The sequence below is a fragment of the Streptomyces sp. NBC_00316 genome (assembly GCF_036158715.1).
Taxonomy (GTDB): Bacteria; Actinomycetota; Actinomycetes; order Streptomycetales; family Streptomycetaceae; genus Streptomyces.
In genome coordinates, this window is record NZ_CP108023.1 from 3,730,801 (window position 1) to 3,787,485 (window position 56,685).

At 71.6% G+C, this 56,685-nt stretch carries 53 protein-coding genes (2 of these 53 cut by a window edge); 13 read left to right on the forward strand and 40 right to left on the reverse strand.

What is annotated here, in order from left to right:
• Positions 1-1,002: the 3' portion of a C40 family peptidase gene (locus OG878_RS16460; protein WP_328887511.1), read on the forward strand. 51 nt of this gene lie to the left of the window's left edge; the window shows 1,002 of its 1,053 coding nt (coding positions 52-1,053); its start codon lies off the left edge, out of view; its stop codon occupies positions 1,000-1,002.
• A gap of 58 nt (positions 1,003-1,060) precedes the next feature.
• Positions 1,061-1,834, forward strand: a complete 774-nt coding sequence (locus tag OG878_RS16465) for a GNAT family N-acetyltransferase (protein ID WP_328887512.1) — start codon at positions 1,061-1,063, stop codon at positions 1,832-1,834.
• A 1-nt stretch (position 1,835) separates the two neighbouring features.
• Here the strand turns inward: OG878_RS16465 and OG878_RS16470 are convergent, their stop codons facing one another.
• Positions 1,836-2,531, reverse strand: a complete 696-nt coding sequence (locus OG878_RS16470; protein ID WP_328887513.1) for a response regulator transcription factor — start codon at positions 2,529-2,531, stop codon at positions 1,836-1,838.
• On the reverse strand, positions 2,515-3,813 hold the full coding sequence (locus OG878_RS16475; RefSeq protein ID WP_328887514.1) for a PspC domain-containing protein: 1,299 nt from the start codon (positions 3,811-3,813) through the stop codon (positions 2,515-2,517). The genes OG878_RS16470 and OG878_RS16475 overlap by 17 nt, the downstream gene beginning before the upstream one ends.
• A 194-nt stretch (positions 3,814-4,007) precedes the next feature.
• Between OG878_RS16475 and OG878_RS16480 the strand changes: the two genes are divergently transcribed.
• The gene (locus OG878_RS16480) at positions 4,008-5,327 is read left to right on the forward strand and encodes a PspC domain-containing protein (RefSeq protein ID WP_328887515.1); all 1,320 of its coding nucleotides are present in this window, start codon (positions 4,008-4,010) and stop codon (positions 5,325-5,327) included.
• 156 nt (positions 5,328-5,483) lie between these two features.
• On the opposite strand, the gene OG878_RS16485 is transcribed toward OG878_RS16480, so the two are convergent.
• The 5 genes from OG878_RS16485 to guaA all read right to left on the reverse strand — a co-directional run bounded on the left by OG878_RS16485 (position 5,484) and on the right by guaA (position 11,471).
• Complete coding sequence (locus OG878_RS16485) at positions 5,484-5,993, reverse strand: DoxX family protein (protein WP_328887516.1); 510 nt, start codon at positions 5,991-5,993, stop codon at positions 5,484-5,486.
• 733 nt (positions 5,994-6,726) lie between these two features.
• Positions 6,727-7,992, reverse strand: coding sequence for a hypothetical protein (locus tag OG878_RS16490; RefSeq protein ID WP_328887517.1), 1,266 nt, complete (start codon positions 7,990-7,992; stop codon positions 6,727-6,729).
• A gap of 113 nt (positions 7,993-8,105) precedes the next feature.
• On the reverse strand, positions 8,106-8,876 hold the full coding sequence (locus tag OG878_RS16495; RefSeq protein ID WP_328887518.1) for a class II aldolase/adducin family protein: 771 nt from the start codon (positions 8,874-8,876) through the stop codon (positions 8,106-8,108).
• Positions 8,877-8,993: 117 nt separating this feature from the next.
• On the reverse strand, positions 8,994-9,749 hold the full coding sequence (locus OG878_RS16500; RefSeq protein ID WP_328887519.1) for an SAM-dependent methyltransferase: 756 nt from the start codon (positions 9,747-9,749) through the stop codon (positions 8,994-8,996).
• A 126-nt stretch (positions 9,750-9,875) separates the two neighbouring features.
• Positions 9,876-11,471 carry a glutamine-hydrolyzing GMP synthase gene (guaA, locus tag OG878_RS16505; RefSeq protein WP_328887520.1) on the reverse strand — a complete coding sequence of 532 codons (1,596 nt, stop codon included), beginning with the start codon at positions 11,469-11,471 and terminating at the stop codon, positions 9,876-9,878.
• A gap of 358 nt (positions 11,472-11,829) precedes the next feature.
• On the opposite strand from guaA, the gene OG878_RS16510 reads away from it, so the two are divergent.
• On the forward strand, positions 11,830-12,144 hold the full coding sequence (locus OG878_RS16510; RefSeq protein WP_328887521.1) for a chorismate mutase: 315 nt from the start codon (positions 11,830-11,832) through the stop codon (positions 12,142-12,144).
• Between the two features lie 767 nt (positions 12,145-12,911).
• Here the strand turns inward: OG878_RS16510 and OG878_RS16515 are convergent.
• From OG878_RS16515 to OG878_RS16535, 5 genes are all read right to left on the reverse strand, one after another.
• The gene (locus tag OG878_RS16515) at positions 12,912-14,738 is read right to left on the reverse strand and encodes a GMC family oxidoreductase (RefSeq protein ID WP_328887522.1); all 1,827 of its coding nucleotides are present in this window, start codon (positions 14,736-14,738) and stop codon (positions 12,912-12,914) included.
• Between the two features lie 49 nt (positions 14,739-14,787).
• Positions 14,788-16,395: a succinic semialdehyde dehydrogenase gene (locus tag OG878_RS16520; protein ID WP_328887523.1), complete on the reverse strand. Its 1,608-nt coding sequence runs from the start codon at positions 16,393-16,395 to the stop codon at positions 14,788-14,790.
• Positions 16,396-16,541: 146 nt separating this feature from the next.
• Positions 16,542-18,200, reverse strand: coding sequence for a serine/threonine-protein kinase (locus tag OG878_RS16525; RefSeq protein ID WP_328887524.1), 1,659 nt, complete (start codon positions 18,198-18,200; stop codon positions 16,542-16,544).
• 150 nt (positions 18,201-18,350) lie between these two features.
• Positions 18,351-21,107: a protein kinase gene (locus tag OG878_RS16530; protein WP_328891264.1), complete on the reverse strand. Its 2,757-nt coding sequence runs from the start codon at positions 21,105-21,107 to the stop codon at positions 18,351-18,353.
• Between the two features lie 171 nt (positions 21,108-21,278).
• Positions 21,279-23,249 carry a serine/threonine-protein kinase gene (locus OG878_RS16535; protein WP_328887525.1) on the reverse strand — a complete coding sequence of 657 codons (1,971 nt, stop codon included), beginning with the start codon at positions 23,247-23,249 and terminating at the stop codon, positions 21,279-21,281.
• 119 nt (positions 23,250-23,368) lie between these two features.
• On the opposite strand from OG878_RS16535, the gene OG878_RS16540 reads away from it, so the two are divergent.
• The gene (locus tag OG878_RS16540) at positions 23,369-24,439 is read left to right on the forward strand and encodes a serine hydrolase domain-containing protein (protein ID WP_328887526.1); all 1,071 of its coding nucleotides are present in this window, start codon (positions 23,369-23,371) and stop codon (positions 24,437-24,439) included.
• A 16-nt stretch (positions 24,440-24,455) separates the two neighbouring features.
• On the opposite strand, the gene OG878_RS16545 is transcribed toward OG878_RS16540, so the two are convergent.
• Positions 24,456-26,162: a glycerol-3-phosphate dehydrogenase/oxidase gene (locus OG878_RS16545; RefSeq protein ID WP_328887527.1), complete on the reverse strand. Its 1,707-nt coding sequence runs from the start codon at positions 26,160-26,162 to the stop codon at positions 24,456-24,458.
• A gap of 248 nt (positions 26,163-26,410) precedes the next feature.
• Here OG878_RS16545 and OG878_RS16550 point away from each other — a divergent pair, with 248 nt between their 5' ends.
• Entirely contained in the window at positions 26,411-27,673 is a 1,263-nt protein-coding gene (locus tag OG878_RS16550; RefSeq protein ID WP_328887528.1) for a nucleotide sugar dehydrogenase, read from the forward strand.
• A 104-nt stretch (positions 27,674-27,777) separates the two neighbouring features.
• Positions 27,778-28,377 carry a hypothetical protein gene (locus OG878_RS16555; RefSeq protein WP_328887529.1) on the forward strand — a complete coding sequence of 200 codons (600 nt, stop codon included), beginning with the start codon at positions 27,778-27,780 and terminating at the stop codon, positions 28,375-28,377.
• A gap of 66 nt (positions 28,378-28,443) precedes the next feature.
• On the opposite strand, the gene OG878_RS16560 is transcribed toward OG878_RS16555, so the two are convergent.
• From OG878_RS16560 to OG878_RS16575, 4 genes are all read right to left on the reverse strand, one after another.
• A complete protein-coding gene (locus OG878_RS16560) occupies positions 28,444-29,568 on the reverse strand; it encodes a GuaB3 family IMP dehydrogenase-related protein (protein WP_072486665.1) in 1,125 nt (374 codons plus the stop codon).
• A 104-nt stretch (positions 29,569-29,672) separates the two neighbouring features.
• Positions 29,673-31,178 carry an IMP dehydrogenase gene (gene guaB / locus OG878_RS16565; RefSeq protein ID WP_328887530.1) on the reverse strand — a complete coding sequence of 502 codons (1,506 nt, stop codon included), beginning with the start codon at positions 31,176-31,178 and terminating at the stop codon, positions 29,673-29,675.
• A 140-nt stretch (positions 31,179-31,318) separates the two neighbouring features.
• Positions 31,319-31,894 (reverse strand): sigma-70 family RNA polymerase sigma factor, encoded by a 576-nt coding sequence (locus OG878_RS16570; protein WP_277327892.1) that lies wholly within the window; start codon positions 31,892-31,894, stop codon positions 31,319-31,321.
• Positions 31,895-32,188: 294 nt separating this feature from the next.
• On the reverse strand, positions 32,189-32,800 hold the full coding sequence (locus OG878_RS16575; RefSeq protein WP_003948568.1) for a response regulator transcription factor: 612 nt from the start codon (positions 32,798-32,800) through the stop codon (positions 32,189-32,191).
• A gap of 414 nt (positions 32,801-33,214) precedes the next feature.
• On the opposite strand from OG878_RS16575, the gene OG878_RS16580 reads away from it, so the two are divergent.
• Complete coding sequence (locus tag OG878_RS16580; protein ID WP_328887531.1) at positions 33,215-33,553, forward strand: WhiB family transcriptional regulator; 339 nt, start codon at positions 33,215-33,217, stop codon at positions 33,551-33,553.
• Positions 33,554-33,624: 71 nt separating this feature from the next.
• Here OG878_RS16580 and OG878_RS16585 read toward each other — a convergent pair whose 3' ends face one another.
• Positions 33,625-34,515, reverse strand: coding sequence for a LysR family transcriptional regulator (locus tag OG878_RS16585; RefSeq protein ID WP_328887532.1), 891 nt, complete (start codon positions 34,513-34,515; stop codon positions 33,625-33,627).
• A 95-nt stretch (positions 34,516-34,610) separates the two neighbouring features.
• Here OG878_RS16585 and OG878_RS16590 point away from each other — a divergent pair, with 95 nt between their 5' ends.
• The 3 genes from OG878_RS16590 to OG878_RS16600 all read left to right on the forward strand — a co-directional run bounded on the left by OG878_RS16590 (position 34,611) and on the right by OG878_RS16600 (position 37,135).
• Positions 34,611-35,285, forward strand: a complete 675-nt coding sequence (locus tag OG878_RS16590; protein ID WP_328891265.1) for an MOSC domain-containing protein — start codon at positions 34,611-34,613, stop codon at positions 35,283-35,285.
• A gap of 34 nt (positions 35,286-35,319) precedes the next feature.
• On the forward strand, positions 35,320-36,093 hold the full coding sequence (locus OG878_RS16595) for an SDR family NAD(P)-dependent oxidoreductase (RefSeq protein ID WP_327126398.1): 774 nt from the start codon (positions 35,320-35,322) through the stop codon (positions 36,091-36,093).
• Positions 36,094-36,439: 346 nt separating this feature from the next.
• Positions 36,440-37,135, forward strand: a complete 696-nt coding sequence (locus OG878_RS16600; protein WP_328887533.1) for an ester cyclase — start codon at positions 36,440-36,442, stop codon at positions 37,133-37,135.
• Between the two features lie 120 nt (positions 37,136-37,255).
• On the opposite strand, the gene groL is transcribed toward OG878_RS16600, so the two are convergent.
• The 4 genes from groL to OG878_RS16620 all read right to left on the reverse strand — a co-directional run bounded on the left by groL (position 37,256) and on the right by OG878_RS16620 (position 40,850).
• Positions 37,256-38,881: a chaperonin GroEL gene (gene groL / locus OG878_RS16605; protein ID WP_327244799.1), complete on the reverse strand. Its 1,626-nt coding sequence runs from the start codon at positions 38,879-38,881 to the stop codon at positions 37,256-37,258.
• 99 nt (positions 38,882-38,980) lie between these two features.
• Entirely contained in the window at positions 38,981-39,289 is a 309-nt protein-coding gene (groES, locus tag OG878_RS16610; protein ID WP_037688098.1) for a co-chaperone GroES, read from the reverse strand.
• 263 nt (positions 39,290-39,552) lie between these two features.
• Positions 39,553-39,894, reverse strand: a complete 342-nt coding sequence (locus OG878_RS42285) for a hypothetical protein (protein WP_443049123.1) — start codon at positions 39,892-39,894, stop codon at positions 39,553-39,555.
• Entirely contained in the window at positions 39,891-40,850 is a 960-nt protein-coding gene (locus OG878_RS16620) for a polysaccharide deacetylase family protein (protein WP_328887534.1), read from the reverse strand. The genes OG878_RS42285 and OG878_RS16620 overlap by 4 nt, the downstream gene beginning before the upstream one ends.
• Positions 40,851-41,011: 161 nt before the next feature.
• Between OG878_RS16620 and OG878_RS16625 the strand changes: the two genes are divergently transcribed.
• Positions 41,012-42,190 (forward strand): THUMP-like domain-containing protein, encoded by a 1,179-nt coding sequence (locus OG878_RS16625; protein ID WP_328891266.1) that lies wholly within the window; start codon positions 41,012-41,014, stop codon positions 42,188-42,190.
• 11 nt (positions 42,191-42,201) lie between these two features.
• Here the strand turns inward: OG878_RS16625 and OG878_RS16630 are convergent, their stop codons facing one another.
• The 10 genes from OG878_RS16630 to tsaB all read right to left on the reverse strand — a co-directional run bounded on the left by OG878_RS16630 (position 42,202) and on the right by tsaB (position 49,100).
• A complete protein-coding gene (locus OG878_RS16630) occupies positions 42,202-42,567 on the reverse strand; it encodes a hypothetical protein (RefSeq protein ID WP_328887535.1) in 366 nt (121 codons plus the stop codon).
• Between the two features lie 166 nt (positions 42,568-42,733).
• On the reverse strand, positions 42,734-42,856 hold the full coding sequence (locus tag OG878_RS16635; protein WP_328887536.1) for a hypothetical protein: 123 nt from the start codon (positions 42,854-42,856) through the stop codon (positions 42,734-42,736).
• A gap of 161 nt (positions 42,857-43,017) precedes the next feature.
• Positions 43,018-43,482 (reverse strand): VOC family protein, encoded by a 465-nt coding sequence (locus tag OG878_RS16640; protein ID WP_277327884.1) that lies wholly within the window; start codon positions 43,480-43,482, stop codon positions 43,018-43,020.
• Positions 43,483-43,552: 70 nt separating this feature from the next.
• Complete coding sequence (locus tag OG878_RS16645) at positions 43,553-44,848, reverse strand: RNA polymerase sigma factor (RefSeq protein ID WP_328887537.1); 1,296 nt, start codon at positions 44,846-44,848, stop codon at positions 43,553-43,555.
• Positions 44,849-44,915: 67 nt separating this feature from the next.
• Complete coding sequence (locus tag OG878_RS16650; RefSeq protein ID WP_328887538.1) at positions 44,916-45,272, reverse strand: YciI family protein; 357 nt, start codon at positions 45,270-45,272, stop codon at positions 44,916-44,918.
• A gap of 104 nt (positions 45,273-45,376) precedes the next feature.
• Entirely contained in the window at positions 45,377-46,378 is a 1,002-nt protein-coding gene (locus OG878_RS16655; RefSeq protein WP_328891267.1) for an LCP family protein, read from the reverse strand.
• Positions 46,379-46,496: 118 nt separating this feature from the next.
• Positions 46,497-46,793 (reverse strand): hypothetical protein, encoded by a 297-nt coding sequence (locus OG878_RS16660; RefSeq protein WP_328887539.1) that lies wholly within the window; start codon positions 46,791-46,793, stop codon positions 46,497-46,499.
• Positions 46,790-47,893, reverse strand: a complete 1,104-nt coding sequence (gene tsaD / locus OG878_RS16665; RefSeq protein ID WP_328887540.1) for a tRNA (adenosine(37)-N6)-threonylcarbamoyltransferase complex transferase subunit TsaD — start codon at positions 47,891-47,893, stop codon at positions 46,790-46,792. The genes OG878_RS16660 and tsaD overlap by 4 nt, the downstream gene beginning before the upstream one ends.
• Positions 47,893-48,456 carry a ribosomal protein S18-alanine N-acetyltransferase gene (rimI, locus tag OG878_RS16670; RefSeq protein ID WP_277327879.1) on the reverse strand — a complete coding sequence of 188 codons (564 nt, stop codon included), beginning with the start codon at positions 48,454-48,456 and terminating at the stop codon, positions 47,893-47,895. The genes tsaD and rimI overlap by 1 nt, the downstream gene beginning before the upstream one ends.
• A complete protein-coding gene (tsaB, locus tag OG878_RS16675) occupies positions 48,453-49,100 on the reverse strand; it encodes a tRNA (adenosine(37)-N6)-threonylcarbamoyltransferase complex dimerization subunit type 1 TsaB (protein WP_328891268.1) in 648 nt (215 codons plus the stop codon). Before tsaB ends, rimI begins: the two co-directional genes overlap by 4 nt.
• A gap of 215 nt (positions 49,101-49,315) precedes the next feature.
• Here tsaB and OG878_RS16680 point away from each other — a divergent pair, with 215 nt between their 5' ends.
• Positions 49,316-49,882, forward strand: coding sequence for a hypothetical protein (locus tag OG878_RS16680; RefSeq protein WP_328887541.1), 567 nt, complete (start codon positions 49,316-49,318; stop codon positions 49,880-49,882).
• A gap of 18 nt (positions 49,883-49,900) precedes the next feature.
• On the opposite strand, the gene OG878_RS16685 is transcribed toward OG878_RS16680, so the two are convergent.
• The 8 genes from OG878_RS16685 to glmS form a co-directional block, all read right to left on the reverse strand.
• The gene (locus OG878_RS16685; protein ID WP_328887542.1) at positions 49,901-50,089 is read right to left on the reverse strand and encodes a hypothetical protein; all 189 of its coding nucleotides are present in this window, start codon (positions 50,087-50,089) and stop codon (positions 49,901-49,903) included.
• A gap of 125 nt (positions 50,090-50,214) precedes the next feature.
• Positions 50,215-50,787 (reverse strand): tRNA (adenosine(37)-N6)-threonylcarbamoyltransferase complex ATPase subunit type 1 TsaE, encoded by a 573-nt coding sequence (gene tsaE / locus OG878_RS16690; RefSeq protein ID WP_277327877.1) that lies wholly within the window; start codon positions 50,785-50,787, stop codon positions 50,215-50,217.
• Entirely contained in the window at positions 50,756-52,021 is a 1,266-nt protein-coding gene (locus tag OG878_RS16695) for an alpha/beta fold hydrolase (protein WP_328887543.1), read from the reverse strand. Before OG878_RS16695 ends, tsaE begins: the two co-directional genes overlap by 32 nt.
• A gap of 78 nt (positions 52,022-52,099) precedes the next feature.
• Positions 52,100-53,257, reverse strand: a complete 1,158-nt coding sequence (gene alr, locus OG878_RS16700; protein WP_328887544.1) for an alanine racemase — start codon at positions 53,255-53,257, stop codon at positions 52,100-52,102.
• 91 nt (positions 53,258-53,348) lie between these two features.
• Complete coding sequence (locus tag OG878_RS16705; protein WP_328887545.1) at positions 53,349-53,729, reverse strand: DUF488 domain-containing protein; 381 nt, start codon at positions 53,727-53,729, stop codon at positions 53,349-53,351.
• Positions 53,730-53,800: 71 nt separating this feature from the next.
• Positions 53,801-55,261 carry an NAD(P)H-hydrate dehydratase gene (locus OG878_RS16710; RefSeq protein WP_328887546.1) on the reverse strand — a complete coding sequence of 487 codons (1,461 nt, stop codon included), beginning with the start codon at positions 55,259-55,261 and terminating at the stop codon, positions 53,801-53,803.
• A 4-nt stretch (positions 55,262-55,265) separates the two neighbouring features.
• Positions 55,266-55,634, reverse strand: coding sequence for a holo-ACP synthase (locus OG878_RS16715; protein WP_277329794.1), 369 nt, complete (start codon positions 55,632-55,634; stop codon positions 55,266-55,268).
• Between the two features lie 65 nt (positions 55,635-55,699).
• A protein-coding gene (glmS, locus tag OG878_RS16720) for a glutamine--fructose-6-phosphate transaminase (isomerizing) (protein ID WP_328887547.1) crosses the window boundary here: on the reverse strand, positions 55,700-56,685 show its 3' portion. It continues 862 nt past the right edge of the window; only the last 986 of its 1,848 coding nucleotides appear in the window; its start codon lies beyond the right edge, outside the window — the gene reads right to left on this strand; it ends in the stop codon at positions 55,700-55,702.

Below are 56,685 nucleotides of genomic sequence, written 5' to 3' on the forward strand. Positions count from 1 at the left end.
CGCACCGCAGCCACCCTCGCCCTTGCCGGGGCTGCAACCGCCGCCGCCCTCCCGGGCTCCGCACATGCCGAGCCACAGCTCACCCCCGCCCAGATCAAGGCCAAGGTGGACCGGCTGTACCACGACGCGGAGGTCGCCACCGAGCAGTACAACGGCGCGAAGGAGAAGGCGGCCACCGTCACCGAGTCGCTGGGCGCGCTGCGCGACGAGGCCGCCCGCAGGACCGAACGCCTCAACGCCTCCCGCAACGCACTCGGTTCGCTCGCCGCCGCGCAGTACCGCACCGGAGGCATCGACCCCGCCGTCCAGCTGGCGCTCTCCTCCGACCCCGACCAGTACCTGGAACGGGCCTCGTACGCGGACCGGGTTGCCGACCGGCAGGCCGGCGAGGTCTCCAGGGTGCGACGGCAGGTCACCGAGATCGCCCAGCTGCGTGCCGAGGCGAGCGAGGAGCTGGCGGCGCTGGGCGCCCGCCGGGCCGAACTGAAGAAGCACCGGGCGACCGTCAGGAGCAAGCTGGCCGACGCCCAGAAACTCCTGGACACGCTGTCGCCCGCGGAACGCGCCGCCTACGACCAGTTGGGCACCGCACACTCCGCCGATGCCCATGCCGATCGCAGCGCCCCGCGCGCCGGCACCCAGGCCGCCCCCAACGCCCGTGCCGCGGAGGCCATCACGTTCGCCTACGGAGCACTGGGCAAGCCGTACGTCTGGGGCGCGACCGGCCCGTCCTCGTACGACTGCTCAGGACTGACCCAGGCCGCCTGGCGCTCGGCCGGCGTCTCGCTCCCCCGCACCACGTACACCCAGATCAACGCCGGACAGCGCATCTCCCGCTCCGAACTCGCCCCCGGCGACCTGGTGTTCTTCTACTCCGGTGTCAGCCATGTCGGCCTGTACATCGGCAACGGCCAGATGATCCACGCACCGCGCCCCGGAGCACCGATCCGTATCGCGCCGATCGACCAAATGCCTTTCGCCGGAGCGACCCGGGTGGCATAGGCTCCGGCTCCGCGGTCCGGAATTCCACCGGACCGGGCCGGATCGAGGAGAACCGCACATGCCCATGGACGCCGACGTCCAGAGCCACATCCGTACGCTCGCCCTCCGCTCCCCCGACCATCTCCGGATCGGCCCGTTCACCATCCGCTACAACCCGAACTGGTCCCTGAAATACGCGAATTACGCGATCCCGGACCGTGACGCCGAACCGACCGCGGCCGATGTGCAGGCGCTCATCGCCGCCTTTCGGGAGCGGGGCCGGATGCCGCGTCTGGAGTACCTGCGCGGCGGCGCACCCGCGGTCGAACCCGCTCTGGCCGCCGCCGGTTTCACCGTGGAGAACCTGGCGCCGGTCCTGGCCTGCGCCGCCGGGGATCTCGCGGAGCCGAAGCCGGTGGACGCCCTCGTCATCGCCGAACCTGCCACCGACACCGAGTTCGACGTCGCCGCCCGCGTGCAGCACCACGGCTACGGCGGTACCGGGGAGCCCGAGGGCGGCGAAGCCGCATGGCTGCGCAACGCGGTGGCGGGCGGCGGAGTGGCGGCGCTCGCCCTGCTGGGCGGCGTACCGGCCGGCGCGGGCGGCTGCTCGGTCCCGGTCGACGGCCTCACCGAACTGGCCGGTCTCGCCGTCGCCGGCACCTTCCGCCGCCGCGGCATCGGCGCCGCGCTCTCCGCCCATCTGACCGCGACCGCGTTCGCGAGGGGCTGCCGGGTGGTGTGGCTGGAGCCGGCCGATGCCGCTGTGGAGCGGATCTACGCGGGCATCGGCTACCGCCGGATCGGCGAGAAGCTGAACATCTCGCTCGATGCCGGACAGGAGAGCAGCTGACTCAGACCAGCCGTCGCGCCGTCGCCCACCGTGTCAGCTCGTGCCGGTTCGACAGCTGGAGCTTCCGCAGCACCGCCGAGACATGCGACTCGACGGTCTTCACCGAGATGAACAGCTGCTTGGCGATCTCCTTGTACGCGTAGCCGCGGGCGATCAGCCGCAGCACCTCGCGCTCGCGCTGCGTCAGCCGGTCCAGGTCCTCGTCGACCGGCGGCGCGTCCGTCGAGGCGAACGCGTCGAGGACGAAGCCGGCCAGCCGCGGCGAGAACACCGCGTCGCCGTCCTGGACCCGGAAGACCGAGTCGACCAGGTCGGTACCGGTGATCGTCTTGGTGACATAGCCGCGGGCGCCGCCCCGGATGACACCGATGACGTCCTCGGCGGCGTCGGAGACGGACAGCGCCAGGAACCGCACCGGGTTCTCCACCGCGCCCATCAGCGGGGCGCAGCGGCGCAGCACCTCGACGCCGCCGCCGCCCGGCAGATGGACGTCGAGGAGGACGACCTCGGGGCGGGTCGCCGTGATGACAGTGACCGCCTGGTCGACGTCGGCGGCCTCGCCGACCACCTCGACACCGGTCTCCTCGGTGCGCCCGATCTCGGCCTGTACCCCGGTGCGGAACATCCGGTGGTCGTCGACGAGCACGACCCGTACCCGACGCTCCGGGCCCCCGGCTGCCTCAGTGGTCTCCGTCATCGCTCGCCCTCTCCATCTCCAGCTCGACTTCCGTGCCCCCGCCGGGCACCGAACGCAGCCGCGCCGTACCGCCGTTGCGCTGCATCCGGCCGATGATTGATTCTCTTACGCCCATTCTGTCCGCCGGTACGGAATCCGGGTCGAACCCCGGCCCCCGGTCCCGTACCGAGACGAAGACCGTGCGGCCCTCGACCTCCGCGTAGACCTGTACGGCGCCCCCCTCGCCACCGTACTTCGCGGCGTTGACCATCGCCTCGCGCGCGGCCTGCATCTGGGCCACGAGCTTCTCGTCGAGCGGGCAGTCGCCTACGACGACGACCTCCAGCGGGACGCCGTGCTTGTCCTCGACCTCGGCGGCGGCGCGCTTGACCGCTTCGGCGAGGGTCTCCGGTTCGTCGCCCTCGTCCTTGCCGGTGCCCTCGGGGTTGTACAGCCAGTTGCGCAGTTCGCGCTCCTGGGCGCGGGCCAGCCTGCGGACCTCGCCCGGATCCTCGGCGTTGCGCTGGATCAGAGTGAGGGTGTGCAGCACGGAGTCGTGGACATGGGCGGCGACCTCGGCGCGCTCCTGGGCCCTGATGCGCATCAGGCGTTCCTCGGAGAGGTCCTGGGTCATGCGTACGAGGTAGGGGCCGGCCAGCAGCGCGATGCCGGTGAGGACGGCGATCGCCGCGGTGAGCACATTGCCGAGCTGGGCCGCGGAGCCGCGCACCACCATGAAGCCGGCGAGGCCCAGGCCGACCAGCGCGACCCCGGCCAGCCCGCGGGCCAGATGCAGCACCCGGCGGCGGCTGCCGACCTCCATCCAGCGGGCCCTCCGTGCGTTGTCGGCCTGCCGCCACACCAGGACGGAGCCGGCGCCGATGAGCAGCGCCGGCCAGATGTAGCGGTCGGCCTTGCTGCCCATGTCGACGTTGCCGACGAAGACGATGGCGCCGATCAGCAGGGCCACCAGGGCGAAGACCTGCCCCTTGTCGGGCTTGCGGAGCCTGCGCCGGCCGTCGGCGTCGGTCTCGAAGACGGAGCGCGACTCCTCGACGCCGCCGACGCCGAGCGGGACGACGATCCAGAACACGGCGTACAGCAGCGCGCCGAGACCGTCCGCGAAGAACAGGCCGAGGAAGACGAACCGCACCCAGGCGACGGGCAGTCCGAGATGCCCGGCGAGTCCGCGCGCGACGCCGCCGAGCAGCCGGCCGTCGGCACTGCGGTACAGCTTGCGCAGCGGTGGCTCCTCCGGGTCGGCGCTGACAGAGCTTGCGGCTCGGGGCGTGGCGGCTGACATGCTTCGATCGTCACACGCCGGGGCGGCGCGTGACATCAGGGTCGGCCCCCCACTCGACCCTGAGACGGCCGGTGGCACGGGCCCTCGACGGCCTCCCCCCGACAGCCCCCTCAGGGTCCGCCGCGGCCAATATCAGGGATCGGCCAGGGTCCGTGCCGGTGCCGCGGGTGGTCCCGGCCCGTCACCATGGAGCCATGACCGTTCCCCAGGACGCCCCGCCCGGCGCCGCGCCGCCCTCCGCGCCGGGACCGCAGCTGCAGCGCAGCTCGCGGCAGAAAGTGGTGGCCGGGGTGTGCGGCGGACTCGGCCGGTACTGCGACGTGGACCCGGTGATCTTCCGGATCGTGCTCGGTGTCCTGTCGGTGACCGGTGGCCTCGGCCTGATCTTCTACGGATTCGCATGGCTGCTGATCCCGCTGGAGGGCGAGGAGGAGAACGAGGCGCGCAAGCTGCTGTCGGGCCGGGTCGAGGGGGCGTCGCTGATCGCGGCGCTGCTCGCCCTGATCGGCTGCGGGCTCTTCCTCTCCATGCTGGGCAACGGCGGCATGCTGGCGTTCTCCGCGATGCTGACGCTCGCGGTCATCGGCTTCTGCGTCTGGACGCAGCACCGCAGGGCCGCGGCCCCCGAGGACCCGCTGCATCCGGCGGCCGCGCAGGCGGCGGCGGACGCGCCGCCGGAGGTGAAGGCGCCGCCGTCACCGGCCGGCCCGTCCTGGTGGCGGGATCCGATCATCAAGGACGGCACCTCGGGGCCGGTGGCCACCGGCTATCTGTGGGGTCCGGCGGAAGCGGTGCCCGACGACCGGACGGCACGGCCCCGCAGGGCGACGGCGGACACGCCGTACCGCGCGCCCGAGCGGGCCCGGGCGAACCGGGGGCCGCGCTCGATCGGCGGTCCGGTCTTCCTGCTCGCGCTGGTCGCGGGCGGTCTGGGCACGGGTCTGAGCTGGGACACCCATCCGCTCGGGACGAGCCTGCAGTTCGGTCTGGCCGCGGCGCTCGCCGTGTTCGGCGCCGGGATGCTGGTCAGCACGTTCCTCGGCCGGACCGGGTTCGGCACGGTCCTGCTGGCGATCATCACGGCGGCGCTGCTGGCCGGCGTGTCCACCCTGCCGAAGGACATCAGCAACCAGTGGGTACGCGAGCAGTGGCGCCCTGCCTCGGTCGCGGCGGTCCAGCCGCGGTACGAGCTGAGCTCCGGGCTCGGGGTCGGCACGCTCGACCTCACCCGGGTGCCGGTCCCGAAGGGCGACACGGTCCGGACGCAGGTGCGGGTCGGCGCGGGCCGGGCGGTCGTCGTCGTGCCGCAGACGGTGACGGTCCGGGTGCGGGCGGAGGCCGGGCTCGGGGACATCCGGCTGCCCGCCGAGCCGCCGGGCGACGTGGATATCGCTCCGTCGCAGAACGAGCACCGGACGATCGCTCCGCCCGCGGGCGTCACACCGGCCGGCACGGTCGAGCTGGACCTGGAAGTCGGCATCGGACAGGTGGAGGTCACCCGTGCTGCGTCATGAGATCCGGCCGGGCCGCGCGGTGGCGGGCATCGCGATGCTCGCCCTGGCGGCCGGTTACGCGGCCGACGCCGCGGGCAGGTGGGACGCCCCCTGGACGTTCTTCTTCCCGGTGTTCTTCGGCGGCCTGGGGGTGGCCGCCCTCACGACGTGGGTGAGCTACCGGATGCGCCGGCGCCGCGCCGCGAGGAGTGCGTCCAGCGAGAACGACGCGGCTCCGCCGAGCACCAGCGGCAGCCAGGCCATGAGGTAGATCAGGTCGTTGCCGAGGTAGTACGGAGAGGCCTGCCAGCTCACGGTCAGCCAGAGACTGAGCGAGATCAGCGCCCCGCCGAGTGCGGCGAGCCGCGCCCACAGCCCGATCAGGGTGCCGATACCGACGGCGAGTTCGCCGAACGCGATGGCGTACCCGAATGCGCCGGGGTTCTTCAGCGAGAGGTCGACCAGTGCCGGTATCGCCGACGAGTCGCGTACGGCGTCCATCATCTCCCCGACGGAACCGGAACCGCTCGCGCGGAAGAAGGAACTGTCCGTCAGTTTGTCGAGCGCGGCATAGATGAAGGTGACGCCGAGAAAGATCCGCAGCGGCAGCAGCGCATGCGCGCGCGCCAGCTCCCGCAGGCTCGTCGGCTCACCCAGACCACGCGCATTCGTGCCATACCCACTCATAATTACCCCGCTCTCCGTCGACCGTCACCAGACCATACGTACGTGGTGAACCCGCTGCTCACCCGACCTGCGGTTGGCTTGACGCGGTTGCCCCGAACCGGGGCGCGGGTTCCGTCCTCAGTCGCCGGACGGGCTTGATTGTGTTGCCCGGCAACGGCCGGGCGCCGTCGCCTCTGCCGGGCGGCGGGACGGGCGGTGCCCCTCTCCGGTCCGGGGTTCGGGGTTCCGTCCTCAATCGCCGGACGGGCTTGATGTGGTTGCCCGGCAACGGACGGGCGCCGTCGCCTCTGCCCCGTGGTGGGGTGGGTGGTGCCCCTCCGGGGCGTCTCCTCGGGACTGGCGCGGAAGCCAGCAACGCGGAAGCCCGGCAGGTGCGCCGGCCCCTGCGGGGACTCCCCTGCACGGCCCCACCCGCGCATCACCCGCGTCTGCACCCCGGTGGTCGTGACTGGAAGGCCCACCCGCCCGCAGGCGCGCGACGGCCGGTCCGGGGACGTGCAGGGGGGTCCCCGCAGGACGACGAACAAGGACCCGGGCTCCCCCGACGACGAACCCGAACGTTCGTCGTTTGAGGAGACACCCCGGAGGGGCCCCGGACCACCACCCACCGGACCAAGGCGACGGCAAACTCCCGACCCGGGGGGCGGACACCCCAAGCCCGTCCGGCGATTGAGGACGGAACCCCCCGCCCCGGGACAGGGGCGCACCACCACGAACGACGCCCCCCGACGGCTCAGTCCGTGACGTCGATCTCGACCCGGTTCGTCTCCACCCCGGCGGCGGTCACGACCTGTACGTCGACGAGTCCGGGCTCGACCTCCACCGGCACCGGCACGGTGAGCACGGTGTCCGTCGGATTGGCGAAGCCGCCGGCGACCGGGACCAGCGGGACATGGACATGGACCCGGCCGATCCGTACGACCATGCGGGCCAGCCGGTCCGGGGCTCCCGCGCCGGGCGGTACGAAACCGGCGCCACGGATCTCGATGTCGTCGCCGGTACGGATCGGCGCGTCCAGGTCCCCGGCCTCCCGGGCCCGTACGACGGACAGCACGACCGGACGCCCGCCCTCCGTGAACTTGCCGGCGAAGTACGTCGCCGCGGAGACGGCCACCAGCAGGGCCAGCCCCCAGGGCAGATCGGGCAGTTGCTCGGGACGACGGGCCAGCCGCACCGCGGCGAAGAGCACGGCGGCGGCGCTCACCAGCACGTACTGCACATCGGTGAAGCTGCCCCGGCCGGAGTCGTCGGTGAGCAGATCGCCGGCGCGCGGCCGGTCGGCGCGCAGCTTCTGCAGCCGCCCGGCGACGGCGCGTACGGCCACGACCCGGCGCACGACCACGGCAATCGCGCACACCAGCGCCAGCGCGGTCAGCATCCCCGCGCCGCGCGCCAACTCCAGCCCGTCGATGAGCGCGTCGCGCTCCGCGTGCCCGGAGGCGCCCGCCATCTGGAGCGCGAGGACGAGTACGGAGAAGACGGCGAGCAGCACCCAGGCCACGGCGACCGCCCGGGAGGTGGAGAGCCGGTTGTCCTCGCCGATCAGCGGGGCGAGGACCCCGCCGCGTGCCCGGTGGACACGGGCGGCGCCGGTCAGCAGCCCCGCCGTGACGAGCGCGGCGAGCAGACCGGCGGTGCGGGCGGTCGACCAGCCCGCGCCGATGGCCGTGGCGGCCTGCGCGAGGGCGAGCACGGCGACGCCTCCCCAGACGGCGACCAGGGTGCGCACCCAGACCTGGTGGAGCCAGGCGTCGCCCGCCTCCCGGCTGCGTTCGGCGACCCCACGGGCGGACTCGGTCAGCTCGTCGGAGACCCACTGGCGGGTCGCGGACGCGGACTGGGCGACACCGGTCGGCAGCCCCTGACCTGCGGCGAGTTCGTCCCGCTTGGCCAGGAAGGCGGCCACCGCGCGCCGATGCCCCTCGCGCGCTCCGTGCGGGCAGTCGCCGCACGTACAGCCACCGCCGTGCGCGCCTTGTCGTGCCTCGTCCAACGCCACGGAGAACGCCACCCTTTCCTGCCCCGACCGTTCCAACTGACCACTGATTGCTGCGAATTGTGCCGTACGGGACGGGGTTGGCGCGCATCGGGGCCGCCGGGACGCGCGGATCGTCAGAACGTTCGAGCGATCCGCTTCCACAGCGGCTGGTAGTTGATCCAGGCCACCAGGTCGCTGCCGAGCTGCTCGCGGGTGGCCACCGCGTCCCGGTGCTCGATCAGGACCGGCTTCCCGGCCGCCCGCGCGGTCAGCTGCACCTGGCAGGAACGCTCCATCGTGAGGAACCACCAGGCGGCCGCGTCCACCGAGTCGCCGACGGTCAGCAGCCCGTGATTGCGCAGGATGATCGCCTTGCGGGCGCCGAGCGCGGCCGCGATCCGCCGCCCTTCCTCCTCGTCGACGACGACCCCGGTGTACGCCTGGTAGACCGCATGGTCCTCGTAGAAGGCGCAGGACTCCTGGGTGATCGGCTCGATGAACTCACCGAGCGCGGAGAGCGCCCGCCCGTGCAGGGAGTGGGTGTGCACGACGGCGACGACGTCCGGGCGGGCCCGGTGCACCTGGGCGTGGACCGTGAACGCCGCCTGGTTGACGTGGTGGCGCCCCTCGACGACCTGTCCTTCGCCGTTGACCAGGATCAACTCGTCCGGCCGGAGCCCGTCGAAGGGGACGCCGAACGGATTGACCCAGAAGCAGGTGGTGAACTCCGGGTCCCGCACGGTGATGTGACCGGAGACGCCGTCCTCGTACCCGTACGCACCGAACAGCCGCAGCGCTCCGGCCAGCCGCTCCTTGCGGTAGGCACGTTCCTCGTCGAGCGACTGGTGGACGGGCGGCATAGCGAACTGCAGCTGTTCGACGGGTATCGGCGTGGGCTCGGGCATGGCGACTCCTCGGGGCTCCCAGGGCATTCGGTCGGAAGCTACCGCCGGTCACCGCAGGTCGCCAGAGCGATCACGTACCGATTCGGGCACCGGTGCCGGTACGGGTCGGGCTCCTGCTCAGGCGCTGAGCACGAGGTAGGCGAGGCCGAGCGTTCCGCGGTAGCCCCCGTAGTAGCCGGTGCGCCGGTCGTCGACCGCGGCGACGACACCGTCGTGCAGCGGATGCCCCGGGTTGGCCAGCGCCCAGCGCTCGCCCCGGCCGATGTTGGCGTTCGCCTCGAAGAGGTCCCATTCACGCTGGTCGGCGACGGTGACCTGGAGCGGCCGCAGTCCGACGGCCTCGGCCTGCCGGATCAGCTCGAGCAACGAACCGAAGTCCCCCGGTTCGGCCCCCAGCCCGGCCAGCGCCCGCTCGGACGGCTCGCGCTCCCAGAACCCTTCCCCGAACAGCACCCGCCCGCCCGGCCGCACGGCCGCCCGCAGCGCCTTCAGAGCCTCGGGGGTGGACCCGGGCCAGGCGTGCGAGGCCCCGATGGACACGGCCAGGTCGTAACCGCCGTCCGCCCACTCGGCGGCGGGTGTCTCATGGAACCGCACGCGCTTTGCGAGCCCTCGGTCCCCGGCGAGCGCCCGCCCCCGTGCCACGGCCTCGAGATCGGTCTCGACGCCGTCCCCGGTACTCCCGGGCGCCGACTCGACCAGCCGCATCAGCAGCTCGCCCCAGCCGCTGCCGAGGTCCACGATCCGCGCCCCGGGCGCGGGGGCGCAGGCCGCGACGAGCTGGGCGGCATGCTCCTCGGAGAGTGGAGTGTTCCAGGTCAGGCGGTCGTTGTGGGCGGCGGACATCAGGGCGCGGATCTCATCGGCAGACATGAGGGCGCAGCCTGGCACGGGCGCGGAGGGTGGTGCCACCGACTTTTCACGGGCGGCGGCGCGATACGACGATGCCGCCGCTCAATCGAATGAGCGACGGCATCTCGTTGACCCTGCGGGCAGGGGTTACTCCCACTCGATGGTGCCCGGCGGCTTGCTCGTCACGTCGAGGACGACGCGGTTGACGTCGGCGACCTCGTTGGTGATACGGGTGGAGATCTTCGCCAGGACCTCGTACGGCAGGCGCGACCAGTCGGCCGTCATGGCGTCCTCGGAGGAGACCGGGCGCAGGACGATCGGGTGGCCGTAGGTCCGGCCGTCGCCCTGGACGCCGACCGAGCGGACATCGGCGAGCAGCACCACCGGGCACTGCCAGATGTCGCGGTCGAGTCCGGCCGCGGTCAGCTCCTCGCGGGCGATGGCGTCGGCCTCGCGCAGCAGGTCGAGCCGGTCCTTGGTGACCTCGCCGACGATCCGGATACCGAGACCGGGGCCGGGGAACGGCTGGCGCTGGACGATCTCCTCCGGCAGGCCGAGCTCCTGGCCGACCATCCGGACCTCGTCCTTGAACAGCTGGCGCAGCGGCTCGACGAGCTGGAACTCGATGTCGTCAGGGAGGCCGCCCACGTTGTGATGGGACTTGATGTTGGCGGTGCCGGTGCCGCCACCGGACTCCACGACGTCCGGGTAGAGCGTGCCCTGCACGAGGAACGCGACGTCCTCGCCGGCCGCACCCGCCTCGGCGACGAGCTCGGCCTGGGCCTGCTCGAAGACGCGGATGAACTCGCGGCCGATGATCTTCCGCTTCTGCTCGGGGTCGGAGACCCCGGCCAGCGCGTTCAGGAACCGTTCCTCGGCGTCGACGACCTTCAGCTGGACGCCGGTGGCGGCCACGAAGTCCTTCTCGACCTGCTCGGTCTCGCCCTTGCGCATCAGACCGTGGTCCACGTACACGCAGGTCAGCTGGGAACCGATGGCCTTCTGCACGAGGGCCGCGGCGACCGCTGAGTCCACGCCGCCGGAGAGGCCGCAGATGGCGCGCTTGGTGCCGACCTGCTCGCGGATCAGCGCGATCTGCTCCTCGACCACATTGGTCGTGGTCCAGGTCGGCTCGATGCCGGCGCCGCGGTAGAGGAAGTGCTCAAGGACCTGCTGGCCGTGCGTGGAGTGCAGCACCTCGGGGTGGTACTGGACGCCGTACAGCTTCTTCTCGTCGTTCTCGAAGGCGGCGACCGGCACGACGTCCGTGGACGCGGTGACGGTGAAGCCCTCGGGGGCGGCGGAGCACGCGTCGCCGTGCGACATCCACACCGACTGCTCGGTGGGCGTGCCCTCGAAGAGCGTGGAGCCGCTCTTGGAGACGGTCAGCGGGGTGCGGCCGTACTCGCGGGCACCGTTGTCGTCGACGGTGCCGCCGAGCGTGGTGGCCATCAGCTGGAAGCCGTAGCACATGCCGAAGACCGGGACCCCGGCCTCGAACAGCGAGCGGTCGAGGCTGGGCGCGCCCTCGGCGTACACCGAGGAGGGGCCACCGGACAGGATGATCGCCCGGGGGTTCTTCGCCAGCATCTCGTCCACCGGCATCGTGGACGGGACGATCTCGCTGTAGACCCGGGCCTCACGGACGCGTCGGGCGATGAGCTGGGCGTACTGCGCGCCGAAGTCGACGACGAGGACCACGTCGGCTGCGGTGTCGGGGGCGGCGGGGGGTGCTGCTGGCACGGGGCGGCCTTCCGGCGGTGAGAGGGGGTCGGTTCTGCCGATTCTACCGGGGTTGCGAGGAAGACCCTTTCGCTTCCGCCGGGACCGGGGCACTCGGCCGTCCTCGCGGCGGTGTCTCACCATCCGGGCGTCGCGTTGGCCGACCGGCGGGAGCGGGTCCATACTGGCCGCATGCGTCAGCACACGACCTACGTCTTTACCTATGGCATCCGGCCCGCCGGCTGCCATGGTCGTGCTGCTTGATCCACTGACAAGCAACGTTCCAGGCGCCCCGGGCCGACAGGCCCGGGGCGTTCTGGCGTTCCGGGTCCGATCGCTCCGGGGGGCCGCACCCCACCAGGACACCAGGAGCCACGGAATGAACAGCACCACCGCCACCGCGAACACGGAGAAGTCGCTCGCCGAGGAGACCGGTGCGCGCACCGACGAGGCCGCCGCGCTGATCGCCGGCGCCCGCGAGCGCATCGACTCACTGGACGACCGGATCATCGGGCTCGTCCAGGAACGGATGGCCGTCTCGGCGGTCATCCAGGAGGCCCGGATCACGTCCGGCGGCCGCCGGGTGAACCTCTCCCGCGAGATGGAGATCCTCGGCCAGTACCGCGATGCACTCGGCAAGCCCGGCACCTCGCTCGCGATGACGCTGCTGGAGCTGTGCCGCGGGCGCGTGTGAGATCCCCTTTCACGCCTGTGCGGGCCTCAGGCGTCCACCGGCCCGTACGGGGCGCGGGGCTGTACGGGCGTATCTGCGTTCGGGCCGACTCTCACCCGTACGGCGCGTGACCGGGCCCGCGCCGACTTCGTTGGTCCCGGTGTCCGTGCCAGCCAGGGGCGGCTTTCGAAGAATCCACGCGTGGCTCCGCTGGAGCGTGTGGCGTACTGCAGGTACGCCGTGGGACCGCGCCCCAGCGTGCGTGACCGGTCGGCAGGGGACAGCAGCCCGGTCACCCCAAGCGGTCGGCTCCGGGGACGCCCGGAGCCGACCGTATCCGGTCGAACGGTTGCGCCGTGCGCAGCCCGTCCCGCACGGGGCAAAGAGAAGGTCCCCCTCGAATCGCACCCTCCCGACTTGTTGGGCCCGCACCACCCATGCGCCCCCTGGGTGCCGGGGCGCCGACCCGGCGCACCACTCCCGCGGCGCCACCCCCCGGCGCCGCCTCTCGGCCTCGGCGCTGCCCTGACGTCGGTGCTGATCGACAAGGGCCCCGGGGACCGGTTCACGGTCCACGGGGCCCTTGGTCATGCCACGACGCGAAGAGTGCGTGATCGGCATCACATAAAGATTCTGTGAGCATCCGGACAACCATTGCCCGGGACCACAGGTCATGCATGCGGAACAACCAGTCCCACCCGTGACACCGCTGTGCAACGCGCGTCGTCACCAGTAGGCGTGAGGGGCTGCACTCGGAGGGGGGTGCAGCCCCTCTCTGCGTACGCGGACTACTTCTTCTTCGGCGGGACCACGGGCACTCCCAGGAACGGCAGCTTCAGCGCACCGAAGGCCTCCTTCGGCACCGCCGGCGCCTTCGGCTCGACCGCGGCCAGCCGCTCGTACGCCTCGCCCTGCGCGGGACGCGGGTCCGCCTCGCCCTTGTTGGGCCAGAACGACATGGCCCGCTCCGCCTGCGCGGTGATGGTCAGCGACGGGTTGACGCCGAGGTTCGCGGAGACCGCCGAACCGTCGACGACCGAGATGCCCGGGTGTCCGTACAGCCGGTGGTACGGGTCGATGACCCCTTCCTCGGCGCTCGCACCGATCGGGCAGCCGCCGAGGAAGTGCGCGGTGAGCGGGGTGCCCATGAGTTCACCGACGTTCGACCCGGCGAAGCCGTTGATCTCCTCGGCGAGCAGTGAAGCGCTGCGCGTCGCCTCCTCGATCTGCGTCGGGTTGGGCGCGCCGTGCCCCTGGCGGGCGGTGAGCAGGCCCTTCCCGATACCACCGGGCTTGCGGTACGTGGTCAGGGAGTTGTCCAGCGACTGCATGACGAGGCCGATGATGGTCCGCTCCGACCAGCGGCGGTTGGAGAGCGACCGGACGGCGAGGAGGGGATGCCTGGCCATGTTGCCGAGCCAGCCCAGCACGCGACGGCTGCCGTACGGCACCTGGAGGATCGACATCGCGCCCATGGCGTTGGAGCCCTTGCCGTAGCGGACGGGCTCGATGTGGGTGTTCTCGTCGGGGTGGATCGACGAGGTGATGGCGACGCCCTGGGTGAAGTCGGCCTTCGGGGTGCCGTGCTTCTTGCGGTAGCGGCGGTCGCTGGTCTGCGAGCCGACGAGCGCCTCGGAGTTGGTACGGGTCAGCTCGCCGAGCCGCGCCGACAGCCGGGGCAGCAGCCCCTGGTCCTTCATCGTGTGGAGCAGCGTCTGGGTGCCGTAGGTGCCCGCCGCGACGACCACCCTGCGGGCGCGCAGCAGCGTCGGCCTGCCCTTCCTGCGGCGGTCCGTCGGGACGGTCGCGACGTGATACCCGCCCTCGGGGTCGTCCGTGATCGCGACGACGGAGGTCATCGGGTGGATGACCGCTCCGGCCTTCTCGGCGAGGTGGAGGTAGTTCTCGTTGAGGGTGTTCTTCGCGCCGTGGCGGCAGCCCGTCATGCATTCGCCGCACTCGGTGCAGGCCCTGCGGTCGGGGCCCGCGCCGCCGAAGTACGGGTCGGCGACCGTGGCGCCGGGCTTCGCCCCGGCCGTACCGTCGGCGTCCTTGCCGTCGCCGAAGAAGACACCGACCGGGGCGAGGTGGAAGGAGTCGCCGACCCCCATGGCCTGCGCGGTCGCCTTCAGATGGACGTCGGACGGGGTCATCGTCGGGTTGAGCCGGACCCCGAGCATCCGCTTCGCCTGGTCGTAGTACGGCGCCAGCTCGTCCTGCCAGTCGGTGATGGCGGCCCACTGCCGGTCCTCGAAGAACGGTGCCGGGGGTACGTACAGCGTGTTGGCGTAGTTGAGCGAGCCGCCGCCGACACCCGCCCCGGCGAGCACCATCACATTGCCGAGCAGATGCACACGCTGGATGCCGAAGAGCCCGAGTGCGGGGGCCCACAGGTAGTTCTTGATGTCCCAGGAGTTCTTGGGGAGCGTGTCGGGGGTGAAGCGGCGGCCCGCCTCCAGGACCCCGACCCGGTACCCCTTCTCGGTCAGCCGCAGGGCCGACACCGCACCGCCGAAGCCCGAGCCGACGACGAGGACGTCGTAGTCGTACGCCGCGTCGTCATCGGTCTCGCCGGCCGGTCCGGCCTGATTCTGGGCAGGGCTGTCCTGGGACATGGCTCTCCTCGGTACGAAAAGGGCAGAAGGTGCCGCGGTGTGACGGGGATCAGCGCAGGCGGAACGCCTTCATCGCCTTCAGACTGCGGCTCATGAACGCCGCGTACTTCTCGTCGTCCATCCCGAAGGACGGGGCGAGCGGGATCAGCCTCTGCTGGGCGACGGTCTGGGCCTCGGTGTACTTGAGGATGCCCTCGGAGCCGTGCCTGCGGCCGAGACCGGAGTCCTTCATGCCGCCCATCGGGGACTGCACACTGCCGTACGCGGGGGCGTACCCCTCGTTGATGTTGACCGTGCCGGTGCGCAGCCGGGCGGCGACCCGGTGGCCGCGCTTGGAGTCCTTGGTCCAGACACTGGAGTTCAGGCCGTACGGGGTGGCGTTGGCGAGGGCGATGACCTCGTCCTCGTCGGAGAAGCGGTAGAGGGAGACGACCGGGCCGAAGGTCTCCTGGGCGCAGACGGCCATCGGCGCCTCGACGCCTTCCAGGATGGTCGGCTCGTAGAACAGCGGGCCGATGTCGGGGCGGGCGACACCTCCCGCGACGAGCGTGGCCCCCTTCTCGACGGCCTCCGCGACGTGCTGGGTGACGGTCTCCAGCTGGCGCTCGCCGACGAGCGAACCCATGTCTGCGCCGTACGCGAGGGAGTTGCCCAGCCGCATGGCCTTCGTACGGGCGGCGAACCGCTCCACGAAGTCGTCGGCGACCGACTCGTGGACGTACAGCCGCTCGATGGAGATGCAGAGCTGCCCGGCGGAGGAGAAGCAGGCGCGGACGGCGCCCGCGGCGGCCTTCTCCACGTCGGCGTCCTCGAGGACCAGCATGGCGTTCTTGCCGCCGAGCTCCAGCGAGACCCCGACGAGGCGGGCGGCGGCGCCCTGGGCGACCTCGCGGCCGGTACGGGTGGAGCCGGTGAACGAGACGTAGTCGGCGTGCTTGACGACCTCGGGTCCCACGACCGGTCCGTCACCGAGGACGACCTGGAACACCTCGGCGGGCAGGCCCGCCTCGATCAGCAGGTCACGGGCCCAGAGCGCGGTCAGTGCGGTCTCCGTGTCGGGCTTCATCACGAGGGCGTTCCCGGCGACGAACGCGGGCAGCGCATCGCCGACGGACAGCTCGAACGGGTAGTTCCACGGCGCGATCTGGCCGACGACACCGCGCGGCTGGCGCAGCTCGGTGACCTTGGTCAGCGTCGGCACGACGCCGGTGTGCCGCTTCGGCTTCAGATACGCGCCGGCCCTGCGCCCGTAGTGGCGGGCGGCGACGGCGACCGCCTGGACCTCCTCGTGGGCGTGCAGCCGGGCCTTGCCGGTCTCCAGCTGAATGAGGTCGAGGACCTCGGACTGCCGCTGGAGTACCAGGTCGTGGAAGCGGAGAAGGACGGCTGCCCTGGTCCGGACGGGGGTGGCGGCCCAGGCGGGCTGGGCGGCGCGGGCCCGCTCGAAGGCGGTGGCGACGTCCTCGGGCGTGGACTCCGGCAGGTCGGCCAGCTTCTCCCCGGTGAACGGCGTGTGGTTCGCGGTACGGCCGGAGCCGACGACACCACGCGTCAGCTGCGCGATCACCTCGGGGGTCACCACATCGGCGGCGGTGCGCGCGCCCGCCGGGGCCGCGGCCACGGGGTTCGAACCTGGGGAACCTGCAGAGTCCGTCATGTGGGCGAGGGTATGTCCAGCCGCACGCTTTGGGTACCCGTCGGTAATAGGTTTTCACACTCCCCACAAACGAGCCAGTGATCACTGGCAACAAAGCCCCTGATCAGGGAGCTGTCGTGGTTCGTGGCCGGTGGAATCCGGATGGTTCAGCCCGCGCCGCCGGCCGAGCGCCAGCCGCGCAGCATCGTGTCGAAGCGGTCCCGGGTGGTGTCCCAGTCGGCGGCCGGCCCCGTCATGTACAGCGCGTATTCCGGGCCGCCCTCCTCCTCGTAGTACATCTGGTCGATCGCGTGGCGAGGACCCGGGTGGTCCTTGGACTCGGTCCAGGTGAACTCCCAGAGGGAGCCGGGCCGATCGCGGTAGTAGTTGGTGTGGAGGGTCTTGCGCTCGTACCCGGGCAGCCGCTCCTCGAGGCTCGTCTCCAGGTTCAGCATGTGCATGTACGAGTTCTCGAAGTCGGGCTCCGGGTCGACGCTGATGCGGATGTAGTGGTCGCCGTCGTCCGGGGTGTAGTCGACGTTCTGGCCGTCCGCCCGTCGCTTCCAGCCGTCGGGTACCACCAGGCTGAATCCCTCGGGGTCGTCCACCCGGTGCCAGCCGTCGGGTACGGCCGTCGTGGACGGGGTGGGCTTCGACGCCTCGGACGAAGGACGCGGCGAACGCGCGGTGCCGTGGGCCGAGCCGTGCCCGGTGGTCTCCGTCCCGGAGTTCGCGCCGTACTTCATCGCGGCCAGCCCGGCGCCGCCGCCGATCAGTGCGGCGACGGCGACGACCAGGATCGTGGTGCGCCAGCGGCCGCGGCTGCGGCGGGTCACCGCGGCGGCGGTGTACTGCGCAGCCATGGTGAACTGCTGCTCGGGGGCGAATGGTTCCGTGCCGGTGCCCGCGCCCGTACCGGCCGGGCCCATCGAGCGCAGGACCTCCTCGGGGACGCGCTGGGTCGGGACGTACGCCTGCGCGGCCCGGGGCTCGCGCCCCTCCATCGCCTCCATCAGCATCCGCTCCGTCTCGGCCGCCGACGGCCGGTCCGCCGGGTCCTTGCGGAGCAGTGCGGTGATCACCGGTGCGAGCGCCCCGGCCCGGGCGGGCGGCGGTGGTTCCTCGGTGACGACGGCCTGCATGGTGGAGATCGGGGACGAACGGCGGAACGGCGAGCGCCCCTCGACCGCCGCATAGAGCGTGGCTCCGAGGGACCAGAGGTCGGACGCGGGCCCCGGGTCGCCGCCGCGGACCCGTTCGGGCGCCAGATAGTCGATGGAGCCGACCAGTTCACCGGTCCTGGTGATGGTCGAGTCACCCTCTATCGCGGCGATACCGAAGTCGGTGAGCAGCACCCGGCCGTCGCGGGCAAGGAGCACGTTGCCGGGCTTCACGTCCCGGTGCAGCACACCGGCGCTGTGCGCGGCGCGCAACGCGCCGAGGACATGGAGGCCGATCCTGGCCGCCTCGCGCGGCGCGATCTCGCCGCGCTCCTTGGCGGCGTCGGCGAGTGACGGCCCGTCGACGTACTGCATGACGATCCAGGGACGGTTGTCGTACTCGACCACGTCATGGACGGTGACCACGCCGGGGTGGGTGATCCGGGCCGCCGCGCGGGCCTCCTTCTGGGTCCGGGCATGCAGCACGACCCGGTCGGCCTCCGCCACGTACAGCCCGGCGGTCAACTCCTTGACGGCGACCGTGCGGTGCAGCACTTCATCATGAGCCCGCCAGACCTTGCCCATGCCGCCGCGCCCGAGGACTTCACCGAGCCGGTATCTTCCGGCCAGTACCAGCCCCGCGTCCGTTCCCTGCGATCGATCCACGTGTCCCCGCCCCGCTTCCTTCGGCTGCCAGGTTACGGAGGGGATGTACGGCCACGGAACCTCGCATCGCTCACGAGACCTCACTGTGATGCTTGTCGCTCGGCCGCCCCGCTCGGCGACAGGCCGCTGACCGCGCTTTCTGCCGGTGGCTCAGGAAGTCACCCGGTACGAGGCGATGGCCTGTTCGTAGATGGCCGTCACCGTGTCGCGCTCGCTGTCCGGGCCGAGCACCTGGAGCACGTGGTACCGCCCGTCGACGATCATCGCGAGGTTGCGGACGTACACCTCGCGCCCGGTGTCGTCCTGCCAGGTGAACTGGCCCTCCGCCATGGCCTGTCGGCCGACGTCGATACGGCGCAGCCCCGTCGCCGAGGACCAGCTGGAGTCCCGGAAGGGCTGCAACTCGCGTTCCTTGTCGCGCTGATAGGCCAGCGGATCGCCGCCGTTGGCCTTCACCGTGTCACGCCCCGGCACGATCAGCAGGCTGAAACCGTCGCTGCCGTACCGGATCTCCCGGTCGGCGCCGGCCGGGCTGCGCTGCCAGCCCTTGAGCACGCCGACCTCGAAGCCCTCGTCGTCCTTGCGCAGGGTGTAGCCGGGGGCGAGCGCCACGGCGGAGCGGCTGGTCTGCGGCTTCTGTGCGCCGGGCGACTGCGAGGGCTTCGACGACGCGCCCGTGGGTGCGTCCGGGTCGGTCGCACCGGGCGTGCGGCTGCCCGTGGCGGCCGGTGCCTTTCCCTTCGAGTCGGATCCGTTGCCGGCCTTGGGCATGAACAGCACGGCGTACGCGATCGCCGCGATCATCCCCAGCAGGATCAGCGCGAGCAGCAGCCGACCGAGCCGCCTCGGTGTACGTCCCTCGCTGCCCGGCCGCGGACGGGGAGGGGTGCGCAACACCTTGGGCCCCTTGGGCTCCCGCGGAAGCCGGGGCGCCTTTTCGGCCCGTGCGCTCTCGAACCGGTCGGGCCGCTCCCTCGTCTGGCGGTGACGGCCGTGCGCCGGTGCGCTTCCCAGGCGGCTGCGACGCCTGCGGACCAGCTCTCCCCGGCGGCGCACGACGGGCAGCCGGGTGTCGTCGACGGACGGCAGCGGTACGACGTCGAAACCGGCCTCGGGTTCGGGGGCCGACCGCACGAGGGAGCGCAGCCAGCCGCGCAGCTCCTCGAAGTCCGGCCGCTCGGTGGGGTCCTGGCGCAGCAGCGACTCGACGACGGGACGCAGCGGACCGCACTCCTCGGCGAAGGCGGGAGGTTCGCCGCAGACCATCTGGACGAGCTCGGCCGCATGCTCCTCGGGATACGGTGCGTGGCCCTGGACGGCGCGGTAGAGCAGGGCGCCGAGCGCCCAGAGGTCGGTGGCGGGGCCGATGGGCGGCGCCAGCTGCCAGTTCTCGTGGACCGGTCCGGCCTGCTCGGGCGCCCAGCGCTCGGTGACGGCACCCACGACCGCGATCCGTGCCTGCCTGGCGCGTTCGGCGGCGAGAGGGGTGGCGGGTCCGCGGTAGGCGGGGACGGCCCGGCCCCCGGCGACGATGTCGTCCCAGCGGCCGGAGACCGCCTGCTGCGGCAGCTGCTCCGATGCTGCCGTGCGGTGGCGTCGTGCGTCGGCACGCAGGGCGTCCTCGTTGGAGCCTCCGGCGGACACGGGGCGGCCGAAGCCGGCGCCGTCGCCCCACGTACCGGTCAGATGCATCCGCCGGCCGGGCGCCCCCTGCCCGCGGCGGCCGCCGGTGCCGTCGTCGTCGCTGTCATCGCTTCCGCCGCCGTACGGGCCGCCGTACTCGCCACCGTACGGAGCGTCTCCCCGGCCGCCGTCCTCGTCGTCGCCCTCGTCGTCGCCCTCGTCGTCGTACGGATCGTCGGCGGTCGCGCCCCACCCGCCCGTCAGCTGCGGCCTGCCGGACCCGGGCGGTCCGGGACGCTGGGCGGGAAGGATTCGGGTCTCCTCCGCTCCCGCCGCCTCTCCGGTCCCGGCCTGCCGCTGCTCCTCGTTGACGCGTGCGGCGGCACGCGTGCCCGCCCGGTAGGCGGCGATGGCTCCGGCGCGCGCGGCCCGCAGCTGCGCCGCGCTGCCCGCGTGGGGAAGGTCGGAGTCCGGCTGCGGCCGTACGGCTTCCAGTTCACCGGCGGGGCCGCGCGCGGCCGGCAATCCGACCGGTGCGACCGGACCGGCGGACACGCCGGGCTCAGCGGACCCGAACAGACCCGCGGACTCGTGCGGCCCAACGGGCGGCAGCGACGCCGCGGGCGGCACGTGAGGACCGGTCGTCGGCCCCGACTCGACCGCGGGCGGCCCGTACGCGTCCTCGTCGTCGGGCTGCGGCATCGGTACGTACCCGCACAGTGCCTCCTCCGCCGCCCCGGACGCCAGGCCGGTCAGTACGACGCGCCCGTCGTCGCAGATCAGCACCGTGCGGACGGTGATGTTCCGGTGGGTCCAGCCGTGCGCGTGCAGCACCCGCAGGGCCGTCAGCACATCGGAGCCGATCTCGGCGGCCCGGTACGGGTTCAGCGGCCGTTCGGCGAGCAACGCGGCCAGCGGGCGCGCTGCGACGAGCTCACTCACGATCCAGAGCGATCCGGCCTCGGCGAACACGTCGAAGACCTGGTCGAGCCTCGGGTGGTCGGGCACCTGCGCGGCAGCCTGCGCGGCCTCGATCGCGCGCCGGACGGCGGGGTCCGTGGACCGCCGCACCGTTCGCCCGGTGGTGCGGCGGGCGGCCGACGGCAGCCCGTCGCCGTCCAGCATCTCGGCGTCGACGACCTCGGGCAACGGTACCTGGCGCACCAGGACTTCCTGGCCGCTGTACGTGTCGAACGCCCGGGTCTCGACCAGTTCGTACTCGTCGGACGGCGGCAGCGGCAGGCGGTAGCGGTCGGCGAGCACCCGACCCGCGTAGTCGTCCACGACGCCTCCCCAGAGCGCGCTGTCCCCCGGCCATGAGTCCCGCACCAACCCGTCAATTATGGTCACTTACCGTGCAATTGACCTACGGTTTTGGCTGCGTACGGTTCTCAAGCTCTCACCATACGTGGCAAGTGCCGGGCGTGCGGCAGGGTCGACGCAAGCAGCCGTCGCTCAGTCCTTGGGCGCGAACGTCGCGAAGGCCGTCGCGCGCAGGGTCCTGCACTCCTTGCTGTTCCACTCGCTCGCCTTGCAGCTGATCATGATCGAGTAGCCGTGCGTGGCGTCGACCTTGAAACCGCGGTTCAGGATCCGGCTCCGCTGGCCGTGCTCGTCGCGCTCGAACTGCCAGTCGGCGACGGTCGGGTAGCCATTGAACTCGATCTTCTTTATGCCGAGGTGCCGGTAGCCGTTGCTGCTGGCCGCGACCGCTCCCTTCAACGCGTTCCACGCGGCGGCCGCGTCGCTGCCGGGAGAGCTGTTGTAGTCGACCTGGACGCGCGGGAAGCCACCGGCGACGTTGTAGATCTGGCCCGAGTTGCTGCCCGCGATCTTGTAGGGCGTGAAGTCCGCGGGCATGGCCATCGTGAAGTGGAACCGCTTGTTGGTGACCGTCTTGTACCCGTCGGGCAGTGCGCCGGCGTCCGAACCACCGGAACCGGAGCCGTCCGACCCCTTGCCCGAGTCGTCGCCCTTGCCCTTGCCCTCGTCCTGGCCCTGATCGTCGCTCCCGTTCTCCCCCTGGGCCTGGTCCTTGCCGCTGGCGTCGCCTGTGCCGGTGTCACCGGAGCCGCCGCCTGCGGAGGCCCCGGCCGCGGCAGAGGTGCCGCCCTTGCCGCCGCCTTCGTCGTCCTTGTCGCCCCCACTCATGGTGAGCGCAAGGACCGTGCCGAGAAGGGCGAGGACGACGGCGGCCGCGATGATCACGAGAGTGCGGCGCGGGACCACGTCCGTGAGGGAGGCGCGGGCCGGTGCGCTCGACGAGCCGCCCGGACGCTGGGGCGGTACGCCCCCGACGCCGGAGGCCGGCGAAGCCGTGGGCCGGGCCTGAGCCGGGGAAGCGCTCTGCGCAACGGCGGGCGCGGAGGCGTCGACAGCCACACCCGCACCGGCGCCGGGCGCGGTCTTCGCGTTCCGGACGGAGCGCAGCGCACCGCGCAGGCGGTCGCGCGCCCCCTCCCCCGTCTCCCCGGACTTCGACGTCCCCTTCGTGCGGGGGGCGCCGATGACGCGGGGCAGGGCCATCACCTGGGTGGAGTCGGCCGGCGGGGGCACGACCGGGGCGGGCTTGTCCGCGGCGTGGATCACCCCGTTGAGCAGGGCCCGGGCACCTGCGTCGTCGAGCCGCTGCTCGGGGTCCCTCGCGAGGAGGCCGTAGATGACCTCCTCCAGCGGGCCCGCGTTCTTCGGCGGGTCGAGCGGCTCGGTCATGACGGCGGTCAGGGTGGCGATGGCCGACCCCTTGTCGTACGGCGGGGAGCCCTCGACGCTCGCGTACAGCAGTCCGCCGAGCGACCACAGGTCGGCGGGCGGTCCCGGCTTGTGGCCGCGGGCGCGCTCCGGCGAGATGTACGAGGGGGCGCCGACGAGCATCCCCGTCGAGGTGACGGACGGGTCCCCCTCGACCTGCGCGATACCGAAGTCGGTCAGGACGACCCGGCCGTCCTCGGAGATCAGTACGTTGGACGGCTTCACATCGCGGTGCAGAATGCCCTCGCGGTGCGCCAGGCGCAGCACGTCGAGGATGGCGAGACCGACCTCGGCCGCGCGCCTGGGCGTCAGCACGCCGTCCTCGCGCACCACCTCGGCAAGGGACTTGCCCTCGATGAGCTCCATGACGATCCACGGCCGGTCGTCCTCGTCGACCACGTCGTAGACCGTCACCGCGCCGTTGTTGCGGATCCGGGCGATGGCCTTCGCCTCGCGCAGCGTGCGCGTGATCAGCCGGCGCTTCTCGTCGTCGTCGATGGCCGACGGGAACCGCAGTTCCTTGACCGCGACCGTGCGGCCCAGCGTCTCGTCGACGGCGCGCCAGACCGTGCCCATACCGCCCCGGCCGAGCACCTTCCCGAGCCGGTACCTACCCGCAAGGAGACGTCCATCCGTGTCCCGTTGGGGCTCCCGTGCCTGCTCCGCCTCCGACATGCGTCCCCTCTGCGATCAACCCGCCCTGGCAGAGCGTTCATTGTCCCTCACCCCGGGACCGGTCATGGTGCCGGGTCCGTGGTCCGTCATGATGGGGCCGGAGGAAGGGACTCCGTGCCATGCCGATACTCAGGGCGCTGCTCGTCACCCCATTGGTGATTACGCTGCTCGGCCTCGGATCAGCGAGCCTTCCCAGCGAACCACACCTCACGCCCGCAGCCTCCTACCTTCCCCGGCTTGTCGCCGAAGGCGGCGCCCCGGCCGCGGCGCTCCTAGCCCGGAGCACCTCCACCGCGCCGTACGACATCTACCGTTCGACGGGTCCCGGCATCCGGCGCCCGGACCGGTTCCGGGCCGGGAGCATCACCAAGACGTTCATCGCGGCGGTCGTCCTCCAACTCGCCGGGGAGCACAGGCTGCAACTGTCGGACACCGTGGACCGCCATCTCGCCGGGCTGGTGCGGGGGCACGGCAATGACGGCTCCCGCATCACCCTGCGCGCCCTGCTCACCCACACCAGCGGTCTCTACGACTACACCGACGACCCGGACGCCCACCCCGTCTCCGCCACCGCCGCCGTCCGTACCGCCCTCGCCCACCGCCCCACGAACGCCCCCGGCGTCTACGCCTACTCCAACACCGATTACGTCCTGCTGGGCCTCGTCGTCCAACGCGTCACCGGGCACAGCTACGCCACCGAGATCCGCCGCCGCATCATCAACCCCCTCCGTCTCACCGGCACCTCGCTCCCCGGTGCCCTCACCGCGCTGCCCGCACCGCACGGCCGCGGCTACTCCCACGCCCCGGCCGACGGCAGCCTCCGCGACGTGACCGTCCTCGACCCGCGCACCGCGGGCGCCGCGGGCGAGCTCATCTCCACGCTCGCCGATCTGAACCGCTTCTACGCGGCCCTGCTCGGCGGACGACTGCTCCCGCCCGCGCAGGTGAACACCCTGCTGCTGAACACCGGTGCGGCCGACGGGATCTATGGCATGGGCATCTATCCGCAGAAACTCTCCTGCGGTATCACCGTCTGGGGTCACAACGGCCGTATAGCGGGCAGTTATGTCCGTACCGCCGCCACACGCGACGGCCGGCACATCCTGACGTTCCGCATCAACACGGACGGCCTGTCCGATCCGTCCCTCGAACCGGCCCTCCTCGACGCAGAGTTCTGCCGACGGGCGTAGACGCGCCCGGACCTGCTCAGATCGGCACGATGTCCGGTGCCCCGAGCCGCGCCGCGTCCGCCGCCTGGTCGTCCGGCTGGCGCTGCGACTCCCGCTCCGCCTGCACGCGCTTCTCGTAGTGCTCCACCTCCCGCTCGATCTGCCCCGTGTCCCACCCCAGGACCGGTGCCATCAGCTCCGCACAGATCCGCGCACTGCGTGTGCCCCGGTCGAAGGTCTCGATGGAGATCCGGGTCCGCCGTGTCAGTACGTCGTCGAGATGGCGGGCCCCCTCGTGCGAGGCGGCGTAGACGATCTCGGCCTTCAGATAGTCATCCGCCCACGGCAGCGGCTCGCCCAGTGAGGGATCGGCGACGATCAGTTCGAGGATCTCCTCGGTCATGGATCCGAACCGGTTCAGCAGATGCTCCACTCGGGCGACATGGAGCCCGGAGCGGGCCGCGATCCTCGCCCGCGCGTTCCACAGGGCCCGGTAGCCCTCGGCGCCCAGCAGCGGGACGTCCTCCGTGACACAGTCCGCGACCCGCTGGTCGAGGCCGTGCACCGCCTCGTCGACGGCATCCTTCGCCATCACCCGGTACGTCGTGTACTTGCCGCCCGCGACGACCACGAGCCCCGGCAGCGGGTGCGCCACCGTGTGCTCGCGCGAGAGCTTGCTGGTCGCGTCCGACTCGCCGGCCAGCAGGGGCCGCAGCCCGGCGTAGACGCCCTCGACGTCGTCCCTGGTGAGCGGGGTGGCCAGGACCGAGTTGACGTGTTCGAGCAGATAGTCGATATCGGCGCTGGAAGCCGCCGGATGCGCCTTGTCCAGGTCCCAGTCGGTGTCCGTCGTGCCGACGATCCAGTGGCGGCCCCACGGGATCACGAACAGCACCGACTTCTCGGTCCGCAGGATCAGACCGGTCGAGGAATGGATGCGGTCCTTGGGGACGACCAGATGGATGCCCTTCGAGGCCCGGACATGGAACTGTCCGCGCTCCCCGATCAGCGCCTGGGTGTCGTCCGTCCACACGCCGGTGGCGTTGACCACCTGTTTGGCCCTGACCTCGTACTCCTCACCCGCCTCGACGTCCTGCACGCGTGCGCCGACGACCCGCTCGCCCTCGCGCAGGAAGCCGATCACCCGCGCCCGGTTCGCCACGTGCGCGCCGTATCCGGCGGCCGTGCGCACCAGCGTCGCCACATAGCGGGCGTCGTCCATCTGGGCGTCGTAGTACTGCAACGCCCCGACCAGGGCGTCCTTCTTCAGCGCGGGCGCGACCTGCAGGGCGCGGCGGCGGGAGAGATGCCGGTGCACGGGCAGCCCTCGGCCGTGCCCGGACGACACCGACATCGCGTCGTACAGGGCGACGCCCGAACCGGCGTAGAACCGCTCCCAGCCCTTGTGCTGCAGCGGATAGAGGAACGGCACGGGCTTCACCAGATGCGGGGCCAGCCGCCCCAGGAGCAGTCCACGCTCCTTCAGCGCCTCCCGCACGAGCGCGAAGTCGAGCATCTCCAGATAGCGCAGACCACCGTGGATCAGTTTGCTCGATCTGCTCGACGTGCCCGACGCCCAGTCACGCGCCTCGACCAGTCCGGTCGACAGCCCTCGCGTGACCGCGTCCAGTGCCGTCCCGGCGCCGACCACGCCCGCTCCCACGACCAGCACGTCCAGTTCGCGCTCGGCCAGCGCGGCGAGCGCCTCGGCGCGCTCCGCGGGTCCCAGTGTCGCTGTCCTCACTGCTGCCTCCCGGTGGATCGGGGTGGTCGGGCACGGGGCTGCGGTCCGACCGAGCGGCCGGGCGCCCGTGCCCACCACTCGATTCTGTCTGCGGTCCGTGACTTCAGCCACCGCCTGTGGACAACACCCCGGCGACCGGAGCCGCACAATGCGACATATAGGTCATATTTACGCCTAGTGTGACATTGCGCTGTCCTCAGCGGTTGCGCTTTCTGCTCTCATGGTCTTAGGGAAGGACGGCCACCCACATGCCCGCAGACCTCGCCGTCATCGGACTCGGTCACCTCGGCCTGCCCCTCGTCCAAGCCGCCGTCGCCGCCGGTGTCCAGACCGTCGGCTACGACACCGATCCCCGCCCGTACGCCGAACTCTCCGCCGGCCGCACCCCCGTCGAAGGATCCCTCGCCGCATCGGAGATCCGCCGGATGCTCTCAGGGGGTTTCCGGCCCACCACCAACCCGGCCGAGCTGGGCCGTGTCCGTACCGCCGTCATCTGCGCGCCCACCCCCCTCGGCGCCGACCGCAACCTCGACCTCACCGCCGTCGGCGACGCCACCCGCGCCCTCGCCGCCCGGCTGCGTCCGCACACCACCGTCCTGCTGGAATCGGCCGTGCCGCCCGGCACCACCGAGAACTTCGTGCGCCCCCTCCTCGAAGAGGGATCCGGGCTGGTTGCCGGGCGCGACTTCCACCTCGCCTGCTCCCCCAGCCGCCTCGACCCCGGCAACCGCACCCACGTGTACACCAACACCCCCAAGGTCATCGGCGGCCTCACCCCTGCGTGCACCGAATCGGCCGCCGCCTTCTACGGGCGCCTCACGGACAAGGTCGTACGGGCCCGCGGGCCGCGCGAGGCCGAGATGACGAAGGTCCTGGAGACCAACTTCCGGCACGTCAACATCGCCCTGGTCAACGAGATGGCGGTGCTCTGCCACGACCTCGGCGTCGACCTCTGGGACGTCATCCGGTGTGCCGAGACCAAGCCGTTCGGCTTCCAGCCGTTCCGTCCGGGCCCCGGCGTCGGCGGTCACGGCGCCCCGGTCGACCCGGGCTTCCTCCCTTACAGCAGCCGCACCCCCGGCCACCCCCTGCGCATGGTCTCGCTCGCCCAGGAGATCAACGACCGGATGCCGAGTTACGTGATCCAGCGCTGCGCCACCCTCCTGAACGAACACGGCAAGTCCCTCCGCGGCGCCCGGGTCCTCCTCCTCGGCGTCACCTACAAGCCGGACCTCGCCGACCAGGAGGCCTCCCCCGCACGGGAGATCGCCACCCGGCTGCTGGACATGGGCGCACAGATCGGTTACCACGACCCGCACGTCCTGGACTGGCGCGTGCGTGAACTTCCCGTGCCGCGCGCGGACTCGCTGTACGAGGCGGCGGCGAGCGCGGACCTGACGGTCCTGCTCCAGCACCACCGCACGTACGACCTCCAGGGTCTCGCGGTGAAGGCCCAGCTCCTCCTGGACACCCGGGGCGCCACCCCGGCGGGAGCCGCGCATCGGCTGTGAGTGCGGTCCCCCAAGGATTTCGGTGGGAGATGTCGGAGGCGGCTGTTAGCCTGCGGCGTCACTTCTCGCACAGTCGTGCGCATCCGTCCCAGGGGGATCCCATCATGAGCCAGCCCGTGCCGCCGCCGAACCAGCCGCAGCAGCCGTACGACGCCCAGCCCGGCGGCAACCCGTTCGCAGACCAGCAGCCGGGGCAGCCGGGTCAGTCCGGCGTTGCGACCGGCAATCCGTTCGCCGGTCAGCAGCCGGGCCAGCCCGGCCAGTTCGGCGGCGTTCCGTTCGCACCGGCCCCGGCGCCCGCGCGCAACAACGTCGGACTCGGCCTGCTCGCCGCCGTCGTCGCGGCCGTCGTCGCCGCGGGCATCTACGGCGCGATCATCGGCGCCACCAAGCACGAGATCGGTTACGCGGCCGTGGGCGTCGGCTTCGTCGTCGGCCTCGCGGCGGGCAAGGTCGGTGGCCGCAACCCCGTACTGCCGGTCCTCAGCGCCGTGCTCGCCCTGGTCTCCGTCTACTTCGGCCAGCTGCTCGGCGAGGCCATGATCGCCGCGAAGGAGCTCCCGGTCACGGTCTCCGAGCTGTTCTTCGACCACTTCGGCCTCCTGAACGAGGCGTGGAAGGACCAGGCCGGCCCGCTCTCCTTCGTCTTCATCGCGATCGCCGCGTTCGCCGCGTTCTCCGGTGCCAAGAAGGCCGCCGGCTGACCGGGCTCATACGGAAGGGCCCGGACCGCAGTGGCGGTCCGGGCCCTTCCGTACGTCCGAGAAATATCAGCGGCGGTGCTGCGAGTCCGCCACCGTCACCTCGACGCGCTGGAACTCCTTGAGGTCGCTGTACCCCGTCGTCGCCATCGCCCGGCGCAGCGCGCCGAAGATGTTCATCGAGCCGTCGGGGGTGTGCGAGGGCCCGGTCAGGACCTCCTCCGTCGTCCCGACGGAGCCCAGGTCGACCAGCTTGCCGCGCGGCACGTCCTCGTGGACGGCCTCCATGCCCCAGTGCCGGCCGCGGCCGGGCGCGTCCGTCGCGCGGGCCAGCGGGGAGCCCATCATCACGGCGTCGGCGCCACAGGCGATGGCCTTCGGCAGGTCGCCGGACCAGCCGACGCCGCCGTCCGCGATCACGTGCACGTACCGGCCGCCGGACTCGTCCATGTAGTCACGGCGGGCCCCGGCCACATCGGCGACAGCCGTCGCCATCGGGACCTGGATGCCGAAGACGTTGCGCGTGGTGTGCGCGGCGCCGCCGCCGAAGCCGACGAGGACACCGGCCGCGCCGGTGCGCATCAGGTGCAGGGCCGCGGTGTACGTGGCGCAGCCGCCGACGATCACCGGGACGTCCAGCTCGTAGATGAACTGCTTCAGGTTGAGCGGCTCGGCCGCGCCGGAGACGTGCTCGGCGGAGACCGTCGTACCGCGGATGACGAAGATGTCCACACCCGCGTCGACGACGGCCTTGGAGAACTGGGCGGTGCGCTGCGGCGAGAGCGCGGCGGCGGTGACGACACCCGAGTCACGCACCTCCTTGATGCGCTGCCCGATCAGCTCCTCCTGGATCGGCGCGGAGTAGATCTCCTGCAGGCGGCGGGTCGCCGACTCCACCGGCATCTCGGCGATCTCGTCGAGCAGCGGCTGCGGGTCGGCGTGCCGGGTCCACAGGCCCTCGAGATTCAGGACCCCGAGGCCGCCCAGCTCGCCGATCCGGATCGCGGTCTGCGGGGAGACCACGGAGTCCATGGGGGCGGCCAGGAACGGCAGCTCGAACCGGTAGGCGTCGATCTGCCAGGCGATCGAGACCTCCTTCGGGTCGCGGGTGCGACGGCTCGGAACGACGGCGATGTCGTCGAATGCGTACGCCCGGCGGCCGCGCTTGCCGCGCCCGATCTCGATCTCAGTCACGATGTGTGGCCTTTCCCTCTACGTCTGCGTTTCCCAGTATCCCCGACACACGGGTGAGGGGCGGTCCCGGTGTGCCCGGACCGCCCCTCACCTGTGCTGATGCGTTACTTCCTGCTGTAGTTCGGCGCTTCGACCGTCATCTGGATGTCGTGCGGGTGGCTCTCCTTGAGACCCGCCGAGGTGATCCGGACGAACCGGCCGTTGGCCTGGAGCTCCGGAACGGTGCGGCCGCCGACGTAGAACATCGACTGACGCAGACCGCCGGTGAGCTGGTGGACGACCGCGGAGAGCGGGCCGCGGTACGGCACCTGGCCCTCGATGCCCTCGGGGACCAGCTTCTCGTCGGAGGCGACGCCCTCCTGGAAGTATCGGTCCTTGGAGAACGACTTGCGGTCGCCACGGGTCTGCATCGCGGCGAGCGAGCCCATGCCGCGGTACGACTTGAACTGCTTGCCGTTGATGAAGAGCAGCTCGCCCGGGGACTCCTCGCAGCCCGCCAGCAGCGAGCCGAGCATCACGGTGTCCGCGCCGGCCACCAGGGCCTTGGCGATGTCTCCGGAGTACTGCAGGCCGCCGTCGCCGATGACCGGGACACCGGCCGCCTTGGCGGCGAGCGAGGCCTCGTAGATCGCGGTGACCTGCGGGACGCCGATGCCGGCGACGACGCGGGTGGTGCAGATGGAGCCGGGGCCGACGCCGACCTTGATGCCGTCGACACCGGCGTCGATCAGCGCCTGGGCGCCGTCACGGGTGGCGATGTTGCCGCCGATGACGTCGACGCCGGACGCGTTCGACTTGATCTTGGCGACCATGTCGGACACGAGACGGGAGTGGCCGTGGGCGGTGTCGACGACGATGAAGTCGACGCCCGCCTCGACGAGTGCCTGGGCCCGCTCGAAGGCGTCGCCCGCGACGCCGACGGCGGCGCCGACCAGCAGCCGGCCCTCGCTGTCCTTCGCCGCGTTCGGGTACTTCTCGGCCTTGACGAAGTCCTTGACGGTGATGAGGCCCTTGAGGACCCCGGAGTCGTCGACCAGCGGAAGCTTCTCGATCTTGTGCCGGCGCAGCAGCTCCATGGCGTCCACGCCGGAGATGCCGACCTTGCCCGTGACGAGCGGCATCGGCGTCATGACCTCGCGCACCTGGCGCGAACGGTCCGACTCGAAGGCCATGTCACGGTTGGTGACGATGCCGAGCAGCTTGCCCGACCCGTCGGTGACCGGCACGCCGCTGATGCGGAACTTGGCGCACAGCTCGTCGGCGTCGCGCAGGGTCGCGTCCGGGTGGACCGTGATCGGGTCGGTGACCATGCCGGACTCGGAACGCTTCACCAGGTCGACCTGGTTGGCCTGGTCGGCGATGGAGAGATTGCGGTGCAGGACACCGGCGCCGCCCTGACGGGCCATGGCGATCGCCATGCGGGCCTCGGTGACCTTGTCCATCGCGGCGGACAGCAGCGGGATGTTCACCCGCACGTTCTTCGAGATGTACGAGGAAGTGTCGATCTGATCGGGCGCCATGTCGGACGCGCCGGGCAGCAGCAGCACGTCGTCGTATGTCAGCCCGAGCGTCGCGAATTTCTCGGGCACTCCGTCGACGTTTGCAGTCATGACACCTTCCCCAAATGGCCTTGATCGGTGCGGATGTCCATGCTAACGGCCTCCGGGGGTGTCTCATTCCACGAGCAAGATCACCCAGAGGTTCTGTAGCTTCCTACGGAACTCCGTTCCGGGGTGAAGCCGGTGCCGCACTACTGCTCGGCGAGGGCCCGCAGTCTGCTCAGCGCGCGGTGCTGGGCGACCCGGACGGCGCCCGGCGACATGCCGAGCATCTGTCCGGTCTCCTCCGCGGTCAGACCGACGGCCACCCGCAGAACCAGCAGTTCGCGCTGGTTCTCCGGGAGGTTGGCAAGCAGTTGCTTGGCCCAGGCCGCATCACTGCTGAGCAGCGCGCGCTCCTCGGGCCCGAGCGAATCGTCCGGCCGCTCCGGCATCTCGTCGGAGGGCACGGCGGTCGATCCCGGGTGCCGCATGGCGGCGCGCTGGAGATCGGCGACCTTGTGGCCGGCGATGGCGAAGACAAAGGCTTCGAAGGGTCTGCCGGTGTCCTTGTAGCGCGGCAACGCCATCAGCACCGCGACACAGACCTCCTGCGCCAGGTCCTCCACGAAGTGGCGAGCATCACCGGGCAGCCGGTTCAGCCGGGACCTGCAGTAGCGCAGCGCGAGGGGGTGAACATGGGCCAGCAGATCATGGGTGGCCTGCGCGTCGCCGTCGACGGCGCGATGCACCAGAGCACCGATCACCGTTGTCTCGTCGTCGCGCATCGGACCATGGTGCCTCGGCGCCGCTTCATCCGTGGCACCGCGTCCGTAGTTGTGCACCGAAGCGTTATGAGCGGGTGCGCCGGAAGTCATGTCCTGCGCCCTCCCCTTCCGCTCGACCGAATCGTTCCCGAGGAACTCCACATCTCAAGGATGCGGCATCGGCCGGGAAGCGTCACATAGCGCGGGGGCCGAGCGCCCGATCGGCGGACCGGCACCCCCGTCGCCCCGCCCGCCGGAGTGCGGACGGGGATGCGGCCGACTACCGGCCATGGCCGGTCATCGGCAGGCCGGCCATCAGCGCACCAGGCCCCAGCGGAAGCCGAGCGCCACGGCGTGCGCCCGGTCCGAGGCGCCGAGCTTCTTGAACAGTCGCCGGGCGTGCGTCTTCACCGTGTCCTCGGAGAGGAAGAGCTCGCGCCCGATCTCCGCGTTGGAACGGCCGTGGCTCATCCCTTCGAGCACCTGGATCTCACGCGCCGTGAGCGTCGGCGCCGCACCCATCTCGGCCGACCGCAGCCGGCGCGGGGCGAGCCGCCACGTCGGGTCGGCCAGCGCCTGGGTGACGGTCGCCCGCAGCTCCGCGCGGGAGGCGTCCTTGTGCAGATAGCCGCGGGCACCGGCGGCGACCGCTAGCGCGACACCGTCCAGGTCCTCGGCGACGGTCAGCATGATGATCCGGGCCCCGGGGTCCGCGGAGAGCAGCCGACGGACCGTCTCCACACCCCCCAGACCGGGCATGCGTACGTCCATCAGAATCAGATCCGAACGGTCGGCACCCCAGCGGCGGAGAACTTCCTCGCCGTTGGCCGCCGTCGTCACACGCTCGACGCCGGGCACGGTCGCAACCGCGCGACGGAGCGCCTCTCGGGCAAGCGGGGAGTCGTCGCAGACGAGGACGGATGTCATGACCGCCCTCCGCAGCTGATGCGCGTCACCTTGAGCCTCCAGGCTGATACAAGTCGTCACCTGTGCGGTTGACACTCTCGGACATCTGCCCGATCGCTTTTTCCGTCAACCGCTTCCGCCCTCTCAACGATGGTCACTCGAAAGAGTTACGGGTCCGAGGACCAGGTTCGGCACTCTACGTGAGGGGTCGCACACGGAGGAGAGCGGCGCGTGTTGTTGACCCATCAATCGACACTTCACCTGAAGGTATGCCCCATTTAGCGGGTTTTCTTCCCTTTTGCTGGTGTCTGTGGCTAGATTCGCAATCAGTCATATTTACATCTACTTACACCGTAGATGTACGGTCACAAGGGCACGGTCAACGACGCACGACAACGACGTTTCCGACCCAGCATGGTTCTGAGGGGACAAGCAATGGCAGATTTCTCCCGCCTTCCCGGACCCAACGCCGATCTGTGGGACTGGCAGCTGCTGGCGGCCTGCCGTGGAGTCGACAGCTCGCTGTTCTTCCACCCGGAGGGTGAGCGCGGGGCGGCCCGGAGCGCCCGTGAGAACTCGGCGAAAGAGGTCTGCATGCGATGCCCGGTACGTGCCGAGTGTGCGGCTCACGCACTGGCGGTACGCGAGCCCTACGGAGTGTGGGGCGGACTGACCGAGGACGAACGCGAGGAGCTCATGGGGCGGGCCCGCAACCGGTTCATCGCTACAGCAGGGGCACCTACGGGGCTGGCCGCCCAGACAGGGCACGGCTAATCGCTCCGCGCCGCACACCAACCGAAGAAACGTTTCAGCAGCTTCCCCGGGCCCGAACCGGACGAGAGGCCCTAACGGGCGGCTGCCAGGGACAGCTGGTCCAACGTGGCCGCCACGGCGGGGACCTGGGCCAGATCGGGCAGTGTCAGCGCGACGATCTCCCGCTCGATCGCAGGCTCCACCGTCACGGTGCGGGCCCCTTTGGGACGTACCGACCGGATCGCCAGCTCCGGCAGCACGGCCACGCCCAGACCGGCACCGACCAGGCCGATCACCGCCGGATAGTCGTCGGTGGCGAAGTCGATCCGGGGGGTGAAGCCGGACTCCTCGCAGACCTCCACCAGCTGACGGCGGCAGCGCGGGCATCCCGCGATCCAGGACTCCTCGGCCAGTTCACCGACCCCCACCGCCTCCGCACCGGACAGCCGGTGCCCGTCGGGGACCAGCCCGATCAGCCGGTCGGTGAGCAGCGGGCGGGCGACCAGGTCGTCCCACTCGGCGCCCGACGTGCCGTAACGGAACGCCAGCGCGATGTCGCAGTCGCCTTCGCGGAGCATCTCGACCGAGCGCGGCGGCTCGGCCTCGACCAGGGAGACCCTGGTCCCGGGGTGGGCCGCGCGAAGGGCGGCCAGAGCGCCGGGGACCAGCGTGGAGCTGCCGCTGGGGAACGAGACGAGCCGGACGCGTCCGGCCCGCAGTCCGGCGATCGCGGCGACCTCCTCCTCGGCTGCGGTCAGCCCGGCGAGGATGCCGGAGGCGTGACGCACGAGAGCCTCACCCGCCTGGGTGAGCCGCATCTCTCGACCCGTCCGGATCAGCAGTGGAGTGCCCGCGGAGGACTCCAGGGCCTTCATCTGCTGGCTCACCGCCGGCTGGGTGCAGCCCAGCTCGCGCGCGGCGGCGGAGAACGAGCCGGTGGCGGCCACGGCGCGCAGGACACGGAGATGACGGGCTTCGATCACTCTTCAACCATAAGGCGCTCTTGGGGTTGATGCGAGTTCCCCGAGTGTGACTTTGAGGTGGACGTTAGCGTTGCCCTATGGACCCGACGAAGTCGATGAAGTTGCTGACCGTGAACACGGGACGGCCCGCGGCCGTCGACCACACCGCCGCCGCCGGCGGTGTCACAGGGATCGACAAGCATCCGGTCGACGGCCCGGTGCGCGTCACCGACCCCGGCCCCAAGGGCACCGGTGGCAGCGGACTGGCCGAGGACGCGGTCTGCGACCTGCGCCATCACGGCGGCAGCGACCAGGCCGTGTACGCGTTCGCCCGCGAGGACCTCGACTCCTGGGAGAACGCGCTCGGCCGCCCGTTGGCCAATGGCGCGTTCGGCGAGAATCTGACGACCGCCGGGCTGGACGTGAGCGGCGCGAGGATCGGCGAGCGCTGGCGAGTGGGCCCCGATCTGGTGCTGGAGGTGACGTCGAGCCGCATTCCATGCCGTACGTTCGCCGGTCACCTCGGCGAGAGCCGCTGGGTCAAGCGGTTCATGGCGGCGGCCGCCCCGGGTGCCTACCTGCGGGTGATCGAGCCGGGCGAGATACGCGCCGGAGGCCCGGTCGAGATCGTGCACCGGCCGGACCACGACGTCACCGTGCACCTGGAGTTCCTGGCCTCGACGACCCGCCGGGAGCTGCTGCCGCGGCTGCTGCCGGCCCGGGACGCGCTCCATCCCGAGGTACTGCGTTCGGCCCTGAAGTACGTGGAGTCCGAAGCTGCGGGTGAGTGATCGGCGCGGCGGGTGTGGCATTAACGTGCCGCGTATGACGACTGCACTGATTACGGGCGCCACCGCGGGAATCGGGGCCGCCTTCGCGCGGCGGCTCGCGGCCGACGGGCACAACCTGGTGCTGGTGGCGCGCAACACCGAGCGGCTCCGGGAGCAGGCCACCGAACTGCACGACCTGCATGGCATCGAGGCCGAGGTGCTGACCGCCGACCTGTCCGAGGACGACGGGATCGCGTCGGTCGAGGCGCGGCTGACGGACCGTCGGCAATCCGTCGATCTGCTGATCAACAACGCCGGGTTCGGCAACAAGGGCCGCTATCTGGAGGTGTCGACGGCCGATGAGCTGAAGATGCTGAAGGTGCACTGCGAGGCGGTGCTGCGGCTGACCTCGGCGGCCGCGGCCGGGATGAAGGAGCGCGGACGGGGCGGGGTCGTCAATGTGGCCTCGGTGGCGGCGTTCGTACCGCGCGGGACGTACGGCGCGTCCAAGGCGTGGGTCGTGCAGTTCACGCAGGGCGCGGCGAAGGACCTGGCCGGGTCGGGGGTGCGGCTGATGGCGCTCTGCCCCGGCTTCGTGCGGACCGAGTTCCATGAGCGGGCCGGCATGGGGACCGGCAACATCCCCGGCTGGATGTGGCTCGACGCGGACAAGCTGGTGGCGGCGGCGCTGGCGGATCTGGCGCGCGGCAAGTCGGTCTCGATCCCGGACGCGCGGTACAAGACGCTGATGGGTCTGGTGAAGGTGGCGCCGCGCGGACTGCTCGGAGGGGTCACCTCCAAGACGGGCCGCAAGTACGGGCCGCAGTAGGGCGGGCGAGCCCGCACAGAGCCGGATGCCGCCGCGCAGCTCCGGGCCCTCGGCGATGCCGCCGGGACCGGGGCGCGCAGTGCCGCACCGGATGTGACGGATCCTCATATCCGTCCGAGACTCGCACCGTTGCGCGGCCTGCCGGCTCCGCATGCCGCGGGGTCGCCCGATGACGGGCTGCGTCGGACGACGGACGGGAGGGGCGGTTCACGGCCGGCCCGCCCCGCGGAGCACGTACGCGCCAGAGCTTGGATCGCGCGGCCCGACCCGTCGGCCCGAACCGTCACAAACCCCGCATCTCACTAAAATGGAATCATCCCATCGGCTCGCGACACCGGGAGACACCATGAGATTTGTACAGGTGATCGACTGCAAGACGGAGCGGTTCGATGACATGGACCGCCTCATGGGCGAGTGGGTCGAACAGACCAAGGGCACCCGGACCGCCACGCACAGCCTGACCGGCAAGGACCGCTCCGACGGGTCCCACTACGTGGAGATCGTCGAATTCCCGTCGTACGAGGACGCGATGGCGAACTCCACGCTGCCGGAGACCGACCGGATCTTCCACGAAATGGTGGCGCTCTGCGACGGGATGCCCACCTTCACCGGCCTCGACGTGGTCCGCGAGGAACAGTTGAACCAGACACTGTCCCGTCGGTTCTTCCACGAGATCGCCGTCGGAGGCAATCTGGACGCCATCGACGAGGTGTTCGCCGCCGACTACATCGACCACGACGTCGCCAAGGAGGAGGACACCGTGATCGGGTCCGACAGCCTCCGGGACGATGTCGCCCGCTGGCGGGCGGCCTTCGACTTCACCTTCGACCTGGACCGGCAGATCTGCGAGGGCGACGACGTCGTGACGCTGTGGACCTGGACCGGCACCCACAAGGGCGACTTCATGGGCATCGCGCCCACGGGCAGACAGTGCACGATGACCGGCACCACGATCTTCCGGTTCAAGGACGGCAGGATCAAGGAGGGCTGGTGGCACGAGGACCTCATGGGCCTCATGCGCCGGCTCGACGCGCTCGACTGACCGCAGAGCACCGGCGGGCACCGCGCGTCGCCGGGGACGCCGAAGGCCCCCCGCACCCGCCGCTGAGCAGCGGGAACAGGGGGCCTTCCACCACCGGCTGTGAGCCGGTACGGCTACGCGTCAGTGCGAGTGGCCGTGGCCGCCGTGACCGGCCTCGGCCTCTTCCTCGGCCGGCTTCTCGACGACCAGGGTCTCGGTCGTGAGCAGCAGCGACGCGATGGACGCGGCGTTCTCCAGCGCGGAGCGGGTGACCTTGACCGGGTCGATGACGCCGGCCTTCACCAGGTCGCCGTACTCGCCGGTCGCGGCGTTGAAGCCCTGGCCCTTGTCGAGCTCGGCGACCTTCGAGGTGATGACGTAGCCCTCGAGGCCCGCGTTCTCGGCGATCCAGCGCAGCGGCTCGACCGCGGCGCGACGCACGACCGCGACGCCGGTGGCCTCGTCGCCGGTCTTGTCGAGGTTGCCCTCGAGAACCTTGACGGCGTGGACCAGAGCGGAGCCACCACCGGAGACGATGCCCTCCTCGACCGCGGCGCGGGTCGCGGAGATGGCGTCCTCCAGACGGTGCTTCTTCTCCTTGAGCTCCACCTCGGTGGCAGCACCGACGCGGATCACGCACACGCCGCCGGCCAGCTTCGCAAGGCGCTCCTGGAGCTTCTCGCGGTCCCAGTCGGAGTCCGTGGCGTCGATCTCGGCCTTGATCTGGTTGACCCGGCCCTTGACGTCGCCGGGCTCGCCGCCGCCGTCCACGATGGTCGTGTCGTCCTTGGAGACGGTCACGCGGCGCGCGGTACCCAGCACGTCCAGACCGGCCTGGTCGAGCTTGAGGCCGACCTCCTCGGCGATGACGGTCGCACCGGTGAGGGTGGCGATGTCGCCGAGCATGGCCTTGCGGCGGTCACCGAAGCCCGGGGCCTTGACGGCGACGGCGTTGAAGGTGCCACGGATCTTGTTGACGACGAGGGTCGACAGGGCCTCGCCCTCGACGTCCTCGGCGATGATCAGCAGCGGCTTGGAGCCACCGGCCTGGATGACCTTCTCCAGCAGCGGGAGCAGCTCCTGGATCGAGCCGATCTTGCCCTGGTGGATCAGGATGTACGGGTCGTCGAGGACGGCCTCCATACGCTCCTGGTCGGTCACCATGTACGGGGACAGGTAGCCCTTGTCGAAGGCCATGCCCTCGGTGAACTCGAGGTCCAGACCGAAGGTGTTGGACTCCTCGACGGTGATGACACCGTCCTTGCCGACCTTGTCCATCGCGTCCGCGATGAGCTCGCCGACCTGCGAGTCCTGCGCGGAGAGCGCGGCCACGGCGGCGATGTCGGACTTGTCGTCGATCGGCCGGGCGGTCGCGAGGAGCTCCTCGGACACGGCCTTGACCGCGGCGTCGATGCCCTTCTTCAGGGCGGCCGGGGAAGCACCCGCGGCAACGTTGCGCAGACCCTCGCGGACGAGCGCCTGGGCGAGCACGGTGGCGGTGGTGGTGCCGTCACCCGCAACGTCGTTGGTCTTGGTCGCCACCTCCTTCACGAGCTGGGCACCGAGGTTCTCGTACGGGTCGTCGAGCTCGACCTCGCGCGCGATGGTGACACCGTCGTTGGTGATGGTGGGAGCGCCGAACTTCTTGTCGATGACGACGTTGCGGCCCTTGGGGCCGATCGTCACCTTGACCGTGTCGGCAAGCTTGTTGACGCCGCGCTCAAGGGCGCGACGGGCGTCCTCGTCGAACTTCAGAATCTTCGCCATGGGAGCTGAGCTGTCCTCTCGAATGAAATGCGCCCCTGACCGCCCGGCTGGTTATTCGCAGGGGGCCAGGGGCGCAGATCAGAAGCAAACGTGGGTGAATTACTTCTCGATGATCGCGAGCACGTCGCGAGCCGAGAGGACGAGGTACTCCTCGCCGTTGTACTTCACCTCGGTGCCGCCGTACTTGCTGTAGAGCACGATGTCACCGGTGTTGACGTCGAGCGGCAGACGCTCGCCGTTCTCGAAGCGACCCGGGCCCACGGCCAGGACGACGCCCTCCTGGGGCTTCTCCTTGGCGGTGTCCGGGATGACCAGGCCAGAGGCCGTGGTCTGCTCGGCGTCGAGCGGCTGGACCACAATGCGGTCCTCAAGCGGCTTGATGGCAACCTTGGAGCTGGTGGTCGTCACGATCCGGCCTCCCCCTTCGGAGATCTCGGGGTTAACTGCGGGGTTAACTGTCTTGGGGTGGCGACCAGGTGGATCCGTCGTCGCGGGTGCCGGACCTGCCAGTCGCGCAGTACTGCTGGCACTCTCCAGTGGGGAGTGCCAGACCTGAGACTATGACCGCGATTAGCACTCGGTCAAGCGGAGTGCCAATTGACCCCGCGCGTGGCGCAACGGCCACGGACGGGGCGACGGGCGCGAGCCCGGCATGATCCGAACGAGAGGCCCTAGCGCCGGTCGCATCCGGCCGCCGCGTCCACCGCGTCGTGCGGGCCCGGCCCGGCCCGCCACCAGTGCCGCTTCCTCAGCGGCGGCGACGGCCGCAAGTGCCCCGAATCCTGCGGCCCGCCCCACCGGTCGCAGGCGACGACGACCATCGGCCCCAGCTCCCCGTGATCACCTTGCGCACCCGCCGTGGGCGACGGGGCCGGGTGCGGGTGGTTCACCTTCTGCGCGGCCTTCCGGCCCAGCCGTTCGATCGGGTCGACCGACTGCGCGCACCCCGTGGCGGCGGTCAGGAGCGCGACGGCCGCCAGCACTCCGGCCAGCGGCCGGCGGACCCTGCTCATACGTAGTCCTCCAGCCGGGCCACGGCGTACCCCTTGTCCGTGATGGTCTTCATGACCGCGCGGATCATGTCGGCCATGGTGCCGCCCCAGTCCTTGGCACCGTGGAAGTGCGTGAGGATGATGTCGCCGGGGTGCAGATCGTGGTCCGGCTCCCGCCACTCCATGCGGTCGGGAAACGCCTCTTCGGCCCACAGCGGTACGGCCGTGATGCCGCAGGACCGTGCGATGCGCAGCGTGTCGCCGTTGTAGTTGCCGTACGGCGGACGGAAGAGGGTGGGCCGCTGGCCGTACTCCTTCTCGAGGATGTCCTGCTGGCCGCAGATCTGGCGCTTCTGGTCGCTGTGCGAGAGGCCGGGCAGATAGGAGTGGTCGACCGTGTGGTTGTTGAGTGTGACCCCCCGATCCTGCGCTTCCTTGAAGTACCCGTAGTCGTTGCGCACCAGGTAGTCGCTGAGGAAGGCGCTGTAGGGGATCTGCAGCTCCGACATCATCCGCAGCAGCTCGGGGTCCTTGTAGTCGCCGTCGTCGATCGTCAGGAAGACGATCCGCTCCTCGGTCGGGACGGTGGTGAAGACCGCAGGCAGCGAGTCGTCGCCGCCCTTGACCTCGAACCCCTTACGGGTGGTGAGGTGCGGTTTCACGGCGGGCGGGGCGGGAGGGGCCAACGGGGTCTGGTCCAGCCCCCATCTCCTGGCGGCCGCGGCGCGGGCGGCCTGCGCCCGCTGCAGCTTCGCGGCGTACCCGGACGGGTCGCGGGCCGGGCCGGCGGCCCCGGCGGGAGCGCCCGGAAGGCCGACTGCGGGGCCGGCGGCCCGGTGCTCGGCGCGGCCGCCGGATCCCGGGGAGCAGCCGGCGGCGACGGCGGTGACGAGGAGCGCGGCCAGGGCCGAGCGGACCGTGCCCCGGCGCGCGCTGCCCACGCGGCGCCGCACCGGGACCGGCCCGCCCCTCTTCATGAGGATTCTCCCTTTTGTGGTACAAGATGCCTGGCGTCGCATACTGCCAGTAGCCGACCGCTCACCCGGCCCGACAGCGCCGCCGGACCCGCGCGGTCCCCCGGCTGGCCGACAATGGGCCGGTGAACGCCTCCACCCCCACAGACCCGCTCGCCTCCTTCATGGCCCTGCGCACTCCCGAAGGTGCGGCGCTCCTGGCCGAGCTGCGGACGTACGACCCCGCCCAGGAGCTCGCCACCGCAACCCGGCTGCGCCGCAGCCACCCGGCCGCACTGGTGTCGGCGGCGCTGGGACAGGCACGGCTGCGGCAGCGGGCGGTGGCGAAGTTCGGTGCCGACGACGCGTACCGGATGTTCTTCACGCCGAACGGTGTCGAGCAGGCGACCCGTACGACGGTCGCCACGTACCGTGCCGGCCGATTCGCCGCGAACGGTGTCCGCAGCGTCGCCGATCTCTGCTGCGGGATCGGCGGTGACGCCCTCGCACTCGCCCGCGCGGGCATCTCCGTCCTCGCCGTGGACCGCGACCCGCTGACCGCCGAGGTGACCCGCGCCAACGCCGCCGCGCTCGGGCTCGACGCCCTGATCGAGGTGCGGTGCGCCGATGTCACCGAGATCGACACGTCGCCGTACGACGCCGTGTTCGTCGACCCGGCCCGGCGCGGCGGACGCGGCAGGATCTTCGATCCGGAGGCGTACTCCCCGCCGCTCTCCTGGGCGACCGGCGCCGCACTGCAGGCCCCCCGCGCCGCACTGAAGATCGCCCCCGGCGTCCCGCACGAGGCGATCCCGGCGCAGGCGGAGGCGGAGTGGATCTCGGACGGCGGCGATGTGAAGGAGGCGGTGCTCTGGTTCGGCGAGGGGTTCGCGGCGGGCTCGTACCGCGCCACGCTGCTCCCGGCCGGCGCGACCCTCTCGGCCCTGGGCCCCCTGCCCGCCCCGCCCGTCGGCCCGGTCGGCCGCTATCTCCACGAGCCGGACGGCGCCGTCATCCGTGCGCATCTGGTCGCGGACATCGTGGCGCGGTCGGGCGGCCGGCTGATCGACGAGACGATTGCGTACGTCACGAGTGACGAGCCGTACGACTCCCCGTACACCTCCGCGTACGAGATCACCGACCGGATGCCGTTCCACATGAAGCGGCTCAAGGCACTGCTGCGGGAGCGGGAAGTCGGTGTGCTGACCGTCAAGAAGCGGGGCTCGGCCGTCGAACCGGAGGAGGTGCGCCGCAAGATGAAGCTGCAGGGCCCGAACGCGGCCACCGTGTTCCTGACCCGGGTCGCAGGGGCGCCGACCATGCTGATCGGCCACCCCGTACGGCCGGACATCCGAAGGCCCTGAGGCCCGAGGTCCTACGCGAGGTCGGTCAGGTCCTCGGCGTACACCTGGGAGAGCGGCTGCGGACCCACGTACTGCTGGCAGTTGCACTGTCCGGCTTCGAAGCGGACCGGCTTCTTGCCCTCGTCCCAGGCCGTCGGCACCTCGACCCGCTCATGGCACTTGCCCTGCTTGTCATGCTTGGCGAGGTGGTGCGTGCAGCCGCAGACCGGCTCCGGCGGCCGGTGCGCCGCCTCGACGGCCAGCCGCTCCTGCTTGCTCGCCTCCAGCAGTTCCAGCTTGCGTGTGTGGCGGTTGCGCAGCGCCGTACGGACGTTGTCGACCGCCCAACCGAAGCCGCCCGTCCAGAAGATGATGAGCAACCACCAGTACCACTCCATCGGACCCTCCCCCTGTGCGGTTCCTGCTACGCGGCCAGGATAGGGGCGGGTCCGGCGCTGCGCGCCGCCTCCGGCGGAGAACTGCGCGGGACGTGGGCCCTGCCCTGCCGGCCGCGGAACGGACGGGGCCGTCGCCGACGGGGAGCCCCGCCCGTCCCGGTCCGGTTCAGCGGTCCGGGCTGTTCAGGTACTCGTCGTACCCGTCGGACTCGGTTCCCTCGTCGTCGTCGGCATAGGGGCTCTCGGCCATCTCCTCCGCCTCGATGCTGTAGTCGTACGGCTCGGACATCGTGGCTCCTCTCGTCGACGGGCGCCGGGTGCGCCCGCTCACACGGTCAACGAACCGCCCGGACCGGCCGATGCGCTCGCGCGGCCGGACCGCCTCCATGCGGATGACCGGGGCCACCCCAGTGGCTTAAGGGCGACCGGCCGGGTGGGACGGACCTGCCGTCAGGCGCTCCGCAGCGCTTCGATGTCCAGCTTCTTCATGCCGAGCATGGCCTTCATGGCCCGGTCCGCCTTGGCCGGGTCCGGGTCGGAGAGGGCCTCGGACAGCCCGCGCGGGACGATCTGCCAGGACAGCCCGTACCGGTCCTTGAGCCAGCCGCACTGGCCCTCCTCGCCGCCGTCGGTGAGCTTGGCCCACAGCTCGTCGACCTCCGCCTGCGACTCGCAGTCGACGGAGAGCGAGATCGCCTCGGTGAAGGGGAACTGCGGGCCGCCGTTGAGGGCGACGTACTCCTGGCCGGCCAGCCGGAATTCGACGGTCATGACCGTGCCCGGCTCGCCCGGTGACGCCTCGGTGTAGTGCGAGACGCCCAGCACCTTCGAGTCCCCTCCGAAGACGGATACGTAGTGGTTCGCGGCCTCCTCGGCCTGGTTGTCGAACCACAGGAAGGTCTTGATCTTCTGCATGTTCTGCTCCTCGGCGACGCGTACGCGTGGGGGTCGGCTGTGCAAGGTAGACCGGACCGCCGCCCGGAACTCATCGCGGCGCGCCGCTCTTCTCCGCCGGGCCGCCCTCGCCGCCCTCCCCCGCCCGCGCCAGCAGCAGGGCCCGTTCGCGTGCGTTACGGGTCAGTCCCGCCGCCCGGACGAACTCCTCCCGCGCCTCGTCCGCCCGCCCCAGCCGCGCCAGCAGGTCGCCGCGCACGCTCGGCAGCAGGTGGTACGCCGCCAGCGCCGGGTCCCCGGCCAGGGCGTCGACCAGCGCGAGCCCCGCCTCCGGCCCCTCGGCCATGGAGACCGCGACCGCACGGTTCAGCTCCACCACCGGCGACGGGGCCGCCTTGGCGAGCAGCCCGTAGAGCGTGGCGATGACCTCCCAGTCCGTCTCCTCGTACGTCACCGCGTGCGCGTGGCACGCGGCGATGGCCGCCTGCAGGGCGTACGGGCCGGGGACGTCGCCCACCGCGTTCGCCCGCTCCAGGGCCGCGTACCCGCGCCGGATCAGCAGCCGGTCCCAGCGGGACCGGTTCTGGTCGGCCAGCAGCACGGGCTCCCCGCCCGGGCCCGTCCTGGCCGCGGTGCGGGAGGCCTGGAGCTCCAACAGGGCGGCCAGGCCGTGCACTTCGGGTTCCTGCGGCATCAGTCCGGCCAGCACCCGGGCCAGCCGCAGCGCGTCCTCGCAGAGTCCGGGGCGCAGCCAGTCGTCGCCCGCTGTGGTCGCGTAACCCTCGTTGAAGATCAGGTAGATGACGTCGAGCACGGAGCCGAGCCGGGCCGCGCGCTCGGCGCCGTACGGCACTTCGAAGGGGACGCCGGCCCGGCCCAGGGTCCGTTTCGCACGGACGATGCGCTGGGCGACGGTGGACTCGGACGCCAGGAACGCCCGGGCGATCTCGTCGGTGGTGAGGCCGCCGAGCAGCCGCAGGGTGAGCGCGATCCGGGCCTCGGTCGACAGCACGGGGTGGCAGGCCGTGAAGATCAGCCGCAGCAGGTCGTCGTCGATGTCGTCGGCGCCGGCGATGTCCTCCGGCCCGGGCGGCTGAACGTCCTCCAGGGTCCGTCCGACCTCGGCCAGCTTGCGGGCGTACGTCTCCTTGCGGCGGACCAGGTCGATCGCACGGTGCTTGGCGGTGGCCGTGAGCCAGGCGCCCGGCCGCTGCGGGACGCCCGACTCCGGCCACTGTTCCAGCGCGGCGACCAGAGCGTCCTGCGCGAGCTCCTCGGCGATGCCCACGTCCCGCACGATGCGGGCGACACCGGCGATGATCCGCGCGGACTCGATCCTGAACACGGCCTCGACCGCCGCGGTCGCGCTTGCTTCCGTCACGGCCACCCATCAGAGCAGCCGATCAGAGGCGGAGCAAGCGCGGCCGGGCCGGGGTCGAGGGCGGGCGCCCGGGTCAGGCCTCGGCGATCTCGCGGACCTCGGCGGTGACGGTCCAGTGCTTCGGGTGGATCTCCAGGAACCGCTTGGTCCACTCCAGGGCCTCGGCCTTGTCCTTGCACTGCATGAGGGCGTAACCGCCGACGACTTCCTTCGTCTCGGTGAAGGGACCGTCGGTGTAGCTCAGCTTGCCGTCCTCCCAGCTGACCCTGGTGCCCTGCGAGGTGGGGGCGAGCCCGGCGGTGTCCAGCATGACGCCGGCCTTGGTGATCTCCTCGAACAGCGCCCCCATGCGCACCTCGAACTCGGGGTCGGGGGTCTGCGGGGGCAGGTTCTCCTCATCGATGCGGATCATCGACAGAAAGCGCGGCATGGTGACTCCTCGGTGCGGGAGGGCGGGGGCTTTCCCTGCCTCTCACCCTTGCGTCGAACGGGAGACGCCGCAATCGACACACCACCCGAAGAATTTTTCGGCTTCTATCGCAGGGACGCCCAGAGCTCGCTCGCGGCAGGCTCCCGGGCCACCACCCGGTTGGGGTCGGACGGGGCCGTGACGACGGGCATGGTGACTGTGGTCAGCCCGGCCGGGGAGATGGCCCCCAGGCTCTGTGCCAGGCTCTTCAGCTCGCCGAGCGAGTCGAGGCCGGTGTCCGTGGTCAGGCTGCCGGTGACCGCGTCCGCCATCCGGTAGAGGCCCGCCGGGTCGGTCAGCAGACCCGTCTCCCCGGCCTCCTTCAGCAGCGCCCCGATCAGCTGCTGCTGGAGCCCGATCCGGCCCAGGTCACTGCCGTCGCCCACGCCGTGGCGGGTACGGGCGAAGGCCAGGGCCTCGGTGCCGTCGAGCCGGTGAGTGCCCGCCTCGAGACGGAGGTGGCTCAGGTCGTCGTCGATGTCCACCGCCGTGGTGACGGTCACCCCGCCCAGCGCGTCGACGAGAGCGGCGAAACCGGCGAAGTCGATCTCGATGTAGTGGTCCATCCGGACACCGGTGAGCTGCTCGACCGTCTTGACCGCGCAGACGGCGCCGCCGACCGCGTACGCGCTGTTGAACATCGCGGAGTACGCCGTCGACGTGGCACCGCCCGAAGACGTCGGGCACGAGGGGCGGGTCACCAGGGTGTCGCGCGGGATGCTGACGACGGTGGCCTGCGTGCGGTCGGCGTTCAGGTGGACGACCATCGCCGTGTCGGAACGGGCCCCGGTGCTGTCTCCGCCGCCGAGCGCGGCGTTCCGGCTGCCGCTGCGCGAGTCCGACCCGAGCACCAGGATGTTCAGCACCCCCGTCGGCGGCGGGGGTACGGAGGGCGACGCGGACACCGACGGGGTCGGGACCGGGGAGGCGGCCGGTTCGCTGACGGGCGCCCTGGCCGGTCGGTCGTCGCCCAGCGCGGCGTCGATGTCCACGCTGCGGATGTTCTGGTTCAGATGCCAGTACGCCCAGCCCGCCCCGGCCGCGGCGAGCACCAGCGCGCAGCCCATCACCGTCGCGGCCACCTTGAGCAGGCGGGGACGGCGTCTCTTGTCTCCGGTCACGTGGACGAACGTAAGTCCGAATTATTGCGTCCGGAACCCTTGTTCGTTTTTCCTTCGGAAAATCTCAGAATCCCTCGAGCCCTCTCGGACCCGGCCGGTGTCCCCGGTCCGCGACCTCGAACCGCCAGCGGTGCACCGCCCGGGTGATCAGCCCCGGCTCCGGCTCGGGCAGCTCGGGCAGCTCGTCGTCGTACGCCGCCTCCCACCAGGTGATGACCAGCACCCGGTCCTGCGGCGCCCGCAGCAGTTCGTACCGCAGCGGCTCGCACGCCAGCTCGCCCGCCCGTGCCCGGGCCCACTCCAGCAGCTCGGCGCCCCGGCCCTTCACCGCCCGGGCCTCCCACATGAGGGCGACCGTCATGAGTAGAGGTTGTCCTTGCTGATCTCGTGCACATGGTCGTGGCCGTGGTGGTGCGCGCTGCCCGGCACATGCGTGTCCGTCACCGGCAGCGACGAGTCCGCCGACAGCTCCAGGTCCGAGGCCGGCCGATTGCGCGCCACCATCTCGGCACCCAGCGCCGCGACCATCGCCCCGTTGTCCGTGCACAGTCCCGGCCGCGGCACCCGCAGCCGGATCCCGGCCCGCTCGCACCGCTCCTGGGCCAGCGCCCGCAGCCGCGAGTTGGCCGCGACGCCGCCGCCGATCATCAGGTGGTCGACACCCTCGTCCTTGCAGGCCCGGACGGCCTTGCGGGTGAGCACATCCACCACGGCCTCCTGGAAGGACGCCGCCACGTCCCGCACCGGCACCTCCTCGCCCGCGGCCCGCTTCGCCTCGATCCAGCGGGCGACGGACGTCTTCAGGCCGGAGAAGGAGAAGTCGTACGCGGGGTCGCGGGAGCCGCTCAGTCCGCGCGGGAACGCGATGGCCTTCGGGTCGCCCTCCTTCGCCAATCGGTCGATGACCGGGCCGCCGGGGAAGCCGAGGTCCAGCACCCGGGCGATCTTGTCGAAGGCCTCGCCCGCCGCGTCGTCGATGGTCGCGCCCAACGGCCGTACGTCATGGGTGATGTCCGGCGCGAGCAGCAACGACGAGTGGCCGCCGCTGACCAGCAGCGCCATCGTCGGCTCGGGCAGCGGGCCGTGCTCCAGCTGGTCGACGCAGATGTGCGAGGCGAGGTGGTTCACCCCGTACAGCGGCTTGTTCAGCGCGTACGCGTACGCCTTCGCCGCCGAGACGCCGACGAGCAGCGCGCCCGCGAGCCCGGGACCGGCCGTGACCGCGATGCCGTCGAGGTCACGGGCGCTGATGCCGGCTTCCTTCAGGGCGCGTTCGATGGTGGGAACCATCGATTCCAGGTGGGCGCGGGAGGCGATCTCCGGGACGACGCCGCCGAAGCGGGCATGGGTGTCGACGCTGGAGGCGACGGCGTCCGCGAGCAGCGTCGTACCGCGGACGATGCCGACGCCGGTCTCGTCGCAGGAGGTCTCGATGCCCAGTACGAGCGGTTCGTCAGCCATCAGTCAGTCTCTGTCTCTCGTACGAGCTCGTGTGCGGGCTCTTGTACGTGGTCCGGTCCATGGTCCTGTGCGGGCTCGTGCGCATGGTCCTGCACGGTCAGGCGCATGACGAGCGCGTCGATGTTGCCCGGCTGGTAGTAGCCGCGGCGGAAGCCGATGGGTTCGAAGCCGAAGCGTTCGTACAGCTTCTGCGCGCGGGTGTTGTCGACCCGCACCTCGAGCAGCACCTCGGCGCATTCGAAGGCCGTGGCGTGCTTCAGCAGATCGGTGAGAAGTTCGGAGCCGAGGCCACCGCCCCAGTGGTCGCGGCTGACGCCGATCGTCTGGACGTCGGCCAGGTCGCCGGCCGCGGCGAGTCCCGCGTATCCGACGATCCGTCCGGTGGCCGGGGACTCGGCGACGACGTAGCGGTGGGTGGCCTGCGGGCCGCGGGCGTGCGCCAGCTCGGACCAGAACATGCCGGCCGACCAGGCGTCCTCGGGGAACAGCTCGTGTTCGAGCTCCAGCACCGGTTCGATGTCCCACCAGCGCATTTCACGCAGTACGGCAGTCGCGGTCGTCACTTCGGGGTGACCACCTTGTAGTTCTTCGGGACCTGGGCATCGGGCCGGCGCAGATACAGCGGCTGCGGCGGCAGCAGTTCCGCACCCGCGGCGAGACGCTCGGCGGCCAGGGCGGCGAGCGCGCCGGCGGACACGTGCTCGGGGGTACGGGCGTCCGGGAACGCCTCGGGGTAGAGCGCCGCGCCCGCCCCGGCCACCGGAAGACCGGCGAGCCGCTCGGCGATGTCGGCGGGACGGTCGACGGCGGGGTCACCGACGCGGGTACGGGCGTCGTCGTACCGCGCCCAGTAGACCTCCTTGCGGCGGGCGTCCGTCGCGACGGCGAACGGCCCCTCCAGGCCGGCCTGCCCGGCGGCGTACGCGAGGCCGTCCAGCGTGCACACCCCGTGCACCGGCACGGAGAGCGCCGAGCCGAACGTCGCGGCGGTCACCAGACCGACCCGCAGTCCCGTGTACGGTCCCGGGCCGGCGCCGACGACCACGGCGGTCACCGCGTCGAGTCCCACCCCGGCCTGGGCGAGGACCCGGTCGACAGCGGGCAGCAGCAGTTCCCCGTGCCTTCGGGCGTCGACCTGACTCGACTCGGCGACGACGGAGGTCCCGTCGTGCAGGGCGACGGTGACGGCGGGGGTGGCGGTATCCATGGCGAGCAAGAGCACGCAAACAGCCTACGGCTCCGCCGGCGGCATCATGGCGCCCCCGTACGGCGTCCCGTTCCCACCGGGCCCTGCTGCTACCGTCACCGGGTATACGCAGGTACGACGTAAAACATGTGTACGACGTGCCGCATACGGCACGCGAAGCGCTCGCGCGGCACACGGCGGCGACGCGGCACACGACGGCGAAAGGGGCGCGCACGGTGGCAAGGGGCAGCGCGGGAATCGTGTCCGGGCTCACCGCGGCAGCACTCGCCGTGGTCGGTTTCCTGGCCTACCAGGCGTCGGCGAACGTCCCCGCCACGCTTGCCGCCCCCAAGCCGAAGGCGTCCAGCAGCGCCCCCGCCACCGGCCACGCCGCCAGGCCGAAGGACAAGGACCATCCGCTCGCGGTCCCCGCCGGCTCCGGCAGCGGGACGCGGGTCGTGTACGCGTTGGGAGACCGCCGCGTGTGGCTGGTCGGCCCGGGCGGGAAGACCGTCCGGACGTTCGCCGTCATGCCGAGCTCCGTGAACCCGAAGCCAGGGGTCTACCGGGTGAGTTCACGCTCGGGCACCATCAAGGGCTCGGACGGCGTGCCCATCGAGCACGTGGTGCGCTTCGCCGTCGCCGACGGGAACGTCCCCGTCGGGTTCAGCGCGGCGAAGGACGACTCCATGAAGAGCCCCGACCCGTCGCTCAGGACCGGCGGGGTACGGATGAGGCGGGCGGACGGCAACGCGATGTGGACCTTCGCGACCGTCGACGTCAAGGTGGTCGTCGTCCCGTAACGCCCGGGCGGAAGCCCGCTACGCGGCGTCGCGCTGCTCGGGCTCCGGCCGCTCGCCGGACGCCCGATGCTCCCCGGTCTCCTGGCGTTCCCCGGACGGCGGCGTGGAGACCGCGGTGGCTGCGGCGCAGGCCGCCAGCAGATCCTTCATCGACACCGCGGACGTCACTGGCGGCTGCGGCTGCGCTTCACGCTCGGGCGTCGGCATGGATGCCTCCTGGTGCTCCGGTGGAAGGCGTGGTTAGGCAGACCTAACCAGCTCTCGACATCCATGTGACCACGCCCGGCCCACCCCGCGCAACACCATGCCGACACCCTGTCGGAAAACTCCGCTCAGCGGTCCCGGCGCCCCGCTTCCAGCTCCGTCCGCAGCCCGGACCAGCGCGCGCCGATCCCGACCAGCGTCACCGAGCGCCGCTCGTCGTCCGTGTCTCCGACCGCGCGGTGGATCACCACCTGCAGCCGGTCGTCCGACAGGTCCTCGACCTTGCCGTCACCCCATTCCACGACCACCACGGACTCCGGCAGCGAGACGTCGAGGTCCAGGTCCTCCATCTCGTCGAGCCCGCCGCCCAGCCGGTACGCATCGACGTGGACGAGCGCCGGTCCGGTGCCCAGCGACGGGTGGACGCGGGCGATCACGAAGGTGGGGGAGGTGACGGCGCCGCGCACCCCGAGGCCCTCGCCGAGCCCCCGGGTCAGCGTCGTCTTGCCCGCGCCGAGCTCCCCGCTGAGCATCACGAGGTCGCCGGGGCGCAGCAGACCGGCGATCCGGCGGCCCAGGTCCTGCATCTGTTCGGGGGAGGTGACGTCGAGGCGGGCGGTGACCGGGGCGTCCCCGGGCGCGGTGTGCGCGACCGGGGCCCGTCCGGGCTCAGCCGCCAGGCTGTTGTGCGCTGCTTCCATGCCCGCCAACGTTAGTCGGTGCCGGTACGGCCCCGATCCGTACCAACAGGTCCGCCAGCCGGTCGGTCACCGTCTCCGGGTGCTCCAGCATCACCAGATGCCCGGCGTCCGGAACGATGACCAGCTCCGCCTCCGGCAGGTGGTCGGCGATGGTCTCGCTGTGCGAGCTGGGCGTCACCAGGTCCTTGTCGCCCGCCAGGATCAGTACCGGAACGTCGAGGAACGCGGGCAGCGCCGCGCTCTTGTCGTGTTCGGTGAAGGCCGGGTAGAACTCCGCGACCACGTCGATCGGGGTGGACTCGATCAGCCGCTCGGCGAACCGCTCGACCGCCGGGTCCACGTCCCGCGAGCCGAACGAGTACCGCTTGATCAGCCCGGCGAAGAGATCGGCGGTCGCCCGCCGCCCCCGCTCCACCAGCTCCGCCTGCGAGCCGAGCGCCTTCAGCACCCCGGGCAGCACCCGCCGCACGGCGTTCACGCCCGCGACCGGCAGCCCGAAGCTGACCTCGCCGAGCTTCCCGCTCGACGTTCCGACGAACGCGACCGCGGCAACCCGGTCCCGCACCAGCTGGGGGTACTGATCGGCCAGCGCCATGATCGTCATGCCGCCCATCGAGTGCCCGACCAGCACCAGCCGGCCCTCGGGGGCGGCCGCGTCGATGACCGCCTTCAGGTCCCGGCCGAGCTGGTCGATGCCGACCGTCACGCCCTGGGCCTGGTCCCGGCCGCGCTCGGAGCGGCCGTGGCTGCGCTGGTCCCAGTGCACCGTACGCACCAGCCCGCGCAGCGCCGCCCGCTGGAAGTGCCAGGAGTCCTGGCTGAGGCAGTAACCATGGCTGAAGACGACGGTGACGGGCCCGGGGGCCTTACGGCCGAAGAGCCGCCGCCGGCGCGATCCGGTGCCGCCGGCCGCGGCGCCCGCGCCCGGTCCGTTGCCCGCACCCGTACCGCCGTCCGGCTCGACGTGGTCGACCTCGTAGTACAGCTCGGTGCCGTCATCTGCAGTGGCCCGGCCGGGCATGCCGCGCAGCGAGCCGTACGGTCCTGAGGCGTCCAGCGCCAGCCTGGCCCTCCTGCGCATGCCCCGGCCGACGGTCATCCGCTCGACCGCCACACCGGCCGCCGCACCGGCCGCGATCACGCCTATGGCGGCTCCGGCGATGCCTGCCCGGCGCCAGCCGACCGCCACAGCGGTCACTGTCGCCATCGCATCCCCCGCGCTGCTCTCGCTCACCGGTGCGCGCTCCTCGTCGGTCGTTGTCCGTCAGATCGGGTCAGGACGGGACGTGCAGGACATACTGAACATGCCTGATCAGACCGGATCGGCCGGTGTCTCGTTGAGATAGACGCGCGGTACGCGTCCGCCGATGCGCGTGACGATCTCGTACGCGATCGTGCCGGCGGCCTCCGCCCAGTCCTCGGCGCTCGGCTCTCCCCGGTCCCCCGGGCCGAACAGCACCGCCTCGCTGCCCGCCTCGACGGCGTCCCCGTCGAGGTCGACGACGAACTGGTCCATCGCCACCCGGCCCGCGATCCGCCGCCACGCACCGCCGACCAGGACCGGGCCGCGCCCGGAGGCGTGGCGCGGGATGCCGTCCGCATAGCCGAGCGGGACCAGGCCGAGCGTCGTTTCGGCCGATGTCGTGTAGTGGTGCCCGTAACTGACGCCGTGACCGGCCGGCACCTGCTTGACCAGGGCGAGCGACGCCGCGAGCGTCATCACCGGGCGCAGCCCGAAGTCGGCCGGGGTGCCGAGCTCGGGGCTGGGCGAGATGCCGTACATGGCGATTCCGGTCCGTACGAGATCGAAGTGCGACTCGGGGATCGTCAGCGTCGCCGGGGAGTTGGCGATGTGCCGCACCTCGGGTTCGATCCCCGCCTTCTCCGCGTACGCCACCATGTCCCGGTACACGGCCAGCTGGGCGCCGATCGACGGATGGCCCGGCTCGTCCGCGCAGGCGAAGTGGGACCAGAGGCCGGTGATCCGGACGGTGCCCGCCTCCTCGGCGGTGCGGGCGGCGGCGACCAGCTCGGGCCAGTCGGCGGGCTGGCAGCCGCTGCGGCCGAGGCCCGTGTCGGCCTTGAGCTGGACCCGGGCCGGCCGGCCGGCCTCCCCGGCCGCGGCGACGACCTCGCGCAGCGCCCACATGCCGCTCACCGACACGTCGATGTCGGCCTCGATCGCCTCGCGCCAGGGGCCGCCCGGCGTCCACAGCCAGCACATCATCCGGCCGCCGAGCCCGGCGGCGCGCAGGGCCAGCGCCTCGTGCGGCGTCGCGGTGCCGAGCCAGGTCGCCCCGGCCTCGATCGCGGCCCTGGCGCAGGGCACCGCCCCGTGCCCGTAGGCGTCGGACTTGACGACGGCCATGAGGTGCGCGCCGGCCGCCCGGGCACGCAGGGCACGCACGTTGGCGCGCAGTGCGGCGAGGTCGATCTCGGCCCGGGCTCTCAAGGACGCTGTCTCGTTCATCGCGCCCAGTCTCTCAGAGGCGCACGACAGGACCTTCAGCCGGCAGGTCCGGCGAGGCGCGTCAGCGGTCCCCGGCACGGCACCGCAGGCATCATCGACGGCGCAGCTCATGTTCCACGTGCTCGACGAGGACCGGGACATGGCTCCTCGGGACGTCCTTCACCGCCGTGACCAGGGTGACCGGTCCACCGCGGACCAGCTCCACCAGCTCCTCGACCGCCGCCGCGCAGGAGGGGCCGGCGAGTTCGGCACGGTAGCGGTCGACGAACTCGTCGTAGCGGGTGCCGGTGCGGTCCTCGTGGTACCAGGAGCGCAGTTCGTTCGTCGGGGTGAGGTCCTTGAGCCACCGGTCGATCGCGGCCCGTTCCTTGGCGACGCCACGGGGCCAGAGCCGGTCGACGAGGACGCGGGTCCCGTCACCGTCCTCCTGCGGGTCGTACACCCGGCGTACGCGTAGGGAGCTGTTGCCCACCGCCGACCACTCCTCACCGGCTCTTGTCTGCGGTTCCTTGCCGTTCCTCGTGCGCTGCTGCCCAGAATGGCTCAGGCCCGTACGTCCCGCCACGCCGCGGGGACCGCGTCCGCGACGTCCTGTGCGGCGACCGGACCGCCGTCCGAGGCGAGCCGGGCCGCCAGACCGTGCAGATACGCGCCCACGGAGGCGGCGTCGCGCGGGGCGAGGCCCGCGGCCAGCAGGGAGCCGGTCAGCCCCGAGAGGACGTCGCCGCTGCCCGCCGTGGCCAGCCAGGAGGTACCGGTCGGGTTGACCCGGACGGGCGTGCGCTCGGTGTCGGTGGCGACGAGGGTCGTCGAGCCCTTGAGCAGCACGGTGGCACGGAAGCGGGCGGCGAGCTCGCGGACGGCGGCGAGCCGCCCCGCCTCGACCGCCTCGCGCGGGACGCCGAGCAGCGCGGCGGCCTCCCCGGCGTGCGGGGTCAGCAGCGTCGGCGCGGTGCGCGACCGTACGACGGGTGCGTCGAGCAGCCGCAGCCCGTCCGCGTCCACCAGCACCGGGACGTCGGCGGCCAGCACATCGGCGACCGCCGAGACGGCCGCCGTGCCGTCACCGAGCCCGGGGCCGACGACCCACGCCTGCACCCGTCCCGCCTTCGACGGCGGCCCCGCGTGGACGAGGGTCTCGGGGTGCCGGGCGATCACGGCGTCGGCGCCGGGACCGACATACCGCACCGCCCCCGCACCGCCCCGCAGCGCCCCGCCGACGGCGAGCACCGCCGCCCCCGGATACCGGGCGGACCCGGCAACGATGCCGACGACCCCGCGCCGGTACTTGTCGCTCTCACTGCCGGGAAGCGGCAGGAGCGCGGCGACATCCGCGTACTGCAGCGCCTCCAGATCGGGAACGTCGGGCAGTTCCTCACCGAGCCCGATGTCGACGAGGTGCAGCGCGCCCGCCCGGTCGGCGGCCGGGTCGACGAGCAGCCCCGGTTTGTACGTGCCGAAGGTGACCGTCGCATCGGCCCGCACGCAGTCGCCGAGCACCTCCCCGGTGTCCGCCTCGACACCGCTGGGCAGATCGACGGCGACGATCGGCGCCCCGGTCGCCTCGACGGCCCGCACCAGCGCGGCCGCGCCCTCGCGAAGCCCGCCGCGGCCGCCGATGCCGGTGATGCCGTCGACGACGAGATCGACGCGGCCGGCCGGGAACGCGTCCGCGTCCGCGGCGTCCGCCACCCGCCCGCCGGCCGCGCGGAGCGCCGCGAGTCCGCCCTCGTGGGCGCGGTCCGGCGCGGTCAGCAGCGCGCGGACGCCCGCACCGCGCCGGGCCAGCCGGGCCCCCGCGTACAGCGCGTCGCCGCCGTTGTCACCGCTGCCGACGAGCAGGACGACCCGGGACCCGTACACCCGGCCGCTCCGCCGCAGCAGATCGGCGCAGGCCGCGGCAAGGCCCGCGGCGGCCCGCTGCATGAGGGCGCCCTCGGGCAGCCGTGCCATCAGGGCGCGCTCCGCGGCCCGCACGGTCTCCACGCTGTACGCAGTTCGCATACGGTCAACCCTCCGCGATCACCACGGCCGACGCCACCCCCGCGTCGTGGCTCAGCGAGACGTGCCAGTGCCGCACGCCCAGCTGGGCCGCGCGCGCGGCGACCGTGCCGACGACCCGCAGCCGGGGCTGCCCGCTGTCCTCGACGAACACCTCGGCATCCGTCCAGAGCAGCCCGGCGGGCGCGCCGAGCGCCTTCGCGACGGCCTCCTTGGCGGCGAACCTGGCGGCCAACGAGGCGACTCCGCGCCGCTCGCCGCTGGGCAGCAGCAGTTCGCTGTCCAGGAAGAGCCGCTGAGCCAGATGTGGCGTGCGCTCCAGCGCGGCCTCGAACCGTTCGATCTCCGCCACATCGATCCCGACCCCGATGATCACGCGCTCACTCACTCATTCGCTGGTTCATTGACTTAGACCGGCCGGCACATGGGGGGCGGCCGGTCTCACTCGACGGTGACGGACTTCGCCAGATTGCGCGGCTGGTCCACCTCGTTGCCGCGGGCGGTGGCCAGTTCGCAGGCGAAAACCTGCAGCGGCACGGTCGCCACCAGCGGCTGGAGAAGCGTAGGCGTTACCGGAATCCAGATCAGATGATCGGCGTACGGAACGACTGCCTCGTCGCCCTCCTCCGCGATGACGACGGTGCGGGCACCGCGGGCCCGGATCTCCTGGATGTTCGACACGATCTTCTCGTGGAGCACCGACCGGCCACGCGGCGACGGCACGACCACGACGACCGGCAGATCGTCCTCGATGAGCGCGATCGGCCCGTGCTTGAGCTCACCGGCCGCGAAGCCCTCGGCGTGCATGTACGCGAGCTCCTTGAGCTTCAACGCGCCTTCGAGGGCCACCGGATAGCCCACATGGCGCCCCAGGAAGAGGACCGTGTCGTGGTGCGCCAGCGAACGGGCCAGCGCGCGCACCGGCTCCATGGTCGCCAGGACCCGCTCGACCTGCCCGGGGACCTCGGAGAGCTGCCGCACGACGGTCCGGATCTCGTCGCCCCACTTCGTCCCGCGGGTCTGGCCGAGATACAGGGCGACGAGATAGCAGGCGACGAGCTGTGTCAGGAACGCCTTGGTCGAGGCGACGGCGACCTCCGGCCCGGCGTGCGTGTACAGCACGGCGTCGGACTCGCGCGGAATGGTCGACCCGTTGGTGTTGCAGATGGCGAGGACCTTCGCGCCCTGCTCGCGGGCGTGCCGCAGCGCCATCAGCGTGTCCATCGTCTCCCCGGACTGGGAGATCGCGATGACCAGGGTGCGCTGGTCGAGGATCGGGTCGCGGTAGCGGAACTCGCTGGCGAGCTCCGTCTCGCAGGGCAGCCGGGTCCAGTGTTCGATGGCGTACTTGGCGATCATCCCGGCGTGGAACGCGGTCCCGCAGGCGACGATGACGACCTTGTCGACCTCCCGGAGCACATGCGGCG

Coding starts and splice junctions, on each gene's coding strand:
- OG878_RS16465 (WP_328887512.1), top strand. CDS start 1,061: ATGCCCATGGACGCCGACGTCCAGAGCCACATCCGTACGCTCGCCCTC.
- OG878_RS16470 (WP_328887513.1), bottom strand. CDS start 2,531: ATGACGGAGACCACTGAGGCAGCCGGGGGCCCGGAGCGTCGGGTACGG.
- OG878_RS16475 (WP_328887514.1), bottom strand. CDS start 3,813: ATGTCAGCCGCCACGCCCCGAGCCGCAAGCTCTGTCAGCGCCGACCCG.
- OG878_RS16480 (WP_328887515.1), top strand. CDS start 4,008: ATGACCGTTCCCCAGGACGCCCCGCCCGGCGCCGCGCCGCCCTCCGCG.
- OG878_RS16485 (WP_328887516.1), bottom strand. CDS start 5,993: ATGAGTGGGTATGGCACGAATGCGCGTGGTCTGGGTGAGCCGACGAGC.
- OG878_RS16495 (WP_328887518.1), bottom strand. CDS start 8,876: ATGCCCGAGCCCACGCCGATACCCGTCGAACAGCTGCAGTTCGCTATG.
- OG878_RS16500 (WP_328887519.1), bottom strand. CDS start 9,749: ATGTCTGCCGATGAGATCCGCGCCCTGATGTCCGCCGCCCACAACGAC.
- OG878_RS16510 (WP_328887521.1), top strand. CDS start 11,830: ATGAACAGCACCACCGCCACCGCGAACACGGAGAAGTCGCTCGCCGAG.
- OG878_RS16515 (WP_328887522.1), bottom strand. CDS start 14,738: ATGTCCCAGGACAGCCCTGCCCAGAATCAGGCCGGACCGGCCGGCGAG.
- OG878_RS16520 (WP_328887523.1), bottom strand. CDS start 16,395: ATGACGGACTCTGCAGGTTCCCCAGGTTCGAACCCCGTGGCCGCGGCC.
- OG878_RS16535 (WP_328887525.1), bottom strand. CDS start 23,249: ATGTCGGAGGCGGAGCAGGCACGGGAGCCCCAACGGGACACGGATGGA.
- OG878_RS16540 (WP_328887526.1), top strand. CDS start 23,369: ATGCCGATACTCAGGGCGCTGCTCGTCACCCCATTGGTGATTACGCTG.
- OG878_RS16550 (WP_328887528.1), top strand. CDS start 26,411: ATGCCCGCAGACCTCGCCGTCATCGGACTCGGTCACCTCGGCCTGCCC.
- OG878_RS16555 (WP_328887529.1), top strand. CDS start 27,778: ATGAGCCAGCCCGTGCCGCCGCCGAACCAGCCGCAGCAGCCGTACGAC.
- guaB (WP_328887530.1), bottom strand. CDS start 31,178: ATGACTGCAAACGTCGACGGAGTGCCCGAGAAATTCGCGACGCTCGGG.
- OG878_RS16570 (WP_277327892.1), bottom strand. CDS start 31,894: ATGCGCGACGACGAGACAACGGTGATCGGTGCTCTGGTGCATCGCGCC.
- OG878_RS16575 (WP_003948568.1), bottom strand. CDS start 32,800: ATGACATCCGTCCTCGTCTGCGACGACTCCCCGCTTGCCCGAGAGGCG.
- OG878_RS16580 (WP_328887531.1), top strand. CDS start 33,215: ATGGCAGATTTCTCCCGCCTTCCCGGACCCAACGCCGATCTGTGGGAC.
- OG878_RS16590 (WP_328891265.1), top strand. CDS start 34,611: ATGAAGTTGCTGACCGTGAACACGGGACGGCCCGCGGCCGTCGACCAC.
- OG878_RS16595 (WP_327126398.1), top strand. CDS start 35,320: ATGACGACTGCACTGATTACGGGCGCCACCGCGGGAATCGGGGCCGCC.
- OG878_RS16600 (WP_328887533.1), top strand. CDS start 36,440: ATGAGATTTGTACAGGTGATCGACTGCAAGACGGAGCGGTTCGATGAC.
- groL (WP_327244799.1), bottom strand. CDS start 38,881: ATGGCGAAGATTCTGAAGTTCGACGAGGACGCCCGTCGCGCCCTTGAG.
- OG878_RS42285 (WP_443049123.1), bottom strand. CDS start 39,894: ATGAGCAGGGTCCGCCGGCCGCTGGCCGGAGTGCTGGCGGCCGTCGCG.
- OG878_RS16620 (WP_328887534.1), bottom strand. CDS start 40,850: ATGAAGAGGGGCGGGCCGGTCCCGGTGCGGCGCCGCGTGGGCAGCGCG.
- OG878_RS16625 (WP_328891266.1), top strand. CDS start 41,012: ATGGCCCTGCGCACTCCCGAAGGTGCGGCGCTCCTGGCCGAGCTGCGG.
- OG878_RS16630 (WP_328887535.1), bottom strand. CDS start 42,567: ATGGAGTGGTACTGGTGGTTGCTCATCATCTTCTGGACGGGCGGCTTC.
- OG878_RS16635 (WP_328887536.1), bottom strand. CDS start 42,856: ATGTCCGAGCCGTACGACTACAGCATCGAGGCGGAGGAGATGGCCGAG.
- OG878_RS16640 (WP_277327884.1), bottom strand. CDS start 43,482: ATGCAGAAGATCAAGACCTTCCTGTGGTTCGACAACCAGGCCGAGGAG.
- OG878_RS16650 (WP_328887538.1), bottom strand. CDS start 45,272: ATGCCGCGCTTTCTGTCGATGATCCGCATCGATGAGGAGAACCTGCCC.
- OG878_RS16655 (WP_328891267.1), bottom strand. CDS start 46,378: ATGGGCTGCGCGCTGGTGCTCGCCGCGGCCGGGGCGGGCTGGGCGTAC.
- OG878_RS16660 (WP_328887539.1), bottom strand. CDS start 46,793: ATGACGGTCGCCCTCATGTGGGAGGCCCGGGCGGTGAAGGGCCGGGGC.
- tsaD (WP_328887540.1), bottom strand. CDS start 47,893: ATGGCTGACGAACCGCTCGTACTGGGCATCGAGACCTCCTGCGACGAG.
- tsaB (WP_328891268.1), bottom strand. CDS start 49,100: ATGGATACCGCCACCCCCGCCGTCACCGTCGCCCTGCACGACGGGACC.
- OG878_RS16685 (WP_328887542.1), bottom strand. CDS start 50,089: ATGCCGACGCCCGAGCGTGAAGCGCAGCCGCAGCCGCCAGTGACGTCC.
- tsaE (WP_277327877.1), bottom strand. CDS start 50,787: ATGGAAGCAGCGCACAACAGCCTGGCGGCTGAGCCCGGACGGGCCCCG.
- alr (WP_328887544.1), bottom strand. CDS start 53,257: ATGAACGAGACAGCGTCCTTGAGAGCCCGGGCCGAGATCGACCTCGCC.
- OG878_RS16710 (WP_328887546.1), bottom strand. CDS start 55,261: ATGCGAACTGCGTACAGCGTGGAGACCGTGCGGGCCGCGGAGCGCGCC.